Here is a 55,307-nt window from a genome sequence, read left to right on the forward strand (position 1 = left end):
CGCTACAACCACACCCCTCGGCAATGCCTGGACTTCCGCACACCTGCCGAGGTCTTCTCCTCACTGTTGCACTTCAAATGTGAGTCCACATCCCCGCTTTCGCGGGGATGACGTCATGGAGAGGGTGGGTCAGCCCAGGTTCTGGCCGATCGCCAGGAACTTCTCGCGCCGGCGGTTGCGCAGGGTCTTGCCGTCGAGGTCGCCGAGCGGGGCCAGCGCCGCGCCGATCGCGTCGCCGACCGCGCGGATCGCGTCCTGCGGGAAGCGGTGGGCGCCGCCGACCGGCTCCTCGATCACGCCGTCGATGACGCCGAGCTGCTTGAGGTCCTGCGCCGTCAGCTTCAGGGCGGCCGCGGCCTCCTGGCTGTGGGACGCGCTGCGCCACAGGATCGAGGCGCAGCCTTCCGGCGTGATCACGGAATAGATCGCATGCTCCAGCATCAGCACGCGGTCGGCCACGGCGATGCCGATGGCGCCGCCCGAGCCGCCCTCGCCGATCACGACGGAGACGACCGGGACCTGGACCCGGAGGCAGGATTCGATCGACTTGGCGATGGCCTCGGCCACGCCGCGCTCTTCCGACGCGACGCCGGGATAGGCGCCGGCGGTGTCGACGATGGTGATCACCGGCAGGTGGAAGCGGTCGGCCAGGTCGAGCAGGCGCTGGGCCTTGCGGTAGCCCTCCGGCTTCGACATGCCGAAGCTGTGGCGCAGCCGGCTTTCGGTGTCGTTGCCCTTCTCCTGCCCGATCACCACCACCGACCGGCCCTGGAACCGGCCGAGGCCGCCGACGATGGCCCGGTCCTCGCCGAAGGCGCGGTCGCCGGCGAGCGGCTGGAAGTCGGTGATCAGGCCCTGGATGTAGTCGAGCGCATGCGGTCGATTCGGGTGGCGCGCCACCTGCACCTTCTGGGCCGGGGTCAGCCCGCGATAGGTGTCGCGCAGCAGCTTGTCGACCTTGGCCTGGAGCCGGGTGACCTCGTCGGCGATGTTGAGCTCGCCGGCATCGGTGATGTGCCGAAGCTCCTCGATCTTGCCTTCGATTTCGGCAATCGGCTTTTCGAATTCGAGAAAGGTCTTCATGCCACGCTGAGACTGGCCCTCGGGGATCGGGGGGCTGTCTAACACAGGGCCGCGCGCATTGAGACCGAAATCTGCGCAGAGCTGGCCGGATCGGCCCGTAGCAAGGTGCCGCCGACGCAGCCTTCCAGCGCGCCCAGGCGCAGTTCGGCCACCAGCAGCCGGTGCGGCTGTTCGTCCGGCATGGTGAAGCCCAGCGGCGCCGCCGGCTGGAAACCGAAGCGGGCGTAGTAGGCAAGATCGCCGACCAGCAGCACCAGCCGGTGGCCCTGGTCGGCCGCGCGCTCCATGCTGCGCCGCATCAGGGTGGCGCCGACGCCGGCGCCGCGCAGCTCCGGCCGCACCGCGAGCGGGCCCAGCAGCAGCGCCCGCATGTCCGGCCCGACCATCAGCGGCCAGTAGCGAATCGAGCCGAGGATCCGGCCGGAAGGCCGCCCGTCCTCGCGCACCACGAAGCACAGGCCGCGCACCGGCGCGATGCCGTCGCGGTAGCGGTAGGAGGTCTTGCCCTGCCGGTTCGGGCCGAAGGCAAGGTCGAGCAGGGCGTCGATCTCGGCCGCGTCGTGCGGCCGTTCGGTCTTCAGGGAGAACACTCGGGAATGATCCTTGGAACGGAGATCGTCGGTGCGCGCGCCGACCGGCCTCCGCCTTGCCCGCTTCATGGTTTTGCGAGCACCCCGGGACGCCTCAGGCCGCCGCGCCGGTGAAGGCGGGCTGACGGCGGCGTCGTCGTCGCGGCATCGGGGACAGGGAGATCACGTTGATTCGTTCCACAGGACATCAAGCGGAGACAGCGAAACCGCAACCGGCCCCCGCTGTCAATGCAAATGCGATCGATCCTCATGCGGCCGCCCCGGGGTGCCCGTCGCGGATGACGCCGGCCGGCGTCTGTGCCAGGACAGGCGGATGACCGTCCAGCCTCCCCCACCCCCCGCGGCCCGCCGGCAATTCGCCCGCTATGCCGGCGTCGGCCTGGTCGCCACATCAGTGCATTACGCCGTGCTGGTCGGGCTGGTCGAATCGGGCACCGCCGCGCCGCTGCCGGCGACGCTGGCCGGTTACATCGCCGGCGGCGTCGTGTCCTACGGCCTGAACCGCCGGCTGACCTTCGCCAGCGACCGGCCGCATGGCGAAGCGGCGTGGCGCTTCGTCCTGGTCGCGGCCTCGGGCTTCGCCTGGACCGGCGCGCTGATGTGGGGGCTGGTCGGCCGGCTGGGCGCCGACTACCTGCCGGCCCAGGCCGCGACCACGCTGCTGGTGCTGTTCTGGGGCTTCGCGGCGAATCGGCTGTGGACCTTCGCCCATCCCGGCACGCCGCAGGCGTAGGTCGGCCTAAGAGATCGGCGGCCAGTCCTCGAGGGCGGCGACGAACCGGGTCAGCCAGGCATTGGTCTGGGCGCCGTCGAGGGCGCGGTGGTCGATCGACAGCGAGACATAGGCCATCGGCCGGATCAGCATGGCGTCGCTGCCGGCGACCTCGCGCACCACCACCCGCTTCTCGACCTTGCCGATGCCCAGGATGGCGGTCTGCGGCTGGTTGATGATGATCGGCGCCGCCAGCAGCGACCCCGACACGCCGTGGTTCGAGATGGTGAAGGTGCCGCCCTGGACATCCGCCGGCGCCAGTTTGCCGGCGCGGGCCAGGGCGGTGGTTTCCTGCAGCCGCCCGGCGGTGCCCAGCAGCGACAGCGCCTGCGCCCGGTGCACCACGGGCACCACCAAGCCCTTGTCGCCCAGCGCGGTGCCGATGCCGATGTTGATGTCGTCGAACACCTCCAGCGCGTCGGCGTGCCAGCGGCTGTTGACCACCGGCACCGCCTGCATCGCCGCGACGCAGGCCTGGACGATATAGGCGGTGACGGTCAGGGCGACGCCCTGGCGCTCGAACGCCGCCCTGCTGGCGGTGCGATGGGCCAGAACGGCGGTGAAATCCGCCTCGAACACCGCGGTGACATGCGGCGCCGTGGCCAGGGAATGGGCCATGTGCTCGGCGATGCGCCGGCGCATGCCGTCATGCTGGATCAGGCGGGAGCCGCCGGGGGCGGAGGTGCGAAGTGGCGGAGCCGCAGGAGCGGAGGTTTCGACAGGTGTTTCGACAGGCGCCCGGCGCCGCGCGACCTCCTGCTCGACATCCTGGCGGGTCAGCCGCCCGTCCTTGCCGCTGCCGGTCAGCCCGGCGGGGTCCAGCCCGGTCTCGGCCAGCAGCTTGCGCACCGAGGGCGACAGCCGCAGCGCCGGATCGAAATCGGCGATCGAGCGGTCGGCTACCTTGGCGTCCCCCCTCCCCTCGCGGGAGGGGGCTAGGGGGAGGGGGTTTCCGCCGCCGGAGCCGGATAAGAATTGACCGGACGTTCGGTCAGGGATTGGCGGATGTGGGTGACTGTCATCGACAACCCCCTCCCCCTGCCCCCCTCCCGCAAGGGGAGGGGGGACTAAGGAAGATCGGGCCTCACCGGCGCCCGCCCCGATCCGCCCCAGCACCGCACCGGGCGTGGCGTCCTGGTCGGCGGGGATCAGGATCTCGGTCAGCACGCCGGAGGCAGGGGCCGGCACCTCGACCGCGACCTTGTCGGTCTCCAGCTCGACCAGTGGGTCGCCCTCGCGCACCGTGTCGCCGACCGCCGCGAACCAGCTGCGCACTGCCGCCTTGGTGCCCTCCTGCTGGATCGGCGCCAGGACGTCGACACCGGTGACTTCGATCGTATCGGCCATGTCAGAACCCGGTCAGCGCGAGGATCCGGTCGCGGATGCGCTCGACCGAGGGCACCGCGGCGTCGAGCAGGGCCGGATTGTGGGGGCTGGGGATGTCCGGCATGGTCAGCCGCGCCACCGGGGCGTCGAGGTCCATGAACGCCTCCTCCGCCACCACGGCCGCGATCTCGGCGCCGAAGCCGCCGGTGCGCAGGTCCTCGTGCACGATCAGGCAGCGCCGGGTGCGGGCGATCGAGGCCAGCACGGCTGCGCTGTCCCACGGCATCAGCGTGCGCAGGTCAATTACTTCGACCGACCGGCCGCTGCTGCGCGCCGCCTCCTCCGCCCGTTCGACCATGGCGCCCCAGGTGACGATGGTCAGGTCGCTGCCTGCCATCGTGGTCCGGGCCCGGCCGAAGGGCAGCACGTAATCGTCGCCGGGATAGGGCCGCCGGGCCCAGGCGGCATCGAGCATGGCGCGGTGTTCGAGGAACATCACCGGGTCGTCGCCGCGCAGCGCCGCCCGCAGCAGCCCGACCGCATCCTCGGCGTTGGACGGCACCGCCACCTTCCAGCCCGGCGCATGCACGAACTGCACCTCGTTGGTCTGGCTGTGCCAGGGGTCGCCGCATTTGAAGAACCCGACCGGCATGCGCAGCACCATGGGGGCGGCGAAGCGGTTGTTGGTGCGCCAGCGCAGCGTGCCGCAATCGTTGATCTGCTCCACCGCCGGGTCGGCGTATTTGCGGAACTGGATCTCCGGCACCGGCAGCAGCCCGGCCAGGGCGAGGCCGACGGAGCGGCCGACGATGCCCTCCTCCGACAGGCTGGTGTCCATCACCCTGTCGACGCCGTGCTTCGCCTGCAGCCCCAGGGTCACCGCGTGGACGCCGCCCTTGGGGCCGATATCCTCGCCCAAAATCACCATGCGCGGATTGGCCGACAGCTCGTGGTCCAGGGTGCGGCGGATGGCGGTGACCATGTTGATCCGCGGCCCTTCCGGCTGCGGCGTGTCGTGCCCGGCGGCCGGGACGATGCCCTGGCCGCGCAGGCCGCCCATCACCTGCGGCTGGTCGTCGGAGAAGACGTGGCGGGTGACCGTCGCGGGGTCGGCCACCGGCCGAGCCTCGGCCGCCGCCCGCGCCGCCTGCACCGCCGCCTCGGCCTCGGCCGCCAGCGCATCCCATTCGGCCGCGTCCAGCACGGCCGGGACCAGGAATTCCCTGAGCTTGGGCAGCGGGTCGCGGGCCCATTCCGCCGCCACCACCTCGGCCGATTTGTAGGTCTGGGTGTCCTGGAAGCTGTGGCCCTCCAGCCGCGGCACCTTAAGCCGCAGCAGGCAGGGGCCGCGGCTGTCGCGGACATGGGCCACGGCGGCGTCGACCAGCCGCGCCGCCTCGGCCGGGTCGGTGCCGTCGCCGGCCAGGATGTGCAGGCCGCGGAAGCTGGCGAGGTTGGCGGCGATGTCGCCGCCCGGGGTCTGGAAATGCGACGGCACCGAGATGCCGTAGCCATTGTCCTCGATGTAGAACAGCACCGGCAGGCGCTGGGTGGTGGCGATGGTCAGGGCCGACCAGAAGCCGTTGGTGGCGACCGAGGCGTCGCCGCCCAGGGCGACGCCGATGGCGCGGTCGCAGGCCGGGTCGTGCAGCACGGTGCGGCCGTATTCGATCGCCTGGGCCCAGCCGGTGGTCGGGGTGTACTGGGCGCCGACGCCGCCGCACATCGGCAGCGCCGAGGGGCCGGACAGGTTGGGGTGGTTGAACACCACGCCGATGTCGCGGCCGTCGGAATAGCCGTCGGCCCGGGCCATGGAGGAGCCCAGCGCGTCGGCCAGGTCGACGCCGAGGGTCAAGAGGATCGGCCGCGACCGGTAATAGCCGCAGATCGCGTCCCGGGGGTCGGTCAGCCGGGTGCCCAGCAGGATCTGCGCCAGGTCGTGGCCGCGGGCGGAAAACTGGTAGAGCACCTTCTTCTGCGGCACCAGCACCGTCTCCTCCAGCGCGTCGAGGGCGCGCGAGACGTGCAGCAGATGCGCGACACGGCGCCAGTCGACGCCGGGATCGGGCGCGTTCGCGATGTGGGGACGGCGGGGCTGCTGGAAGGCGAGAGCGGTCACGGTGTCGTCCTGCTTCTGACCCGACGCGCAAGGCGCATCACGTCAGAAAAGGATGCGCCCGCCTCGCGGAAAAGTTTTGCCGGACTGGACCCGGGATTGGGGGTCTTGAGGTATGATCCACCCGATGAAGCCACAATCGGGGAATATCATGCCTGGAGATGGCGAAGATCTGGACCGGTTCGAGCGCGCCATCCTGGCGGCGCTGCAGCGCAACGCCCGGCAGAGCGTGCAGGAGCTGGCCGACGCCATCGGCCTGTCGACCTCGCCGACCTGGCGGCGGCTGAAGGCGCTGGAGGAGCGTGGCGTGATCAAGGACTACGTCGCCCGGGTCGACCCGGCCAAGCTGGGCTTCGGCGAGACCGCCTTCGCCCATGTCACCCTGGCCAAGCACGACGGCGAGCAGATCGCGGCCTTCGAGAAGACCATCGCAGAGCGGCCGGAGGTGCTGGAGTTCTACTCGATGACCGGCTCGGCCGACTACATCCTGCGGATCGTGACCAAGAGCCCGCTGGAGTACGAGAAGTTCCTGAAGGAGGTGATGTTCACCAGCCCCGCGGTGCAGCACATCAGCTCGAACTTCGCCCTGAGAGAGATCAAGAACAGCGTGGCGATTCCGGTTTAAGCGTCGTCAGGCCCCCTCCCCCGTCATTGCGAGCGCAGCGAAGCAATCCATCGGGCAGCCCATACCGGCGCCATGGATTGCTTCGTCGGCTTCGCCTCCTCGCAATGACGAGGGGGGTGGCGGCTCCCCTCACCCCCGATACCCAGGCTCCCCCTCGTCCAGGATGGCCTTGACGTTGTCGAGGTGGTCGGCGGCGAAGCGGCCATAGCCGCGCCATTGCTGTTCGGTCAGCCGGGCGACGTCGTCGGGCAGCACGCGCAGGGGCTGGCCGGTGGCGTAGCAGGTGATCAGCGTCTCGGCCGCGCGCTCGAAATAATACAGCTCGTCGAAGGCGTCGGCGACGGTGGCGCCGATCACCAGCACGCCGTGATTGGCCATCAGCAGCACCGTCTTGCCCTCGGTCATCAGCGCGGCCTGGCGGTCGCCCTCCTCATCCGACAGGGCCATGCCGGCGAAGCCGTCATCGATCGCCACCCGGCCGAAGAAGCGGGCCGTGTTCATGTCGATCGGATGCATCGTGCTGTCGGCCAGGCTGGCCAAAGCGGTGGCGTATTTCGAATGCAGGTGCATGACGCAGCGGGCATGCGGCAGCCGCGCATGCAGCCTTGCGTGCAGGTACCAGGCGGTGGGGTCGGGCGCGTCCGGCTTGTCCAGCGTGGTCGGGTCATGCGCGTCGAGCAGCAGCAGGCTGCCGGCGGTGACCCGCGAGAAGTGCAGCCGGCACGGGTTGATCAGGAAGCGCGACCCGTCTTCGGAGACCGCGACGCTCATGTGGTTGGCGATCGATTCATGCATGCCGAGCCGGGCGAACCAGCGGAAGGCGGCGGCGAGGTCCACCCGGGCCTCGGTGTGCGCCCCGGGCACGGGCGCGGCGGCGGTGTGCAGCAATGCCGTCATCATTAGGGCTCCTTCAACGCTGGGCGAGTTCCCAGGCGGGGTGGATCCAGACCGGGGCCCCGTTACGCGGCAGCGGCGGCCGGCCGCGGATCAGGTCGCTGACCTTCTCCGCGATCATGATGGTGGGCGCGTTGGTGTTGCCGCTGACGATCGCCGGCATCACCGAGGCGTCGACCACGCGCAAGCCCGCCACGCCGTGCACCCGGCACTGCCCGTCGACCACGCTGGCCCCATCGCGCCCCATGCGGCAGGTGCCGACCGGGTGGTAGCAGGTCTCGATGCCCTGGCGCAGATAGGCGTCGATCTCGTCATCCGTGCGCACCGCCGGGCCGGGAGTGATCTCCTCGCCGCGGAACGGCGCCAGGGCCGGCTGGGCCAGGATCTCGCGGGTCAGCCGGACCGAGGCGCGCAGGTCGTCGCGGTCCTGCGCCTCCTTCAGATAGTCGAAGCGGATCGCCGGCGGCTGGGCCGGGTCGGCCGAGCGGATCTTCACGTGCCCCAGGCTCTTCGGCCGCATCAGGTCGATATGCACCTGGAAGGAGTGGCCGCCGACATCCTCGACCGTGCCGGGCTTGATCGCGATCGGCATGAAGGTCAGCTGCAAATCGGGGTGTTCGATCCCCGGCCGGCTGCGGATGAAGCCGCCGGCCTCGAAATGGTTGGATGCCGCCGGGCCGGACTTGCCGGCGAACCAGCGCAGCCCGGTGGTCAGCTTGGCGAGGCCGCGATTGACCCCGAACAGCGACACCGGCTGCAGGCAGCGGTGCTGGATGACGATGTCGGGGTGGTCGTTCAGGTTGGCGCCGACGCCGGGCAGGTCGACCAGCGGCTGGATGCCCAGCCCCGCCAGGTCGTCGGCCGCGCCGATACCGGAGAGCTGCAGGATCTGGGGCGAGTTGATGGCCCCGCCGGACAGGATCACCTCGGCCTCGGCCCGGGCGGTGGCGACCTGCCCCTGCCTGGCGTATTCGACGCCGACCGCCCGGCCGCCCTCGAGCACGATGCGGCGGACCAGGGCGCCGGTCAGCACGGTGAGATTCGGGCGCTTCCGCGCCGGCTGCAGATAGGCGCGCGCCGCGCTCCAGCGCCGGCCGCCGCCGGTGGTGCGGTCGATCCGGCCGAAGCCTTCCTGGCGCTCGCCATTGACGTCGTCGGTCAGGCCATAGCCAGCCTGCTGCCCCGCCCGGAGGAAGGCCTCGGCCAGAGGCGACGCCGCGGGGTCGGGCGCGAAGACGGACAGCGGCCCGTCGCCGCCGTGATAGGCGTCGCCGCCCAGCCCGTGCCGCTCCGCCCGCTTGAAATAGGGCAGCACATCGGCATAGGCCCAGCCCTGCAGCCCCATCTGGGCCCAGGAATCATAGTCGCGGGCATGGCCGCGGATATAGACCATGCCGTTGATCGAGGACGACCCGCCCAGCACCCGGCCGCGCGGATGGGTCAGCCGGCGACCGTCGAGATACGGCTCCGGGTCCGAGACGTAGTTCCAGTTGAACCGGTCCGAGGACAGCAGGCTGCCGACCGCGGCCGGCATGTGGATCTGCCAGCTGCGGTCGGCCGGCCCGGCCTCGAGCAGCAGCACGCGGACCGCCGGGTCCTCGGTCAGCCGCGCCGCCAGGACGCAGCCGGCCGAGCCGGCGCCGACGATGACGTAGTCGTATCGATTGGGGGTGGCCATCGCCGGAGATCTCTTCAGGCGGCTTCGGGGCGGATCGCCTGGTGGCACAGCCGGTGGAAGTGGCGCACCAGGTGCTCGCTGCGATTGTCCGGCGTCTCGCCGATGATGTAGCGGCCATGGCTGAAGCCCATCGACCGCAAGCCCTTCTGGTTCGAGATGTTGAGCTGGATGTCCTCCGGCCCCAGGTCCTGGTTCATCCAGCGGATGCAGGCCTTGGTCACGTCGGGCAGTGCGCGGCCTTCCGGGCCGTAATAGCCGAAGCGCAGGATCGAGGTCTCCGGCCCGGTCGGGATCATGATGAAGGTGCCGACCACGTCGGAATAGGGGAAGGCGTAGATCGTCGCGTTTGGCCACAGCCCGAGGTTGAAGAACCAGTCGGTCTGCCAGGTCGCGCCCTCCAGCGGCACGCCATAGGCCTCGGTGACGCCCTTTCGCGGCGGGCCGATATAGGTCCACCAGTCGCCGCGCGGCGTCAGCTCGTAGCCGTCGAAATCGATCAGCTGGGCCAACTCGCGGTGCACCGGGCCGGAATAGGTGAAGTGATAGCCCTCGATCGAGTTCTCCTGGATCACCTTCCAGTTGGCCGCCACCGGCACGTCGACCTCCTCGATCAGCACCAGCCGGTCGAGATCGGGCAGGAAGCGTCGGGCCTGGGCCTCGGCGCCCGGCGCCATCTCGGCCACCGGCTGGGCGTCGGCGTCGAGGTTGACGAAGACGAAGGAGGCGAAGACCTCGACCCGCACCGGCTTCAGCCCGTGGTTGGCCTTGTCGAAATTGGTCAGGCACTCGGTGCGCGGCGCCCCGCGCAGGGCGCCGTCGAGGCCGTAGGTCCAGGCGTGGTAGCCGCAGGTGATCGCCCGGGCCTTGCTTCGCCGGGTTTCGACCAGGCGGTTGCCGCGATGCTGGCAGACATTGTGGAAGCCGCGGATCTGGCCGTCCGCCGCCCGCATCACGATCACGCTCTGGTCGAGGATCGACTCCATCACCACGTCGCCAGTCTCGCGGAAATCGTTGATGTGGCCGACGAGGTGCCAGGATTTGAGGAAGATCTTCTCCCGTTCCTCCCGGTAGATCGATTCGTCGTAGAAGAACGGGGCGGGGAGGGAATAGCCGGCAGCCTGGTCGGCCGCGCTCCACACGGTGTCTGCACCCATCGTCATCTCCTTGTCCGGGCGCCCGGTCGCCTGGGGCCCGCTGGCTTGGCGTTGACGGGAGAATGGGGGCGTCTGCCGAGGCCCGACCTGTCCTTTTTCGCCATGCCGATGTCGATTTCTGTCCATCCTCCCCTGCCATGGGATGGCATGCTGACTCGCATGCGAAAACTGGCCTTCCTGGTCCTGCCGGAATTCTCCAGCCTCGGCCTCGCCGCGGCGATCGAGCCGCTGTTCGTCGCCAACTGGCTGGCGCAGGAGCGGCTGTTCGCCTGGACCGTGGTCTCGGCCGACGGGCGGCCGGTGCGGGCCAGCAATGGCGCCGCCACCCCGGTCGACGGCGACCTCGACGCGGCGGAGGGCTGCGGCACGGTGTTCGTGCTGGCCAGCTTCGAATCCTCGACCGCCGCCCGCCACCGCCCGGTGCTGCAGCGGCTGCGCCGCCTGGCCCGCTTCGGGGTCGAGATCGGCGGCATCGAGAACGGCAGCCAGGCCCTGGCCGAGGCCGGGCTGCTGGACGGCCACAGCGCGGCGATCCACTGGGACAACCTGACCGGGTTCCAGGAGCGCTATCCCGCGGTGCATGCGGTGCCGCAGCTCTACGCCGTCTCCGGCGACCGCATCACCTGCGCCGGCGCCGCGGCGATCCTCGACATGATGGTGGCCTGGATCGGCCGGCAGGCCGATGCCGGGCTGGCCGGCGAGGTCGCCGAGCACCTGCTGCTCGGCCGCGTCCGCCCGCCGGAGACCGAGCAGAAGACGCTCGGCGAACCGGCCCGCCGGGCGCCCGACCCTGATGTGGCGCGGGCGCTGGACATCATGCGCGGCACCCTCGACGAGCCGCTGCCCTGCGCCGCGATCGCCGGCCGCATCGGCCTGTCGCTGCGCCAGCTCGAGCGCCGCTTCCGGCAGGAGCTCGGCCGGTCGGTGCTGAGCCAGTACGGGCTCCTGCGGATGGCCAAGGCGCACCAGTTGCTGCAGCAGACCGACCTCAGCGTCACCGAGATCGCCTTCTCCTGCGGCTTCCCCTCGCCGGAATATTTCTCGCGCCGCTACCGCGCCCAGTTCGGCTGCCGGCCCAGCGCCGACCGCCGGCAGGCCACCACCGCCCCGGTGCTGCGCCGGAAGCCGACAAAGACGCAGCCGGCAAAGCCGCATGGTCGCCATTCATTGACCGGTCGATCAGAGAATTCTTGATCTGCGCAGCCGATGATCCGAGGCTGGAGCGACGACGAATCGTGAACGGATCCGAGGTCATGGCCCGAACCCGCGCCCAGGACTACGACGAGAAGCGGCAGGCGATCCTGCACCAGGTGGCGGAGCTGTTCGCCCGGCACGGCTTCACCGGCGCCTCGCTGAGCCTGATCGCCGAGGCCTGCGGCATGTCCAAGGCCCTGCTGTACCACTACTACCGCGACAAGGAAGCGGTGCTGTTCGACATCCTGTCGAACCATCTGTCGCTGCTGGTCACGGCGGTGGAGAAGGCGGCGGCGGAGCCCAACAGCGCCCGCGACCGGCTGCATGCCATCGCTGCCGCCCTGCTCGAATCCTACCGCAACGCCGATGCCGAGCATCAGGTGCAGATCACCAGCCTGAAGCTGCTGCCCGCCGACCAGCAGGAGCAGCTGAAGGAGATGGAGCGCACTTTGGTGCGGATCTTCTCCGACGCGCTGGCCCAGGCGGTGCCGCAGGTGGCGGCCGACCGCAGCCGGCTGATGCCGCTGACCATGTCGCTGTTCGGCATGCTGAACTGGCACTATCTGTGGTTCCGCGAGGGCAAGGGGCTGAGCCGCGCCGACTATGCCCGGATGGCGACCGAGCTGGTGCTGTCCGGCTCCGCCGATGCCCTGGCGGCGGTGCCGCCCCCCGGCCACAAAAACCGCAAACAGGCCGAGACGGCCTGAGCCGATCAGCTTTTCAGGCGGTCGAGCAGGCGCCGGAAGGCAGCCCAGACACCGCGCTGCTTGGCCAGTTCCCGTCTCTGCCACTCCTTGTACGGCACGAGAACGACATCGCCCTCGTCGGGTTCGTCGGTCTCATCCCGATGCGTCCGCGGCTGCCACTCATCCTCCCGCGAAGCCCGGGCGTCATCGTCCTGGTCAGCCAGATCTCGATACATCTGCCTCTGCCATTCTTCCCGCAACTCGGGGACGTACGGGCCCTCGATGGTCTCGTCCCGGTACCACTGCCATTTCTTGGGATCCAGGACCCAGTATTGCAAAATGCGGCGCGGCACACTGGTCATGCTCGGGCCGGGCGAGCAGCATCCGATATTGGGCGGGTCGCCGTAATCCAGCGTGCCATCCTGAAGCTCATCGGCAAGAGATTTTCCCAGCCGCTGACTCTCGGTATTCGTAATGCCGGTTATGCATACAGAGAATACACTGTCACAGCTTTGACATGAAATCAGGACCAGGGCAGCCTGCTTGGCATAGATATTCGCAGCCATGTTCGGATGGAAATCGCAATATCTTGGCACCCTTTTTTCATCGAACCATTTCGGACTCTGCTTTGTCAGGGATCTGATATCCCGATAATCGTGGTACAATTCAAATCGCCCTTCCTTATATCTCCCGAGCAGATCTGGACCGCCCAGGCCAGCTGTCAATCCGGGGGCAATCGACCGCTTCCGAGAGCCGAGCGCCATGTCCAGTTTGGAGCGGACCGGCCATTGCGGTCCAGGGGCGGCGACACGGGGAGCGGGCACCATGCCTTCACCAACCCGGCCACCATTTGCGCCACAGCGGATTGCCGCTATTCCTAGCGTCATGCCCACCACCGCCCTGCGCCTGATCCTGCAGACCCTGAAGACCGAGCCGTCGCGGACCTGGTCGATCATCATCACCCTCTATGGCGACGCCGTGGTGCCGCGCGGCGGGTCGCTGTGGCTGGGCACCCTGTCCGCCTTCCTGCACACGATCGACATCGGCGACGGCGTGGTGCGCACCGCGATGTCGCGGCTGGCGGCCGATGGCTGGCTGGAGCGCAGCCGGGTCGGCCGCAACAGCTTCTACCGCCTGGCTGACAAGGGGCGAGAGACGTTCCGGTCGGCGACGCAGCACATCTACAACGCCCACCCGCCGGCCCCGGGCCGCGGCTTCGAGCTGGTGCTGCTGGGCACCGGGACGGAGCGGGAGGCGGCGCGGACGGCGCTGCAGGAGGCCGGCTTCGGCGCCGCGGCCCCGGGCGTCTGGGTGGCGCCGGCCGGCACCGCGATCCCGCCGGCGGCGGCGGATGCGCTGCGCCTGGACGCCGCGGCCGACACCGACACCGGCCGCCGGCTGGCGGCGCTGAGCTGGCCGCTGGACGAGACCGCCGCCGCCTATCGCCGCTTCCTCGCGGCGTTCGGCCCGCTGCGGGAGGCGCTGGCGGCCGGCGAGGCCCTGTCCGAGCTGGACAGCTTCATCGCCCGCATCCTGCTGATCCATGGCTGGCGCCGCATCATCCTGCGCGACCCGATCCTGCCGGCCGACCTGCTGCCGCCGGACTGGCCCGGCGCCGCCGCCCGCGCTTTGTGCGCCGACCTGTACCACCGGCTGTTGCCGGCTTCCGAACGCTGGCTCGACGCCCACGGCCAGACCGAATCCGGCCCCCTGCCCCCACCCGGCCCGGAGCTGCAGGAGCGGTTCCGGTAGGGCGCCACCCCTTCCCGTCATTGCGAGCGCAGCGCAGCAATCCATGGCGCCGCCTGGCATGGATTGCTTCGTCGGCTTCGCCTCCTCGCAATGACGAAGAGGGTAGCGCCGCCTCAATATGTTACGAAAAATCTTGACGATCAATTTTCCTGTGACATATACTCTTCCCAAGGTCAGGGAGGATGCTGGACGCCATGTACACGCAAGCCCTCAACGCCACCGCCGACGCCACCCCCCGTCCAAACGCCAAGGGGCCGGTCGAGGACGCAGCCCTCGCCGCCCGGTTCCAGGAGCGGGTCGATGCCGAGGAGCGGATCGAGCCGAATGACTGGATGCCCGAGGCCTATCGCAAGACGCTGACGCGGCAGATCTCCCAGCACGCCCATTCCGAGATCGTCGGCATGCTGCCCGAGGGCAACTGGATCACCCGCACCCCGTCGCTGCGGCGCAAGGCGGCGCTGCTGGCCAAGGTGCAGGATGAGTGCGGCCATGGCCTGTACCTCTACGCCGCAGCGGAAACGCTGGGCACGGCGCGGGAGGAGCTGGTCGACCAGCTGCTGTCCGGCCGCGCCAAATACTCCTCGATCTTCAACTACCCGACCCTGACCTGGGCCGATATCGGCGCCATCGGCTGGCTGGTCGACGGCGCCGCGATCATGAACCAGATCCCGCTGTGCCGCTGCTCCTACGGCCCCTATGCCCGCGCCATGATCCGGGTGTGCAAGGAGGAGAGCTTCCACCAGCGCCAGGGCTACGAGATCATGGTCACCCTGGCCCGCGGAGCGCCGGAGCAGAAGGCGATGGCGCAGGACGCGCTGAACCGCTGGTGGTGGCCCTGCCTGATGATGTTCGGGCCGCCGGATGGCGACAGCCAGCACAGCGACACCTCGACCAAGTGGAAGATCAAGCGCTTCTCCAATGACGAGCTGCGCCAGAAATTCGTCGACGCCACCGTGCCCCAGGCCCGGTTCATCGACCTGACCCTGCCCGACCCCGACCTCCGGTTGAACCCCGAGACCGGGCATTGGGACTACGGCACCATCGACTGGAGCGAGTTCAAGCAGGTGCTGGCCGGCAACGGCCCCTGCAACCGCGACCGGCTGGCGGCCCGCCGCAAGGCCCATGACGACGGCGCCTGGGTGCGCGAGGCCGCCCTGGCCTTCGCCGCGAAGCGCCGCGCCCGCGCCGCCGCCTGACCCCGGAGGATCCAGCATGACCAGCCAGACCATTCCGCTCTGGGAAGTCTTCATCCGCAGCCGCAACGGTCTGGCGCACAAGCATGTCGGGTCGCTGCACGCGGCCGACACCACCATGGCGCTGCAGGCGGCCCGCGACCTCTACACCCGCCGCGGCGAGGGCCTGTCGATCTGGGTGGTGCCGTCCAACGCCATCACCGCCTCCGACCCCGCCGACAAGGGCATGATGTTCGAGCCGGCGGCCAGCAAGATCTACCGCCACCCGACCTTCTACGACGTGCCGGACGAAGTCGGGCATATGTGATGGCCACCAGCTCTATCACCGTCGCCGAGACGCCGCTGGTCCGCTACGCCCTGGCGCGGGCGGACGACGCCCTGATCCTGGGCCACCGCCTGTCGGAATGGTGCGGCCACGCGCCGATGATGGAAGAGGACATGGCCTTGGCCAATATCGGGCTCGACCTGATCGGCCAGGCCCGCGCCCTCTACGCCTATGCCGCGGAGGTCGAGGCCGCCGGCAATGACGAGGACGGCTACGCCTATCTGCGCGACGTCGGCCAGTACCGCAACCTGCTGCTGGTCGAGCAGCCGAACGGCGACTTCGCCCGCACCATCGTCCGCCAGCTGTTCTACTCCGCCTTCGCCGACCCGTATTGGCGGGCGATGATGGCCTCCACCGACCCGACCCTGGCGGCGATCGCCGCGAAGTCGGAGAAGGAGAGCGCCTATCACCTGCGGCACAGCGCCGAATGGGTGATCCGCCTGGGCGACGGCACCGAAGAGAGCCATGCCCGGGCCCAGGCCGCGGTGGAGGAGCTGTGGCCCTACACCGGCGAGGCCTTCGAGCCGGATGACGGCGACCTGGTCGGCCGCGGCGTCGCCATCGGCCCGGCAGGCCTGCGCGAGACCTGGTCGCGGACCGTGGCCGAGATCCTGGCCGAGGCGACGCTGACGGCGCCGGCCCCCGGCTGGATGCAGCGCGGCGGCCGCGACGGCCGGCACAGCGAACATCTCGGCCACCTCCTCAGCGAGCTGCAATACCTGCAGCGCAGCTTTCCGGGGGCGAAGTGGTGACGAGGTCCGGAGCCTCTCCCATTCCTTCCGAGTCCCCCCTCCCCTTGCGGGAGGGGGCTAGGGGGAGGGGTCTGCAAGCGTCCGCGTGCGAAGAGTCCCTGTCCTCCGCGGCGTCCGGATCAGCTCGGCTCGCCCCTTGGTCGGCTCAGGCGGAAACAACCCCCTCCCCCTACCCCCCTCCCGCAGGGGGAGGGGGGACTCAGAAAGAAGCCGCGGAGGAGTTGCGCCAGCGCGCCTGGAACGCCGCGGCCACCGTGGTCGACCCGGAGATCCCGGTGCTGACCATCGCCGATCTCGGCATCCTGCGCGACGTGGCGGTGCATGACGGCCGGGTCGAGGTGGCGATCACCCCGACCTATTCCGGCTGCCCGGCGATGAGCATGATCGGGCTGGAGATCGAGCTGGCGCTGGAGCAGGCGGGCATCGCCGGCGCCCGGGTGCGGACCGTGCTGTCGCCGGCCTGGACCACCGCCTGGATGACCGTGGAGGGCCGCCGCAAGCTGGCCGAATACGGCATCGTCCCGCCGCAGGACGGCGGCGGACGGCGCGCCCTGTTCGGGGAGGACACGGTCCCCTGCCCGCGCTGCGGGTCGGTCCACACCGAGCGCCTGTCGGAATTCGGCTCGACCTCCTGCAAGGCGCTGTGGCGCTGCACCGACTGCCGCGAGCCGTTCGAGTATTTCAAGTGCCACTAACGGCCGGGAGCCGCCGATGTCCACGCCGCGCTTCCACCGCCTGACCATCCGCGACCTCAAGCGCGAGACGGCCGATGCGGTCTCGATCGCCTTCGACGTGCCGGACGGGCTCGATGCCGACTACCGCTTCACCCCCGGCCAGTACCTGACCCTGCGCGCCACCATCGACGGCGAGGATCTGCGCCGGTCCTATTCGATCTGCTCCGGCCCCGACGATGCCGAGCTGCGGATCGCGGTGAAGCAGGTCGAGGGCGGTGTGTTCTCCCGCTGGGTCAACGCCACGCTGAAGCCCGGCGACGCCATCGAGGTGATGACCCCGACCGGGCGCTTCGGTGTGCCCCATACTCCGGAGACCGGACGGATCCATGTCGGCTTCGCCGCCGGGTCGGGCATCACCCCGGTTCTGTCGATCCTGCGCGGCGTGCTGAGCCGCGAACCCGACAGCCGCTTCTTCCTGTTCTACGGCAACCGGTCGACCGAGGAGATCGTGTTCCGCGAGGCGCTGGAGGAGCTGAAGGACCGTTTCATCGGCCGGCTCTCGGTGTTCCATGTGCTGTCGCAGGAGGAGCAGGATCTTGCCATCCTCAACGGCCGGCTGGACGCCGACAAGGTCCGCCGGCTGTTGCGGCTGGTGGTGCCGGCCGAAGCCGTCGACCATGTCTATCTCTGCGGCCCCGAGGGGATGAGCCACGAGATCGAGGCCGCCCTGGCGGAGATCGGCGTCGCGCCCGAGAAGGTGCATGTCGAACGCTTCGTCTCGGCCTTGGGTGGCCGACCGCGGCCGAAGCCCCCCCTCTCATCGTCCGGCGCGCCGGCCCCCGACATGCCCAGCCGGATGGCGGCGCTGACCGTCGACGGCAAGCGCCGCGAGGTGCCGGTGGCCGAGGGCGAGAGCATCCTGGACGCAGCACTGCGCGCCGGCATGGACCTGCCCTATGCCTGCAAGGGCGGCATGTGCTCGACCTGCCGCGCCCGGCTGGTCGAGGGCGAGGCCGAGATGGATGTGAACTATTCGCTGGAGCCCTGGGAACTCAAGGCCGGCTTCATCCTGACCTGCCAGGCGCACCCCAGGACCGACCGGGTGGTGGTGGACTACGACCACGTGTGAGTTCAGACCGGCGATACCCGGACAAGCCGGCCAAAGACGCCCCAGGATGGCCATCGGGCCGGATCGAGCCTATATTGAGGGGTATGACGAAGCCCGTTCAGATCGATCCGCCTGAGGATCCCGAGATCGCCGCAAAGCGTGTCGCGATCCTCGAAGGCATCGCATCTGCCGACGCCGGCAAGGTCGTCCCGTATGAGGATGTGCGGCGTTGGCTGCTGTCCTGGGGCACCAAGGACGAGCTGCCGCCGCCTGAATGTCCGTAATCCTCACTGCGGATGCCTTGGCTGACTTGGCGAGCATCCGGGCCCATATCGGTGAGCACAACCCGTTTGCCGCAACCAGGATCGCAATCCAGATCATCGCGACCTGCGATCGTCTCGAATATCTTCCTGAGCGCGGTCGGCTCGGCATTGTCCCGGGGACCCGCGAACTCACAGCCATGTGGCCCTATGTGATCGTCTATCGGATCACACCGGCCGCCGTGGAGATCCTCCGCATCTGGCACGGAGCGCAGGATCGCTGACGCCAGCGAGGAAACCGGTCCCGCTACCCCTTCGGCCGCTTGTCGATCACCCGCTTGGCCTTGCCGGCGGAGCGTTCGATCGACCCCGGGGCCTGGATCACCACCCGCGCCGAAACCCCGATCGTGTCCTTGATCCGCGCCGTCAGCCGCTCGGCATGGACAGCCAGGCCCGACCCGTCCCAGGCCTCTGCCCGCGCCTCGGCCAGCACCGTCATCTCATCCAGTCGCCCCGGGCGACTGAGCTCGATCAGGAAATGGCCGCCGCACCAGTCGCAGGCCAAGAGCGTCTCCTCGATCTGGGTCGGGAAGACGTTGACGCCGCGCAGGATGATCATGTCGTCGGACCGGCCCGTCACCTTCTCCATCCGCCGCATGCCGGGCCGGGCCGTGCCGGGCAGCAGGCGGGTCAGGTCGCGGGTGCGGTAGCGGATGATCGGGAACGCCTCCTTGGTCAGCGAGGTGAAGACCAGCTCGCCGATCTCGCCATCCGGCAGCCCCTTACCGGTGACCGGGTCGATCACCTCCGGCAGGAAATGGTCCTCCCAGATGTGCAACCCGTCCTTGGTCTCGACGCATTCCTGGGCGACGCCGGGGCCGATCACCTCCGACAGGCCGTAGATGTCGGTGGCATCAAGGGCGAAGGCCTGTTCGATCTCCTGGCGCATGGCGTTGGTCCAGGGCTCCGCCCCGAAGATGCCGAAGCGCAGCGAGCTGTCGCGCGGGTCCAGCCCCTGGGCGCGGAAGCCGTCAAGGATCGCCAGCAGGTAGCTCGGCGTCACCATGATGATGTCGGGCCGGAAATCGGTGATCAGCTGGACCTGGCGCTCGGTCATGCCGCCCGACATCGGCACCACGGTGCAGCCCAGCCGTTCCGCCCCGTAATGGGCGCCCAGGCCCCCGGTGAACAGGCCGTAGCCATAGGCGACATGCACCATCATGCCCGGCCGGCCGCCCGCGGCGCGGATCGACCGCGCCATCACCGTCGCCCACATGTCGAGATCGGCCTGGGTGTACCCGACCACGATCGGCTTGCCGGTGGTGCCGGAGGAGCCGTGGATGCGGGCCAGCCGCTCGCGCGGCACCGCGAACAGGCCGAAGGGGTAGTTGTCGCGCAGGTCCTGCTTCACCGTGAACGGGAACCTGGCGAGGTCGGACAGGTCCCGGAAATCGGACGGATGCACCCCGGCCGCGTCGAAGGACCGGCGGTAATGCGGGACGTTGTCGTAGGCGTGGCGCAGCGACCAGGCCAGGCGCTGGCGCTGCAGCGCCATGATCTCGTCGCGCGACGCCCGTTCGGCGTCGTCGAGCCCTGGGATCGTCGCCATCGTCCCCTCCCTGTGCTCAGCCTTCAGCGGGCCGGTCGATGAAGGATCCGCCGACCGTCCGGGAATGGCCGCGGAACTCCGCGATCACCGTCTCGCCGACCGCGACGCTGACGTCGTAGAGGCCCGAGCGGCCGGACCGCGACACCTCCCGCGCCGTCGCCACCAGCCGGTCGCCCAGCGTGCCCGGCCGCAGGAAGGTGATGCTGCAATGGGCGGCCACGGTGCGGTCGCCGTAGGAGTTGCAGGCGAAGGCGAAGGCCGAATCCGCCAGGGTGAAGATGAAGCCGCCATGGGCGGTGCCGTGGCCGTTGGTCATGCCCGGGCGCAGGGTCATCGCCAGCCGCGCCCGGCCGGGACCGACCTCGAGGATCTCCATGCCGAGGTCGCGGCTGGCGCTGTCGTCCCGCCACATCGCTTCGGCCGCGGCCTTTGCCACCGCCTCAGCCTCCGCCCCCGTGGTCGCCTTCATCACGCCTGCCCCGTGAACTTGGCCGGCCGCTTCTCGATGAAGGCGCGGACGCCTTCGGCATAATCCGCGGTCTGCCCCGCCCCGCGCTGCAGGTCGCGCTCGAGGTCGAGCTGCTGGTCCAGGCTGTTGCCGGAAGAGGCGTCGAGCGCCTGCTTGATCAGCGCCAGGCCGTGGGTCGGCTGGGTCGCGAGATGGGCAGTCAGCGCCGCGGCCTCCGCCATCAGATCGGCGTCGTCGACCGCCTTCCAGATCAGGCCCCAGTCCGCCGCTTTATCGGCCGGCAAAGGTTCGGCCAAGAGCGCCAAGCCACGGGCGCGGGCGGCGCCGACCAGCCGCGGCAGGGCGTGGGTGCCGCCGGAATCGGGCACCAGCCCGATCCTGGCGAAGGACTGGATGAACTTGGCCGAGCGGGCGGCGAGGACGATGTCGCAGGCCAGGGCGATGTTGGCCCCGGCCCCGGCGGCGACGCCGTTGACGGCGCAGACCACCGGCTTCGGCAGGGCCCGCAGGCGGCGGATCAGCGGGTTGTACAGCCCGTCCAGCGTGGCGCCGAGATCCGGCGCCTGGCCGCTGGTGGCGCGGTCGTTCAAATCCTGTCCGGCGCAGAAGCCGCGGCCGGCGCCGGTCAGCAGCACGGCGCGGCAGCCGGCATCGGCCTCGATCTCGGCCAGCGCCGCGGCCAAGGCGCGGTGCATCTCCTCGGTGAAGGCGTTCAGCCGGTCTGGCCGGTTGAGCGTCAGCACGCGCCAGCCGTCGCGGCGGTCGACCAGAACCGTTGGCTCCAAGGTATCCTCCTCTGGTCGGGCCCTATCCGAGCCTCTTGAATTGAACGATCGATCGGTTAATTCTTAGGGCCGGGACCCGGCTTGTCAATCGCCAACGCGGACTGTCGCCGGGCCATCGGGAGGACGCCATGACCGCCATCCTGCAGAACTATGCCGTGGACCGCTGGACCGCGCCGAGCGAGGGGCTGGCCGATATCGCCAGTGCCATCGACGGCCGGGTGGTGGCCCGGCTGTCCAGCCGCGGCCTGGACTTCGGAAGCATGGTGCGCCACGCCCGCACGGTCGGCGGCCCGGCGCTGCGCCGCCTGACCTTCCACCAGCGCGCCGACCTCTTGAAGGCGCTGGCGCTGTACCTGTCCGAGCGCAAGGAGCCGCTCTACGCCCTGGCCGCCGACACCGGGGCGACCCGGCGCGACAATTTGATCGACATCGACGGCGGCCTGGGCACGCTGTTCGCCTATGCCTCGCGCGGCCGGCGCGAGCTGCCGAGCGAGCGCTTCGTGGTCGAGGGCGGGGTCGAGCCGCTGTCCAAGGGCGGCAGCTTCGTCGGCCTGCATGTGCTGACGCCGCTGACCGGCGTGGCCGTCCACATCAACGCCTTCAACTTCCCGTGCTGGGGCATGCTGGAGAAGCTGGCGCCGGCGATCCTGGCCGGGGTGCCGGTGATCACCAAGCCGGCCTCGGCCACCGCCTATGTCGCCGAGGCGCTGGTCAGGCTGATCACCGAATCGGGGATCCTGCCCGAGGGCAGCCTGCAGTTCATCGCCGGCGGCACCGGCGACCTGCTGGACCATCTGACCGGGCAGGACCTGGTCGCCTTCACCGGGTCGATCGCGACCTCGGAAAAGCTGCGCAACCACCCGGCGATCTCGCGCAACGCCGTGCGTTTCGTGGCCGAGCGGGATTCGCTGAACGCCGCGGTGCTGGGCCCGGATGCGACGCCCGACACGCCGGAGTTCGACCTGTTCGTCAGGGAGGTGGTGCGCGAGATGACGGCCAAGGCCGGGCAGAAATGCACCGCCATCCGCCGCGTGCTGGTGCCCCGGGCGCTGGAGAACGACGTCATCGCGGCCCTGGGCAAGCGGCTGTCGGGCCTGGAGATCGGCGACCCGCGGCAGGAGAGCGTGCGGATGGGCCCGCTGGTCAGCACCGCCCAGCGCGAGGACGTCCGCGCCGCCATCGCCGAACTGGCCACCGAGGCCGAGATCGTGGTCGGCGACCCGGCGCCAGGGTCGGCAAACTACGGCGCCCCCGGCGGCGCCTTCCTGGCCCCGGTGCTGCTGCGCTGCACCGACCCCGCCCGCGCCCGCAAGGTGCATAGTGTCGAGGCCTTCGGCCCCGTGGCGACGGTGATCGCCTATGACGGGCTGGACCAGGCGGTCGAGCTGGTCGGCCGCGGCGAGGGCAGCCTGGTGGCGTCGATCTACACCCATGACGACGCGGTGGCCGACGCGCTGGTGTTCGGCCTGGCGCCGTTCCATGGAAGGCTGCTGGTGCTGGACCGCGACTGCGCCAAGGAATCGACCGGCCACGGCTCGCCCCTGCCGGGCCTCGTGCATGGCGGCCCCGGCCGCGCCGGCGGCGGCGAGGAGCTGGGCGGCATCCGCGGCGTGCACCACTATCTGCAGCGCACCGCCCTGCAGGGGTCGCCGGCTCGGCTGGCGGCGCTGACCCGCGGCTGGATCAAGGGCGCCCCGGCGCCGGTGCCGGCCACCCACCCGTTCCGCCGCAACTACGACGAGATCCAGGTCGGCGAAACGGTGGAGACGGCATCGCGCACCATCACCATCGCCGACATCGAGCATTTCGCCGGTTTCACCGGCGACGCCTTCTACGCCCATATGGACGAGGCGGCGGCCAAGGCGAACCCGTTCTTCCCCGGCCGGGTGGCGCATGGCTATCTGATCCTGTCCTTCGCCGCCGGCCTGTTCGTCGACCCGGCGCCCGGGCCGCTGCTGGCCAATTACGGCCTGGACGATCTGCGCTTCCTGAAGCCGGTGTCGCCGGGGGATTCGATCCGGGTGCGGCTGACGGTCAAGCGCAAGACCGCGGCACGCAAGCCGGAATACGGCGAGGTGCGCTGGGACGTCGAGGTGTTCAACCAGGACGACGAGACCGTCGCCCGCTACGACCTCCTGACCATGAGCGCAAGGCCCGTGGCGGCCTGAGGCCGCATACGGTCGCAGGGGATAGGCCGGGGCACCCCCTCACCCGGAAATCCTGCGATTTCGGGTGAGGGGGTGGCTCAGGCCCGTCCACGCCTCCGGCCCCGGATACCGCACATGACAGTTTAAAATAGAACACAGCGAAGAAATACATATCCATAAGTTGTCTTCGTGCCTGGCTATCTCCGACCAAAATAGACTTTATCTCAAATTTCCGAGATTTGACCGGCACGACTCCGGGTGTTTCCGGCTATCACGACTTCGGATCTGTCACCGAACCGTCATCGGAAAGCTGCTACGAAGCGTTCTGGATTCCCCCGATACTTCCCGAGGGGGAATCTCTCGAATCAACCTGGGGGACAGAATGGAACGCACCAAGACGCAGCGCGCGGGCCGCGCCATCGGCTGGCTTTCGGCCCTGATCCTGGCCGGAACCTTCACCGCGGAACGGGCCTGGGCCTGGGGCCACACCGGCCATGTCGAGATCGGCGAAATCGCCGCCGAGGCCCTGCCCGACACCATCAAATCCATCCTGCGCACCGACCGCTGGTCGGATGACGCCGAGACCGCGATCGCCGAATGGAACGCCGAGCTGGACGTCTCCAAGGGCGCCGGCTCGATCCACGATTTCGAGCGCGACCCGGGCCATTTCATCGACATCGACGATGCCGGGCTGGTGTTCGGCATCGTGCCGTTCGCCACCATGCCGGGGTCGCGCCGCGACTTCGACACCGCGCTGCGCGCCGGGGGCCAGACCCAGTACGGCACCGGCTACCTCTACTACAGCATGGTCGATGGCTGGCAGCAGGTGCGGAAGGACTTCGCCTATATCCGCGCCTTCACCGTGGGGCTGCGCACCGCCTCGAACCGCGCCGACCGCGACTTCTTCGTGGAGCAGCTGGCGCTGCGCCGCAAGCTGCTGCTGCGCGACATCGGGGTGTGGGGCCATTACGTGGCCGACGGCAGCCAGCCGATGCATGTCTCGGTGCATTTCAACGGCTGGGGCAACTATCCCAACCCGAACAACTACACCACGGCGCCGATCCACGCGCCGTTCGAGGGCGCCTTCGTCAAGAGCTTCGTGACCGAGCGCGCCATCCGCGCCGCCCTGCCGCGCTATCGCGACTGCGGCTGCCAGATCGAGCAGCGGGTGCATGACTACCTGGCGACGACGCTGGCCACGATCGACCAGACCTACCGCCTGGCGCCGGGCAGCGCCAACTACACCACGCCGAATCCGCAGGCGGTCGCCTTCGTGACCCAGCGCGTGGCGGCGGGTGCTGCGGAGCTGCGCGACATGATCGTCGACGCCTGGAAGGCCAGCGCCACCGCGACGGTCGGCTTCCCCGTGATCAACGTCACGGACATCGAGTCCGGCAAGGTGCGCGTGACCCGCACCTCGTTCTGGAGCGATTGACCGATCGTTCGGTGAATTGAGCAGGGCGGGCTTCCCTGCCGGCGTCGGCCGGTGGGGGGGCCCGTGCCACGCCGCTGCGGGCTCGCGATAACGCCTCTCGGAGAGTCGACCCAAGCAGTCGGGACCTATTTCCCATCGCCGGCCTGCAGTATCGGGTTATTGCATCCTTCTCGAAGATAGGCTTTATTGTGCCGGCGACTTCAGTCGCCAATATTGATATCTGCATATCATATTATTCATATAAAAGATTTTACGGATTATTTGATTTATTTTGATCGAAAGGATTTTCGAGATGGCAACCTATACCGACACGCAGATCATGATGACGCTGGCCGCCTTCACCGCGGACGGCGCGACGGCGCGGCCGTCGGGCGAGACGCCGGCGCAGCAGGCGGCCCGGATCGGCCAGGGCATCACCGCCCAGCTGGCGCTGACCGACCTGGCCACCCAGGGCAATTGGAGCCTGACCTGGGTCGGGCTGACCCAGAGCGGCGCCAACCTGGCCTACATCGCCCAGGGGCCGAACGACAGCGACGGCAACTCGACCTATGCCCTGATCCTGCGCGGCACCGTGATGGGCAACCCGATCGACACGGCGCAGGACATGCAGGTCGGGCTGATGCTGCCCTTCGCCGCCGGCGGCACCCCGACCAGCGGGTCGGTCGGCAACATCTCCCAGGGCGCCATGGCGGCGTTCACCGACATCGTGATGGGCACCGACCTGGTGTCGCAGCTGCAGAGCAGCGCGCCCTACACCCTGTACGTCGTCGGCCACAGCCTGGGCGGAGCGATGGCGACCACGGTCGCGCTGTTCCTGCAGCAGCTGGTCTCGGCCGGCACGCTGTCGATCACCAGCATCCTGCCCTACACCTTCGCCGCCCCGACCGCCGGCGACGCCAATTTCGCCGCCTGGTTCGACAGCCAGTTCCCCGGCGCCGTCTGCACCTACAACAAATACGACCTGGTACCGAACGCCTGGGCGACGCTGGCCTCCCTCCCCGGGGGCTTCATCACCCATCCCTTCTATCCCGGATCGAGCAGCAATCCGGCCGGGCCGGGGCCGACCGCCGAGCCGCTGAACGAGGTGGGCATCCTGATCGACACGGTGGCGAAGGAGACCAACGGCAACACCTATGTCCAGCCGACCCAGCAGGCGGCGCTGAACGGCGGGTCGTCGCCGCTGTTCCTGACCCCCTACCCCCCGGCCGTGACCAACTCGCTGCAGCAGTTCGAACTGCAGGTCGGCTTCCAGCATGGCGGCAACACCTATCTGACGCTGCTGGGCGCCCCGACCATCACCTCCTCGGCCCCGGTCGTCGCCGCGGTCAGCCCGGCCAGCGGCACCATCGCCGGCGGCACCTCGGTAACGATCACGCCGCCCTCCGGTACGACCTTCACCGCCGACTGCGTGGTCGATTTCGGCATCGCCCCGGCGGCGTCGCAGACCGTCGCCAGCGACGGGTCCAGCATCACCGCGGTGTCGCCTGCCGGCTACGGCACGGTCGACATCCGCGTCACCAACATGTTCGGGACCTCGCCGGCGGTGCCGGTCTATCCGAACCTGACCGGCGACGACTACAGCGACCAGTACACCTTCAGCGCCTGACCATCTGTCGCGGTGGGACGGCCGGGTTCGGGCTGCCCGACCCGGCCGTTCCCGTCTATCGTGGGACCTTACCCATGATGACGACAGGGGCGGAACCATGACGGCAGCCTGGCCACGCGCGGTGGTGTTCGATCTCGACGGCACGCTGGTCGACAGCGTCGCCGATGTCACCGCCGCCCTGGCCCCGGTGATGCGCGAAGCCCGGCTGGACCCGCTGTCCGAGGCCGAGGTGCGCAGCCTGATGGGGCATGGCGCGCCCGGCCTGCTGCGCGGGGCGCTGCGGCTGCGCGCCGCCGACCCCGGCGAGGCCGGCTGGATGACCCGCGGCTTCCTCGACCGCTATGCCGAGGTGCCGGCGGCGCGGACCACCGCCTATCCCGGCGCGGTCGCGGCGGTGGCCGGGCTGGCGGCGGCCGGGGTGGCGGTCGGGGTCTGCACCAACAAGGCCGAGGCGATGGCCCGGGCGGTGCTGGACGCGCTGGGCTTCGCCCCGCATGTCCGGGTGCTGGTCGGCGGCGACAGCGGCCACGGCATGAAGCCCGACCCCGCGCCGCTGCTGGCCTGCATCGCCGCCCTCGGCGCGACGCCCGGCGACACCGCCTATGTCGGCAACCACGCGGTCGACGTCGAGACGGCGCGGGCGGCGGGCGTGCGGGTGCTGGTAGTGCCCTTCGGCTATGGCGACGCCTCGACGCTGGACGCCGATGGCGTGGTGCCGGATTTCGCCGGGCTGGCGGGGCTGCTGGGCATCGCGGCCGGCCGGGGCTGAGGCGGGACGACGCCGCACCCGCGATCACAGGAACATTGTTTTTGCGCCCACTTGCCGCCGCATTCAGGAATGAATGTGCGAAGCTGTGATTTGAGTTGTCTGCGACGCCACCCCCGGCGAGGCCCGCCGGGGGTGGCGATCCAAAGCGGGGGGACCGCCCCCCGACGAGAAGGGGTGGAGCAATGAAGATCGGATGGTGGACCGGGGCTACGGCCCTGCGGGTCGCCGCGCTGGCCTGTGTCCTCGGCTCGGCCGCTCTGCCAGCTCTGGCCCAGACCGGCGCGGCGGCACCGGCCGGCGCCTCGATGGAGCGCCTGATCAAGGGCGCCAAGACCTATGCCGAATTCCGCAAGGCGGCGCTGGCGGCCGGCTGGACCCCGGTGGTCAATGCCAGATGCTCGCTGGATGTCTACGGCCGCAACGCGCCGACCCAGGGCAACATCTGCCAGCAGCTGACCGAGATCGAGAGCTGCGGCAGCGGCAACTGCCTGATGCGCTTCGAGAACAAGGCGACCGGCGAGAAGGCCGCGGTCACCACCTATGGCGACTACGAGGGCTGGAACGTGCCCGGCCGCGAGGATCTGGCGATCCAGGGCTGGGAACCGGTCAAGAGCTGGGAAGCCGAGTGATGCGGGGCCTCGCCACGGCCCTGCTGCTGTCGCTCGGCCTGGCCCAGCCGGCCTGGTCGCAGGAGGCCGACCGGGTGCCCGATTCCGAGATCCTGACCTGGGCGGCGGAGGCCTGCAAGGCGAAGGACTTCACCGGCTTCTTCGGGCATTTCGCGCAGAACCCGGCGGTGTTCGCCGCCCATGTCGGGCCCCAGGTCGAGATCCGCAAGCTGGCCGCCCCCCACCAGCTCGTCGCCACCGTCGCGGGCCAGGACTATCGCGACTTCAAGATCGCGATGGTCGACTATTCCTGGGTCGACGCCGACTCCGCCGCCCGGGTCGAGGCCGGCAAGAGCCAGAGCTTCGAGGATCTGGAGCTGACCTTCTCCGACCTCGGCAAGGACAGCTGGCGGGTCGGCTACACCAAGGCCGAGTTCCGGGGCGAGCACGAGCTGGTGCGGACCTACGGTCCGCCCGGCGCCTATGTCTTCGCGTTCCGCGACGGCTGCTGGCGCCTGACCCAGGATCTGCGCTGATGGCGGCCCGGCGACACGCTCTTCTGGCCGCGGCCATCCTGGCCCTGGCCGGTGCGATGCCCGCCGTGGCGCAGGCCGCCACGGCCTGCCCGTCGCAGGACTTCAAGGCGTTCTACGCGGCCTTCGCGGACAGCGCCGAGCTGCAGCGCGCCTTCACCGCCCGCCCGCTGGCGAGCGACACGATCGACGCCGCGGCCGACCCCGAGCCCCGCACCGTCACCACCATGCTGGACGGCGCCGCCCTGGCCTTCCCGGTGCTGCCGACCGCGGCGGAGCGCAAGCACGACCGGCTGGAGACCCGGATCGCGACGCTGAGCGCCACCGAGTTCGAGGTCACGCTCGCCGTCGCCGACACCGACCAGCAGCTGCGCTTCCTGTTCCGCAAGACCGCGTGCTGGGAGCTGTACAGGAAGGCCGACGACAGCCTGTGACCGGCCGGGACCATGGCCCCACAACCCTGACGATCCGCGGAGACCGACCTTGAAAGCGCACGCCCTTCTCTCGCTCGGCCTGGCCGCCGGCCTTGTCGTCGCCGCCGGCGCGGCGCGGGCCAATGATACGATCGCGGAGCTGGCGACCGGCGGCCTGGTGTTCACCAAGACCGCCGACATCGAGATGCGGTCCGAGGACCTCTACGTCTCGATGGAGGAGATCCGGGTCGCCTACCGCTTCTTCAACACATCGGCGCAGGACAAGACCGCCACCGTCGCCTTCCCGATGCCGGACATCACGCTGGACTATGGCGGCCATATGATCAGCGTGCCGCATGAGGGCAGCGAGAACTTCCTCGACTTCTCGACCAAAGCCGACGGCAAGCCGGTGGCGACCGAAATCGAGGCCAAGGCCTTCGGCAACGGCGTCGACCAGACCGCGCTGCTGCGCAAGCTGGGCGTGCCGCTGTATCCGACATACGAGTATGACGGGCTGACCGCCCTGCCGCGGGCGCAGTGGGACGAGCTCGTCAAGCTCGGCCTCGGCGAGATCGACGAGGCCGACCAGCGCCTGCTGCCGGCCTGGACGCTGAAGACCACCCATCACTTCCAGCAGACCTTCCCCGCCGGGCGCGAGGTGGTGATCGAACACCGCTACAAGCCCAGCGTCGGCGGCATGACCGGCACCGGCATCGGCATGACCGACCCGGCCGAAGAGCCGGATTTCGCCCAGTACCTGCGCGACTTCTGCGTCGACAAGGGCCTGCTGGCCGCGGTCGACCGCGCCAAGGCCGCGGCCAAATCGGAATCGGCTCCGTTCTGGACCAACCACATCTCCTACATCCTGAAGACCGGGGCGAACTGGGCGGCGCCGATCAAGGACTTCCGCCTGGTGGTCGACAAGGGCGCCGCCGCCAACCTAGTCAGCTTCTGCGCCGACGGGGTGAAGAAGATCTCGCCGACCAAGTTCGAGGTGCGCAAGTCCGACTACACCCCCACCACCGACCTGAACATCCTGATCCTGACGCCTTCTCCCGTGCATTGACCGGCCCCCGTGCCGTGACCGGCCCGGGAGCGGCTTGACGTCGGTCGCGCCCTCATATATTGCTCCATAGCTATATAGCAATATATGAGGCTGTCGATGGAGCCCCTGGACCGCGTCTTCAGCGCCCTCGCCGATCCGACCCGCCGGGCGATCCTGGCGCGGCTGGCCGGCGGCGAGGCCACGGTCAACGAGCTGGTGGCGCCCTTCGCCCTGAGCCAGCCGACCATCTCGAAGCATCTGAAGGTGCTGGAGGGCGCTGGGCTGGTGTCGCGCGGCCGCAGCGCCCAGTTCCGCCCGGTGCGCCTGAACCCCGGCCCGCTGGCCGGGGCCGCCCGGTGGCTGGGCGACTTCAACCGCTTCTGGGAGGAGAGCTTCGACCAGCTCGCCATCGTCGCCAAGGATCTGCAGCAGAAGGAGAAGGACCGTGCCGGCTGACCAGAACACCACCGACCGCGAGCTCGTCGTCACCCGGGTCTTCGACGTCCCGGCCCGCTTCCTGTTCGAGGCCTACAGCAGGCCGGAGCATCTGCGCCGCTGGTTCGGCCCGCGGGGCTGGCCGCTGACGCTGTGCGAGGTCGACTTCCGCGTCGGCGGGCGCTTCCGCTTCGCCATGACCGGGCCGAGCGGCGAGCAGAACACGCCCTTCGGCGGCGAGTATCGCGAGATCGTGCTGAACCGGCGCATCGTCTTCGACAACGGCTTCGAGGAGCCCGACGCCCCGAAGATGGTGATGACCGTCACCCTGGACGAGGCGCCGGACGGCCGGACCACCACCCTGACCCTACACACGCTGTTCGCCTCCGCCGCGATGCGCGAGGAGTATGTCGGCTTGGGCATGAAGGAAGGCATCGACTCCGGCTATGACCAGCTGGCCGAGGTGGTGGCCGAGCTGCAGGCGAAATCCCGATGAGTCCCGGCCGCGGCGGCTGCAGCCGCCGGGCGCGGGACCTCCGCGGCTAGCCCACATTTCTCACCCTCCCTGCGTCCTGCGCCGGTTGAAAATGCCGACGGGGCAGGAGAGCGGCGCAGCGCGATGCGGTGGCATCGGGCCAGCCGTTCGACGCACCCTGTCGGCATTTTCAACCGGCCCGAAGGGTCGTCTTGCGGCGGCCGCCTGCGGGGGCGGGCCGCTCAACCGTATGGCCCCATACGCTTTTCGCGTCCCGCCCCCGCATCCGACTCGCCGCAAGGCGACGCAGGGCGTAGGGAGGGTGAGAAATGCGGGCTAACCCTCCCGCCGCGCGCCCGGCCGGGCCAGGACGAAGTCGCAGTCCACCGCCCAGAACGGGTTGGGCAGCCCCTGTCCGGCCGCCTGACGCGGGTCGTCGACCTGCCGGTAGTCGGCGATCAGGCTTTCCTTCACCCCGAACACCGCGTCGCTGTGCAGATAGGGGCAGTCCGGGCTGAAGATGTGGGTGGTGATCGGCTCGAAGCCCTCGGCCCCGACGATGAAGTGGATATGGGCCGGGCGGAAGGGGTGGCGGCCCATCTGCTCCAGCAGCTGGCCGACCGGGCCGTCGCTGGGGATCGGGTAGAAGCGCGGCTTGACCGAGCGGAACCAGTAGCGGCCGTCGGCATCGGTCTGGAACACGCCGCGCAGGTTCATGTCGGGCTGCACGCCCTTCTGCTGCACGTCGTAGAAGCCGTCCTCATTGGTCTGCCAGACGTCGAGCAGGGCGCCCGCGACCGGCCGGCCCTCGGTGTCGGTCACCCGGCCGCGCACCAGCAGCGGCTGGCCCTTGCCGTCGAGGCAGATGTTCGCGCCGTTGTCGTAGCGCGGCGCGTCGGAGACGTAGAACGGCCCCAGCACCGTGGTCTCGGTGGCGCCGGACGGCTTGCGGTTGTTGATGGCGTCGACCAGCATCGAAACGCCCAGCGTGTCCGACAGCAGGATGTATTCCTGGCGCCAGTCGGTGCTGATCTGGCCGGTCCGGGTCAGGAACTGGATCGCCGCCATCCATTCGTCGTTGGTCGGCTCGACCTCCTTCACCAGCTCGTGCAGGTGGCGGATCACCGCGCCCATCACCTCGCGGAAGCGCGCATCCTTGGTCTTCATCCGGCCGATCACGACATCGGCCGAGTTCTCCTCGGTGAAGTAGCCGGTGTCCTCGGGGGACAGGGGGATCTGCTGGGCTGGGGTCGGGGCTGTCATCGCAGCCGTCTCCTCACATCGGGGGTGTGCGTCGGGGGGTTCATGGCACGGGGGTCGGGCCGCGCCGGGTGACGCGGGTCATAGGATGACGTTCGGTCACGCCGCTGCTATGCGGCGGGCAGCCGCGGCGCGGCCCAGAATGGCCAGCACCGCGGCCTCGAGATCGGCATGGGCGGAGGCGGAGACCGCCTGGGCCCGGAAGCCGACATGGTGGTCGGGGCGCACCAGCACGCAGCCGGTCTCCGCCGTCTCGCGCATCTCGGCCCAGTCGCCGAACACGTCGGTCAGCTCCCGGCCCGGGCCGATGACATGGGCGTCGATCTCCAGCCCATGCTCGGCGGCGATGGCCTGCGCCGCCGCGACCCAGGCCTCGCCGCCGATGCCGGTCAGCACGGTGAAGCGGCCATGGCCGCAGACGTCGAGGGTCGACAGCCGCCGGCCGTTGCGTTCGAGCCAGAGATGCGGCAGCCGGGCGCCGGGCCAGGTGGTGGGGTGGTGGTACAACTCGCGGTCGCGGGCCCAGTCCGGCTCGTCCGTGCCATCCGGCACGATGGCGGCGGAGCGGTAGCGCTGGTTCATCTCCACGCCATGGCAGTTGAACTCATAGGATTTGTGGGCGATCGCCTTGCGCAGCTTCTCGCGCTGCGCCGCCGCCTGCGGCGTCGCGTCCTTGCGCGCCTCCATGTTGCGCTTCATCTGCTCGGGATCGCTGGTCGAGAGCAGGCCGAGGCTGTCGAAGATCGGCCCGAACTCCTCGATCGACTTGTTGGCGCGCTCGACGATCTGGCGGGCGATGGGCGAGCGTTCGGCATCGTAGCTGGCCAAGAGCGACGGGTCGGCCTTGCCCTGCAGCACATAGGCCAGCTTCCAGGCCAGGTTGAAGGCGTCCTGGATCGAGGTGTTGGACCCCAGGCCGTTCGAGGGCGGATGGCGGTGCACCGCGTCGCCCATGCAGAACACCCGGCCCGCCGTGTTCGACAAGGCGAACAGGTGGTTGACCGTCCACAGGCTGTGCGACTTGACCTTGATCGGGATGGTCTGGTCGCCGATCAGGTTGCGCGCCACCTCGATCGCCAGCGCGTCGCTCATCTCCGGCGGCGGCTGGTTGATGTCGTAGCCCCAGACGATCAGCCACTCGGTCCAGGGCCGCACCATGCGCACCAGCCCCATGCCGATGCCGCCGATGTTGGCGCCGGGCTGCAGCACCCAGTACAGCACGCTGGGGCGGTGGGCGACGTAGCGCGACAGGTCGGCCTCGAACACGATGTTCATCGACCCGGCGACGCCCATGCGGCCCTGCATCGGCAGGCCGATGTCCTCCGCCACCTGCGACCGGCCGCCATCGGCGCCGACCAGGTACTTGGCCCGGATCTGGTAGTCGTGGCCCGACAGCCGGTCGCGCACCGTGGCGGTGACGCCGTCGGCATCCTGGGCAAGCGACAGGTATTCGGTGTCGAAGCGCACCCGCGACCCGCGCGCCGCCGCGTTCGACAGCAGGATCGGCTCCATCAGGTTCTGCGGCACGTCGCAGATCGTGGTCGGCGACGCCAGGGTGTAGTCGGCCATCCGGTTGGGATGGTTGCCCCAGGAATAGAGCCGCCCGATCTCCTCCCCCGCCAGCGAGGTGCAGAACACGTTGTTGCCCATCAGGTCCTGGTGGGCGCGCTTCTGGTTGACCTCGTCCTCGATGCCGAGGTCGCGCAGCACCTCCATGGTGCGCTGGTTGGTGATGTGGGCGCGCGGCGTGTCGGCCAGCCAGCGGTACTTGGTCACCACCATGTTGCGGATGCCGTAGGTCGACAGCGCCAGCGCGGTGGCGGAGCCGGCGGGGCCGGACCCGACGATCAGGACATCGGTCTCAATCATGGCGTTCCTCCTTGCTCTTTTTCTGACGGCGTCGCCGCTGCGGCCGCGGGCAGCACCAGGCGGCGACGGATCGGGAACAGATGCAGGTCGAAGCGGTCGGCGACGCTGCCCCACAGCCCCTTGGGGAACAGCCGCATGACCAGGATGGCGATCAGCCCCAGCAGCATCAGGTACCAGCTGCCGAGATCGGCCAGCTGGGCCTGCAGCAGGGCGAAGACGATGACCCCGACGATCGGGCCCTCGATGGTGCCGATGCCGCCGATCACCACGATGAACAGGACATAGGCGGTCCAGTCGAGCACCGAGAAGGCGGCGTCGGGCGAGATCCGCGCCTTCTGGAAGTAGATCAGCGCCCCGGTCAGCCCGGTGCCGAAGGCGGCGACCAGATAGATCCAGACCTTGGTGCGGAAGGCGTCGACCCCGACCGACAGGGCCGCGGGCTCGCTGTCGCGGATCGCCGCCAGGGCCAGGCCGCGGCGCGAGCGCAGCAGGGCATAGACGAAGACGACGGTGCCGGCGGCGACCAGCAGCGCCAGCCAGTAGCTGGCGACGTCGCGGGCGGCGGCGGCGCGGATGCCCAGCAGCTCGGCGGTCGCCTGCACCACCCAGCTGTCATTGGTGGCCTCGCGCGGCAGTGACATGCCGGTGCCGCCGCCCAGCGCCTTGACCTGGGCCGCAACCAGCCGGAACACCTCGGCCACCACCCAGGTGCCGATGGCGAAATAGGCGCCGCGCAGGCGGAACACGACGAAGGCGGTGGGGATGGCGATGACGGCAGCGGCCAGCCCGGCCAAGGGGATCGCCACGATCGGGTCGATGCCGGCGGCGACGGTGAAGCCGAACAGCAGATAGGCGCCGAGCCCGACATAGGCCTGCTGCCCGACCGAGACCAGCCCGGCATAGCCCGCCAGCAGGTTCCAGCACTGGGCCAGGGCCAGCATGGTGAAGACGAAGAACAGGTCCTGCAGCAGCCCGCGCCCGGCGACCAGCGGCAGCGCGGCCAGCCCGGCGACGATCACCAGCGCGGCGATGCCGGCGACGGTCGACAGCCGGGTCCGGGTGGCGACGCGCCAGCGGGCCCGGGGGGCGGCGGGAAGCGGGGCATCCTGCGTCAGCAGCGACATGATGCCCCTCCTCAATCCCCGGCGCGCGGGAAGAGGCCGCGCGGCCGGACCACCAGGACGGCCAGGAAGGCGACATGGCCGGCCAGGATCTGCCATTCCGGGTCGATCGCGGCGCCCAGCGCCTGGGCGATGCCCAGCACCACGCCGCCGGCCAGCGTGCCCCACAGGCTGCCCAGCCCGCCGATGATCACCGCCTCGAAGGCGAAGATCAGCCGGGCCGGACCGATGGTCGGGTCGAAATTGGCGCGGATGCCGAAGAACAGCGCGGCGATGGTGGCGACCACCAGGGCCAGGCCCATGGCCAGGCCGAACAGCCGGCGGTGGTCGATGCCCATCAGCTGCGCCGTCACCGGGTCGTCCGATACGGCGCGGAAGGCGCGGCCCAGCGGCGTGGCATAGAAGATGGCGTTGAGCCCGAGGATCACCAGCACCGCCGCGGCGAAGGTGATCAGCGGCAGCACGCCGACGGCGAGGCCCCCGCCGAGCGGCAGCGACGCCGTCTCCAGCGCGCCCGCGGCCAGGCGCTGGCTGTCGGCCGAGAAGCCCTCCAGCAGGCCGTTCTGCAGGATGATCGACAGGCCGAAGGTGGTCAGCAGCGGCGGCAGGATGCCCTGGCCCAGCACCGCGTCGAACACGCCGCGCTGCAGCACATAGCCGACCGCGAACATCACCGGCAGGGCCAGCAGCGCCGCCGGCACCAGGTCCAGCCCGAGCCACCGGGTCAGGCCGAGGATCAGGAAGGCGGCCAGCACGATCAGGTCGCCATGGGCCAGGTTGACCAGCCGCATCACGCCGAAGATCAGCGACAGCCCGGCGGCGAACAGGGCGTAGAGCCCGCCGAGCAGGGTGCCCTGGATCACGATGTCGAGCAGGGTCTGGATCATCGCCGCCTCACGCCGCAACGCCGGGTTGGCCGAAATAGGCCGCCTGGATGGCGGCGCGGGTGAGGTCGGCCGGCCGGCCTTCCAGCGTCGCCCGGCCTTCCTGCAGGCAGACCACCCGGTCGGCGACGGCCAGGGCCTGGACGATGTCCTGCTCGACCAGTACCACCGCGGTGCCTTCGGCCCGGATCGCCGGCAGGGCGGCATAGATGTCGCGGATCACGATCGGCGCCAGGCCCAGCGAGATCTCGTCGCACAGCAGCAGCGCCGGGTTCGACATCAGCGCCCGGCCGATCGCCGCCATCTGCTGCTGCCCGCCGGACAGGGCGGTGCCGGGGTTGCGGCGGCGTTCGCCGAGCACCGGGAACAGCCCGTAGACCGCATCGAGCGTCCAGCGGCCGGATCCGCGCCGACCCCAGCCGCCGATCAGCAGGTTCTCCTCCACCGTCAGCGACGGGAACAGCTTGCGCCCCTCGGGCACCATGGCGATGCCGTGCTTCATGATCGCCGCGGCCGGCAGCCCGCCGATCGCCTGGCCGGCGAAGCAGATCGCCTCGCGCGCCGCCGGGACCAGCCCGGTGATGGCCTTCAGCAGGGTCGACTTGCCGGCGCCGTTGGCGCCGATGATGGCCAGGGTCTCGCCCGCCTCGACCGCGAGGTCCAGGCCGAACAGCGCCTGGAAGTCGCCGTAGAAGGCGTCGAGGGTGTGGATGTCGAGCAGGGCCATGGCGCGCGCCCCTAGACCGGCGAGCCGAGATAGATCTCGCGCACCTCGGCGAGGTCCATCACGCCGCGGGCCTCGCCCTCGGCGATCTTGCGGCCGAAATTCAGCACGGTCAGGCGGCCGACCACGGCCAACAGCGCGTGCACGATGTGCTCGATCCAGATGATGGTGGTGCCGCCGCGGTGGATGGCGGCGACGGTGCCGACCAGCGCCTGGCATTCGGCTTCGGTCAGGCCGCCGGCGATCTCGTCCAGCAGCAGCAGCCGCGGCCGCGTCGCCAGCGCCCGCGCCAGCTCCAGCCGCTTGCGGTCGAGCAGGGTCAGCGACCCGCCGAGACGGTTGGCCTTGGGCAGCAGGCCGGTCAGCTCCAGCACCTCGGCGCACCAGTCCGCCGCGTCGGCCTCGCGCATCCGGCGGCCGAAGCAGGCGCCGACCAGCAGGTTCTCGAACACCGTCAGCTTCTCGAACGGGTGCGGGATCTGGTGCGACCGGCAGATCCCGGCCAGGCAGCGCTGCGCCGCCGGCAGCGCGGTGATGTCCTGCCCGTCCAGCCGGATGCTGCCGGCATCCGGCCGCACCGCGCCGGTGATCAGGCCGAACAGCGTGGTCTTGCCGGCGCCGTTGGGGCCGATCACGCCCAGCGCCTCACCCTGGGTCACCGACAGCGACACGCCGTCGGTGACCACCAGCGAGCCATAGGCCTTGTGCAGGTCCTGGAGGGCGAGAAGCACGGTCGCGGCCCCTTCAGGCGATCGCTTCCATCCGGCCGGCGGCCGGGATCTGGGGCGCCGTCTGGTTGTCGGTGACCACGATCTGGTACTTGCCATCGGCGCCCAGCCGCCACTGGCCGCCGACCAGCGGGGTCTTGGCCACGTTCTTGCGGGCGAAGGGCGGCACATTGTCCTGGCCGAACCTGATCGGCCCGACCAGGGTCTGCAGGTCGGCGGCGCCGATCGCGGCGACGTTGGCCGCCGGGTCCTTGGGGTCGGCGGAGCGCTTCAGCGCGTCGACCGCCAGTTCGAACAGCGCATGGGCGAAGCCGATCGGCTGGGTCCAGGGCTTGCCCGTCGCCTGCTGGTAGGCGTCGCCGAAGGCCGAAGCCGGGGCGCCAGTGAGCGACGACTTGAACGGGTGGGTCGGCGTCCACCACACCTCGGAGGACAGGTTGTGGCCGGCCTTGCCCAGCGCCTCGAGCGCGACCGGGAACAAGAGCGCCTTGCCCACCGAGGCGACCTTCGGCCGGAAGCCGCGCTGGCTGGCCTGGGTCCAGAAGGTGGTGAAGTCGGGCGGGATGACCACGCCGGTCAGGATCTCGGCCTCGGCGGCGCGGAAGGCCGAGATCTGGGCCGAGAAGTCGTCGGTCAGGTTCTGGTAGCGGCCGGGATCGGTCAGCTTGTAGCCCTGCTTGGACAGCACCGGCGGGAAGCCGACGGTGGTGTCGCCCCAGGCATTGCCGTCGCCGTCATTGGGAAACAGCGCGCCGACCGATTTGTTGGTCTGCACCTGGCCCCACATGTTGGTGAAGACGGCGATCACGTCCTCCAGCCCCCAGAAGAAGTGGAAGGTGCTGGCGAACGGTTTCCACGAGGCCGGGTCGCCCGGGTTGCCCTGGCGGCCGATGAAATAGGGCTGCCACGGCGCGACGGTGGAGATACAGGGCACCTCCTCGATCTCGCATTGGGTCGCCACCGGGTTGGTGGTCTCCGGCGTCGAGGACACCAGGACCATGTCGACCTCGTCGGTGACGATCAGCTCCTTGGTCACCTCCGCCGCCCGATTGGGGTTGGACTGGCTGTCCTTGACCACGACCTCGACCGTGTAGTGGCTGCCGCCGAGGTCGAGCCCGCCCTTCACCGTGTCGAGGAAGCCGCGGATGACGAAGTCGTCGGCCTCGCCGAAGGCGGCCAGCGGGCCGCTGCGCGGGCTGACATAGCCGAGCTTGATGGTCTGGGCGGCGCGCAGGGCCGGGGCGAACAGCCCGGTCGATCCGGCGAAGCCGATGGCGGCGGATGTCTTCAGCAGGTCCCGGCGGGACATGCGGCCGCTTGTGACGCGGTTCATGGTGTCCTCCCTGTCGTGTTCGTTGGTCCGCATGGTCAGGCCGGCGGTGATCCTTCCCAGGCCCGGCGGATCAGCGCCTCGATCCGGCCGCGGTCGAGCGGCGCCGGGTTCCAGTAGGGGTTGGCCAGGGCGATCTCCGCCGCCTCGGCGATGCCGGATTCGGGCATGCCGAGGTCGCGCAGGGCCCGCGGCGCCCCGACCGCGCCGGCCAGCTCGTACAGCGCCAGCGGCGCGTTCCCGGCGCCCAGCGCCCGGCCGACCCGGGCCACCGCCTGCGGCGCGGCGGCGGCGTTGTAGGCCAGGGCGTGCGGCAGGACGATGGTGTGGGTCTCGGCATGTGGCAGGTCGAAGCTGCCGCCCAGCGTGTGGCAGAGCTTGTGGTGCAGCGCCATGCCGACCGCCCCCAGCACCGCGCCGCACAGGAAGGCGCCGTACAGCGCGTCGCTGCGGGCGGCGCGGTCGAGCGGATCCTGCGCGATCTTCGGCAGAGCGCAGGCCAGGGCGCGGATGCCCTCCTCCGCCATCAGCGAGACGATCGGGTTGGCCTCCTTGGCATAGAGGCCTTCGACCGCATGAGCGATGGCGTTGATGCCCGAGGTGCCGGACAGGCCGACGGGCAGGGTCAGGGTCAGGTCGACGTCGTAGATCACCACCTCGGGCAGGATCTTGGGCGACACCTGGGTGGTCTTCCGCCCGGCCACCGTCTCGCCCAGGATCGGCGTCATCTCCGACCCGGCATAGGTGGTGGGCACCACGATCTGCGGCAGGTCGGAGCGCAGCGCGATGGCCTTGCCGAGCCCGGTGGTGGAGCCGCCGCCGACGGCGATCACCCCGTCCGCGCCGCGCGCCGCCACCACCTTCATCGCCCGTTCGGTGACCTCGACCGGGGTGTGCATGGTGGCTTCGGAGAAGGTGCCGACCGAGCGGCCGCCGAGGGTGGCGGCGATCCGCTCCGCCTCCTGCGCCTGCTGCGGCGTCGCCAGCACCAACGCCCGCTCGAGGCCGAGCCGCGCCACCTCCTCCGGCAGCTGGCGGAAGGTGCCGTGGCCGAACACCACCCGCGCCGGCTGTGCCTGGTAGACGAATCCCTGCATGGCGGCGGTCTTCTCCGGTTCGGCGCAGCTGGAGGCTGCATTGCCACGAAGGGGAGGCTGCGCCGGACAGGGCACGCGATTCCTGCACGGATCGCTTGTGCGGGCTGCACGAAACGGTGGTGGGGTGTGGGGATTGGGTGGACGCCGCCACCCCTTTTTTGTCATGCCACGGCTTGACCGTGGCATCCAGGGGCGGCCAGAGCGGCTCTTGGTGGCCCCTGGATTGCCCGGTCAAGCCGGGCAATGACAGATAGTGAGACGGCGACCGCCCCTCAGCCGATCGACCGGCGATACGCGCCCGGGGTCACGCCGATCTCGCGGCGGAACATTCGGGTCATGTGCTCCTGGTGCGAGAAGCCGCAGGCCAGGGCGATCTCGACGATCGGCAGGTCGCCGGTGGCCAGCAGCTCGCGGGCGCGGGCGACGCGCAGGTTCAGCAGGAAACGGTGCGGCGGCTGGCCCAGCCCCTTGCGGAACAGGGCGGAGAGCTGGGACACGCTGAGATCCAGCACCGCCGCCATGTCCTCGAGCTGGATCGAGCGGTGCAGGTTCGACTGCACGAATTCGGTGACGCGGGCGATCTTGCGCTGCAGGTCGCTGGGCGCCGCCACCTCCAGCCGCACCTTGGCCTCGTTGGCGGAATGGTTGCGGATCAGCCGGGCGCCGATCAGCCGGGCGGTGTAGTCGACCAGGGTCTCGCCGAAGGCGCTGGGCGCCTGGATCTCGTCGCGCAGCGACAGGATCAGCCGCTCGATCAGCGGGTCGACATCGCCGATCCGCGGCAGGAGTTCCAGCCGGTCGGGGTCGCCCTTGTAGAGGTCCTGCGCCACCTCGGCCAGGACCGCGTGGCGGATGTAGAAATGCGCGGTGGTCAGCGGGTCGTTGAGGCGGACGCGGAAATCCACCCCGCCGGGCACCATGAACACGCCGCCGGGCGCGATCATCCGGCTTTCCCGGCTGATGCCGAGCCAGCGGTCGACCCGGACATAGCCGTCGAGATGCAGGATGATCAGGTGGTCCGGCAGGGCCTTGTAGGCATCCTCGAAGGGCTGCTCACGCTGCACCGAGGTGAACACCGACCGCCAGCCGAGCGGACCGCTCGACGCGAGGGTCTCATTCTCCTCGCGCAGGAGGATGCCGTGCGTCTCGCCGACGCCGAACCCGTCCACTCTCCGCTCCCGGCCATGGGCTTGCCTGTCGCACTATAGGCCGGATGCGGCGGCGGCGGAACTGCCGGGCCGGCGGGGCGTCAGATCGCCTCAAGCAGCTCGCGCACATAGCGGATGGCGCCGCGGGCGCTTTCGGTCTCGTCGCCGTCGACGCCGGCCTCGATGCACAGCGGGCCGCGGTAGCCGGAGTCCTTCAGCGTGCGCAGGATGGCCTTGAGGTCGGCGCTGCGGTCGCGGCCGTCATGGCCGATGCGCGGCTGCAGCCCGTCGGCGGTGTAGGCCGAGACCTTGACGTGGCAGGTGAAGGCGACCGGCGCCATTACCCGGATGCCGTCGCGCCAGGTGCCGCCGACGAAATTGCCGGTGTCCGGGCAAGTGCCGAGCCGGGGAGAGCCGACCGCATCCAGGATGCCCTTGATATGCCCAGGATCGAAGGAAGCGCCGCCATGGTTCTCGATCAGCAGATGGACGCCGACGTGCTCGGCCTCGGCGGCCAGCTCCTGGTAGCCTTCGACGATGCGGGCCAGCTCGCCGGCCGTGGTCGGCTCGCTGCCGCCGCTGTTGACCCGGATCGCCTCGGCCCCGATCGCCCGGGCGACGTGGAACCACTGCTTCAGCGCCTCCAGGTCGGTGCGCCGCCGGTCGGCATCCGCCGACGAGATGTCGCCCATGTCGACGGCGATGTTGCGGACGCTGACCCCGGCGTCGCGGATCGCCCGCCTGAGGTCGTTGAGATAGGCTGCGGTCTGGCTCGGGAAGAAGGCCGAGCACAGCTCGACGATGTCGACGCCCGCCTGGCGGCTGGCGGCCGGCAGGTCCAGCTGCGTCATGGTCTTCTGGTGCAGGATCGGCTGGTGGTAGAGCCAGCCCGCGATGCCGAAGGCGTCCATGCCTGTCCTCCCTGTTGGTCCGGCGACGTGGCCGGCCGATGGTTCAGAACGTGGTGCGCAGCTCGATCGCCATCCCGGTGCGGGCGGATTCGATGCTCTTCACCATGATTTCCAGCGCGTGGCGGGCGTGCTCGGCGCTCAGCACCGGCTGCCTGTCCTCGATCACGCATTCCGCCAGGTGCTTGACCAGCAGGGCGCGCTGCAGCTGCTGCCACTGGTCGTTGAGGTCGCCGGCGACGGGCGGTTGGCGCGGCGTGGTCCAGCCATCCTCCGCCGGCGCGGCGCCGAGGCGGAACAGCTCCAGCGGCGGCACGTCGGGCTTGCCGTGGTGGTTGTAGAGGTTCAGCGTCCCCGCTCGGCCGAAGATCTCGACATGCGGGCTGCGGGCGGCGTTGACGTTGTAGGTGCCGTCGACCACGGCGAAGGTCGACCCGCCAAAATCCAGCATCATCAGCGTGTTGTCGTCGGCGGTGACCTCGATCTCCAACCCGGCGAAGGGGCCGGCGCGGACCTGGCGCCGCGGCTCGGTGATGCCGGAGAAGGCAGTCACGCGCTTGGCCGGGCCCAGCAGGCCGGTGATGTCGTGGATGCCGTAGACGCCCATGTCGAGCAGCGGGCCGGAGCCCTGCTGGTAGAACCAGGTCGGGTCCAGCGGCCAGGCACCGGAGGCCGGCCCGCCATGGGAGCCGCGGACCCGGGCGAAGCAGGGCTTGCCGATGGCGCCCTCGGCGATCAGCCGCTTCGCCTCGACCCGGTTCTGGTACAGCATGTTGGGCGGGGCGACGACGATCCTGAGGCGCTGCGCCGCCGCGATGGCGATCAGCTCGTCCGCCTCCTCCAGCGTGCCCGCCAGCGGCTTCTCCAGCACCAGGTGCTTTCCGGCCTCCAGGATCCGACGCGAGGTGGCGTAGTGCAGCGGGATCGGGGTCAGGTTGACCACGAGGTCGAGATCCATGCGCTCCAGCATCTCGTCCAGCCCGGCATGGGCGTGGGGGATGCCATGGTCGCGCGCCACCTGGGCCGCCCGGCCCGGCACCGGATCGGCGATCGCGACGGTGGTCACCAGTTCGGGGATGCGGGTCATCCCGGGCAGGAAGCCGCCCGACGCGGTGGCGATCGTCCCCGCCCCCAGCAGGCCGGCACGCAGAACGCGCTTGGTCAAAGCGGACCCTCCACTGCGAAGGACGGGATCAGGCGGCTGGCGGCCGCGGCGGGTGCGACGCCCCGCGTTGTCCTGCTGACGGTGCCGCAGCCGTTTTCGGCCGTCAATCCTATCAGGAGACAGAAGCCCTTCGGCCCGGCATGCGTGCCTCAGGCGTTGACGTCGACCACGATGCGGCCGCGCACCCCGCCCTGCAGGATCTGCTGTCCCAGCGCCGGCAGGTCGGCCAGGCGGGCACGGCGGGTCATGGCCGCCAGCTTGGCCAGCGGCAGCTCCCGCGCGATGCGGTGCCAGGCCTCCTCGCGCTCCTCCCGCGGCGACAGCACCGAATCGATGCCGAGCAGGTTCACGCCGCGCAGCAGGAACGGCAGCACCGTCGCCTTCAGCTCGATGCCGCCGGCATTGCCGACCGCGGCGACGGAGGCGCGGTGGCGCAGCTGGGTCAGCAGCGTCGCCAGCGTCGTGCCGCCCACCGCGTCGATCGCGCCGGCCCAGCGCTCGCTGTCGAGCGGCCGGGCCGAACTGGTGGCGAGCACCGCCCGGTCGATGATCGAGGCCGCGCCGAGATCGGTGAGGTAGCCATGCTCGGCCGGCCGGCCGGTGGAGGCGACCACCCGGTGGCCGAGCCGGTGCAGCAGGGCGGTGGCCACGCTGCCGACCCCGCCGGCCGCGCCGGTGACCAGCACCTCGCCATCGCCCGGCCGCAGGCCGTGCCGCTCCAGCGCCATGACCGCGAGCATGGCGGTGAAGCCGGCGGTGCCGACGATCATGGCCTGTTCGGTGGTCAACCCGTCCGGCAGCGGCACCAGCCAGTCGGCCTTGACCTGGGCCCGCTGCGCGTAGCCGCCCCAGTGCAGCTCACCGACCCGCCAGCCGGTGAGGATCACTTTGTCGCCCGGCTTGAACCGCGGCGTGTCCGAGCGCTCGACCGTGCCGGCGAAATCCACGCCCGGGACATGCGGGTAGCGCCGGACCAGTCGCCCGAGTCCCTGCAGGACCATGCCGTCCTTGTAGTTCAGGGTCGAATGCTCGACCGCGACGGTCACGTCGCCTTCGGGCAGCGCCGCATCGGAGACGGTCTCGACCCGGGACTCGACCTTGCCCTCGCCCGCCTCGCGCAGCACCAGTGCCTGGAATTCGGACATGCTCGCCTCCTGACCCGCTGCGACCATCCCATCAACCCCGGTGGGCTGCAAGCCGGGGGTATCGGCGCGTGGTGCTCAAGAGGCCGGCCATATTCCGCAACGCAAGGCTGCCCATCGCGTGCGGCCGGGATTTCCGGTTTCCTGCGCACCATCTGATGGTCGTCGCGTCACAAGTAGAAAATACAGACTCTTCCATGGAAGCGATCAGCAAAGAGTTCGCGGCCAAACGCCATGTTCTCGTCGTCGATCAGGAATCCGAGACGCGCAGCGCGATCTCGTCGTTCCTGCGGGACGGTGGCGGCATGACGGTCACCGTCTCGGATCCGCATGAGGTCCGGCACCGGTCCAGCGGGCCTCCGCCCTGCCTGATCGTCCTGGTGCTCCAGCCGGGGAACGGGGACGAATTCGAGCGCCTTCGCGCCATCCGGGCCCATTGCGACATTCCGGTCATCCTGGTGTCGGACGATCTGGGCGGTGAGGTGCACCGGGTCGCAGGGCTGGATCTCGGGGCCGACGACTACGTCGTGAAGCCCGTCGTGCTGCGGGAGCTCCTCGCCCGGATCCGCACCATCCTGCGGCGGCGGGATCCCGGCCCCCCCGCGCCACAGGCGGCGATCAAGCGCAGAGGCTTTCGATTCGGCGGCTGGCGCCTCGATTGCCACGGCCGACGGCTGTCCGACCCGAGCGGGGCCGAGGTCGAGCTGACCCGGGGCGAGTACGCGCTGCTGGTGGCCCTGCTCGAACACCCGCAACTTCCCCTGTCGCGGGAGTTCCTGCTCCAGGCGACGCGGAAGCATGAGGATGTGACCGACCGCGCCATCGACGTGACGGTGACGCGGCTGCGCCGCAAGCTCGAGAGCGATCGGTCTCTCCTGAAGCCCATCCGGGCGGAGCGCGGTGTCGGCTACATCTTCGCCTTGGGCGTCGAAGCGTTCTGAGCAAGCAGCGCAGCGCGCTGGCGAAGACGTTCAGGCTTGGGACCCGACGCCAGACAACTGGACGGCGGATCCCCTGTGCCGTCCGCGCCATCACTGCCGCCGCCCTGATAAGGGCTGAGCTGACTCCGACAGAAGGGTCATTGAAAGGCATGCCAGTGCCCTACCGCTATGCTGCCATCAGCCCAGCCGGGCCAAGCGCTTCAGCATCCGCCCGTAGAAGACGGCCGCGTCGCACCCCGTCAGCCACAGGCCATTGGCCGGGCGGCCGGAGATGCCCCACCAATCGACCACGGTCATGCCGAGGGTCAGCAGCGACGCCGTCTCGATCTCGACATTGCAGCGCCGGCCGGTGAACAGCTCCGGCCACAGCAGATAGCCGACCGCCAGCGCGTCGTGCAGCGGCCGGGTGGCGGTGCCGTACTTCTCGTTCCCGAAGCGCTGGAAGAACCGCATCATCCCGGCGCCGGCGGCGCCGACTTGCGTGCCCAGCGCCTCCAGATCGGCGATCCAGCTGTCCGGCGTCGGCGCCGCATAGGTGCAGTCGATCGGCACGGCGACCAGGTCAATGCCGGCGCCGAACACGATGGCGGCGGCGTCGGGGTCGACCAGGATGTTGAACTCCGCCGCCGGGGACATGTTGCCGCCCTGAAAGAAGCCGCCGCCCATCAGCACGATGCGGCGGATCTTGCGGGCGATCGCCGGACTGCGACGCAAAGCCATCGCGACATTGGTCAGGGGGCCGACAGGCAACAGCGTGGTGGCGCCGTCCGGCCGGGCCAGCAGCGTCTCGACCATCCAGTCGACCGCATGGCCCGGCTCCGGCGGCCGCGCCGGGGCCGGAAAGTCCCAGCCGTCCAGGCCGGTCTTGCCGTGCACCTCCTCGGCGAAGCGGGCGGGGCGCAGCAGCGGCCGTTCGCAGCCGGCCCGCACCGGGATCTCCGGCCGGCCCGCCAGTTCCACCACCCGCCGGGCGTTCGCGGCCGTGACGGCGACCGGGACATTGCCGGCGACGGTGGTGAGGCCGAGCACCTCGAGTTCCGGCGACGCCAGCGCCAGCAGGATGGCGAAGGCGTCGTCCTGCCCCGGATCGGTGTCGATGATGATGGCTTCTCTCAAATTCGCCTCCCTGCTGGTCTCAAAGCCCGTTCATCAGAAAAATGTATACAGAAATGAGTTTCTGTATACAGATATCCCGAACAGGGGAGCTTGCGCATGGGTCGGGGAGAATTCTCGAACATCCCGGTGCTCGACGTGTCACCGCTGCGCGGTGGCGCCAGGCTGGAGGACCGGGCCGGCACGGTGGCCGAGCTGCGCCGGACGCTGGAGACCATCGGCTTCGTCTATCTCGCCGATCACGGCGTGCCGCCGGAGCTGGGCGAGCGGCTGCACCGGCTGTCGGTGCAGTTCCACGACCTGCCGGCCGAGGCCAAGCTGCGCATCCGGATGAACGAGGCGCATCGCGGCTACATGCCGTTCAGCACCTCGACCATCGTCACCTCCTCGGTCGCCACGGTCACCAAGCCGAACCAGAGCGAATCGCTGATGGTGATGCACGACCTGGCCGAGGACGACCCGGCGCAGGGCGAGCCGCTGCAGGGCCCGAACCAGTGGCCGGCGGAGATCCCGGAGCTGCGGCAGGCGGCGCTCGACTACATGCGGGCGATGTCGACCCTGGGCCGCGACATGGCGGTGGCGATCGCCGAGGCGCTGGACCTGCCGCCGACCTATTTCCTGCCCCATTTCGACCGCCCCACGCTGTTCCTGCGCCTGCTGCACTATCCCGAGCAGCAGCGCGAGGAGGGGCTGTTCGGGTCGGCCCCGCACACCGATTACGGCTTCATCACGCTGCTGGCGCAGGATTCGGTGGGCGGGCTCGAGGTCCGCAACCGCGCCGGCGACTGGATCCCGGCGCCGCCGATCCCGAACACCTTCGTGATGAATGTCGGCGACATCCTGGCGCGCTGGTCGAACGACCGCTTCGCCTCGACCCCGCACCGGGTGCTGAACCTCAGCGGCCGCGAGCGCTATTCGCAGCCCTTCTTCTACGACCCGTCGATGGACACGGTGGTCGACTGCCCCGCCGCCCTGCTGGCGCCGGGCGAGGCACCGCGCCACCCGCCGGTGCGCTACGGCGACTATCTGCTCGACCGGCTGAACAAGAACTACGAGTACCGCAAGAAGGCGTCCTGAGAACGCCAAGGGACCCGGCAGAGGTCCCATGGGGAGGCGCCGCCCGGGTCGGCGGTCCACAAACAGCGGAGAACAAGGACATGCAGCCCACTCGACGGCAGGTTGTCATGGCATGCGCGGCCCTGATGGGCCCGGCCATGCTGCGTTTCCCGGCCCTGGCGGCCGCGGCGCAGGAGCTGGTGATCACCACCTATGGCGGGGTCTGGGAGGCGTTCTGGCGCAAGAGCCTGGTGCCTGCCTTCGAGACCTCGACCGGCGCCAAGACCAAGCTCGACATCGGCTTCGGCCGCACCTTCACCTCGACCCTGCGGGCGGCCGGCAAGGACCAGCCGCCCTATTCCATGGTGATGATGAACGAGGTGTTCGCCTCGCTGCTGCGCAAGGAGGGATATTTCGAGAAGTTCGACCTCTCGCTGGTGCCCCACTACAAGGATCTGTACCCGATCGCCCAGACCGGCGACGGCTGGGCCGCGGTCGGCATGATCTCGCCGCTGGGTCTCGGCTACCGCACCGACCTGGTCCAGACCCCGCCGAAATCCTGGAAGGACCTGTGGACCAACCCGGAGTTCCAGGGCCGCATCGGCCTCTACAACATTGTCAACTCGGCCGGCAAGGCGATGGTCATGCTGACCGGCAAGCTGTTCGGCAGCGGCCCGCATGACCTGGACAAGGCCTATGAGAAGCTGGGGGAGCTGGCGCCCGTGCTGCAGACCGACTTCAACATGTCGACCCTGATGTCGACCGGCGAGATCGTGGTCGCGCCCTATGATTTCGGCGAGATCGCGCGGCTGAAGCACCAGGGGCTGCCGGTCGACTGCATCGTGCCGGAGGAAGGCCTGCTGATGTGGGACCAGACCTTCAGCATCTGCGCCAACGCCCCGGCGCGAGAGCTGGCCTACAAATACATCGACTTCATCCTGTCGCCGGAGACGCAGCTGATGCTGGCGCGGGAGTTCTTCGTCTCCCCGGTCAACCGCACGGTCGAGGTGCCGGAGGATCTGCGCGCCGACGTGCCGGTCTATGGCGAGCAGATGAGCCGCATCCTCGCCTGGGACTGGGATTGGGTGAACGCCAATGCCACCGAGATGACGGAACGCTGGAACCGGACCTTCCAGTGACCGAAGTCGTCATTTCAGGGCTGACCCGCAGCTTCGGCGCGGCCCGCGCGGTCGACCGGCTGTCGCTGTCGATCGCGAGCGGCGAGTTCGTCTCGCTGCTGGGCCCATCGGGCTGCGGCAAGACCACCACGCTGAAGCTGATCGCCGGTTTCGAGGAGGCCGAGCACGGCAGCATCGCCTTCGACGGGCGCGACGTCTCGGCCCTGCCGCCGGAGCGGCGGGACATCGGCATGGTGTTCCAGTCCTACGCCCTGTTCCCGCACATGACCGTTGCCCGCAACCTGGCCTTCGGGCTGGAGATGCGGAAGGTGAGCCGGGCCGAGATCGCAACCCGTGTCGCCCGGGTGCTGGAGATGGTGCAGCTGCGCGGAATGGAAGAGCGCTATCCGCGCGAACTGAGCGGCGGCCAGCAGCAGCGCGTCGCCCTGGCCCGGGCGCTGGTGATCGAGCCGAGCATCCTGCTGCTGGACGAACCGCTGGCCAATCTCGACGCCCGGCTGCGCGACGAGATGCGGGTGTTCATCCGCGACCTGCAGCGGCGGGTCGGCATCACCACCATCTACGTCACCCACGACCAGGCCGAGGCGATGACGATGTCCGACCGCGTCGTGGTGATGTTCGGCGGCCGCATCGCCCAGGCCGGCGCGCCCGAGGCGATCTACGAACGCCCGGCCGATGCCCGGGTCGCCAGCTTCGTCGGCCAGGCCAACCTGCTGCCCGGCATCGTCGTGGCCACTGGCGACGAGGCGAAGATCCGCACCGTGTTCGGCGACTGCGCCGCCGACGGGCTGGACGGCACCGCGCCGGGCGCCGCGGTCAGGGTCCTGCTGCGGCCGGAGGCGATCACCCTCGCCCCCGCCGGCATCGGCACCACGGCGACGGAGGGCGTGGTCGAGGGCCGCTACTACCTGGGCGCCATGGTCAATTACCGCATCCGGCTGCCGGACGGCAGCGATGTCGAGGCCCACAGCCTGACCCAGACCCGCTTCGCCGAGGGGCAGCGCGTGGCGGTGCGGCCGCCCGCCGCCCCACTCTGGGTCGTCCCGGAGGCGCCATGACCCGCAAACGGCTATCCTGGACCTGGCTGCTGATCGCGCCGGCAGCGGTGCTGCTGGGCGTGTTCCTGCTGGTGCCCTATCTCAACATCGTGCTGATGAGCTTCCGGCCGCCGGCCACCGGCGCGCCCTACGGACCGGGGCTGACGCTCGGCAACTACGAGCGCGCCCTGACCGATGGCTACTATCTGGGCCAGCTCGGCAGCACGCTGTGGATCGCGCTGTTGACCACCGCGGCGACGCTGCTGGTCGGCTTCCCGGTCGCCTGGCAGCTGGCCCGCAGCCGGTCGCGCTGGCGCCCGGTGCTGTACGGCATCGTGCTGTCGCCGCTCCTGGTCGGGATCGTGGTCCGCAGCTTCGGCTGGACCATCCTGCTCGGCAACAACGGCGTCATCAACAAGGCGGTCCGGTCGCTGGGCCTGACCCTGGCGCCGCTGCCGCTGATGTACAACACGCTCGGCATCGTCGTCGCCCTGACCCATGTCTTCCTGCCCTTCATGATCCTGCCGGTCATGGCGTCGCTGCAGACCATCGACCCGGCGCTGGAGGCGGCGGGGCGGTCGCTCGGCGCCACCAGGCGGGTGGCGTTCCGGCGCATCGTGCTGCCGCTGGCCCTGCCCGGGATCCAGTCCGGCTGCATCCTGGTCTTCGTGCTGGCGCTCAGCGCCTATGTCACCCCGGTGCTGATCGGCGGCATGCGGGTGAAGACCATGACCCTCACCGTGGTCGACACGCTGACCGACGCCTTCCAATGGCCGCTGGGCTCCGCGCTGGCGCTGATGCTCAGCGTCGCCGGCGGGCTCTGCGTCGTCCTGTTCGCCCGGGCCACACGGATGAGGTGGGCGTCATGAAGCCGCGGCGGCCGATCCTGTTCCCGATCTTCTGCGGGCTGGTCTATGCCTTCCTGCTGGCGCCGATCCTGGTCGTCGTCGGCGCCTCCTTCAGCGCCGGCGCCTTCCTGGCCTTCCCGCCGCAGGGCCTGTCGCTGCGCTGGTACGAGGCGTTCTTCAGCAACGAGGTCTTCGTCACCGCGATCTGGACCTCGCTGCAGGTCGCCACCGTCGCGACCGTGGTCTCCGCCGCGATCGGCACCGCCGCCGCCCTGTACCACGCCCGCCATGCCGGCCGGGCGAAGGAGGCAATCCGCATCGCCGTGCTGGCGCCGCTGCTGCTGCCCGAGGTGCTGACGGCAATCGCGTTGCTGTTCTTCTTCTACGCGATCGGCATCGGCACAAGGAACCTGGTGGCGCTGGTCACCGGCCATGTGCTGATCACCCTGCCCTTCGTGTTCATGAACGTCTCGGCCTCGCTGCAGGGCTTCGACCGGTCGTGGGAGCTGGCGGCGCGCAGCCTAGGCGCCCGGCCGTGGCGGGTGTTCGTCCGGATTACCCTGCCGCTGATCAAGCCGGGGCTGATCGGCGGCTGCCTGTTCGCCTTCATCATCTCCTTCGACACCTTCGCGATCTCGTTCCTGCTGAAGGACGTCGGAACCTCGACCCTGCCGATCCAGCTGTTCGATTATCTTCGCCTGAACTTCACGCCGGAGGCCGCGGCCGTCTCCACCATCAGCATCGTCATGACGCTGCTGGTCGTGGTGGTGACCGAGAAGATCCTCGGCCTCAAGATCCAGAGGTTCTGACCCGCGACCATGGAGACCGCCATCCTGGATGAAGACAACGGCACCCCGCGCCGGCCGGTGCTGTCGCAGACGGTGCTCGCCTTCCTCGAGCGCAAGATCATCCTGCGCGAGCTGGCCCCCGGCGCCAAGCTGGTGGAGGAGGAGCTGTGCGAGCGCTACGGCATCAGCCGGTCGCCGGTGCGCGAGGCGCTGCGGCTGCTCGAGGGCACCGGCCTGGTGATCCGCCGGCCGCGCCAGGGCGTGCGGGTGGCGCCGATGTCGCTGGCCGATCTCGACCAGATCTATTCCTGCCGGGTCAAGCTGGAGGCGCTGGCGGCGGAGGGCGCGGCCCGGTCGGCCAACCCGGTCGCGGTCGCCGGCGAGCTGTCGGTCGCCCTCGCGGCGATGCGGTCGGCGCTGGAGGCCGGCGACGTCGAGCGCTGCTTCGACGCCAATGTCGCCCTGACCGAGGCGCTGCACGAAGCCTCGGGCAACGCCGTGCTGCAGCGCCTGCTCGCCATCGTGCAAAGGCCGGCGCTGCGCTACCGCCATCTGGCCTATGGCGTGTCGGCGGAAATGACCGCGATCGCGATCGAAGCCAACCAACAGATGATCGACGCCATCCACCGCGGCGACGCTCCGGCGGCCGGCCGAGTCACCGCCGGGCTGGTCGAGGCCGCCTGGCAGATCGTCCGCACGGCGTTATCCTCTGCCATCGGCAAGCGATGACAGCACAGATGCAACTGCCTGTGGCGCTATGGGTCCCGGCCGACGATGGCGATGCTGCGGCGACATGCTGCGACCTCTGGATGATCCAGGATGCTGACATGCGTCGCGTCGGCGCCGCCGGGAGCGCCCCAGCCGGTCACGGCGGGGCCGAAGAACTCGGCGTTGGCGGCGCGGAACCCCTCCTCCGCCGCCGGCAGCTCGTCATCGGCGAAGATCGCCTGCACCGGGCAGACCGACAGGCAGATGCCGCAGTCGATGCATTCCCCGGGGTGGATGTACATCATCCGCCCGCCCTCATAGATGCTGTCGACCGGGCACACCTTCTGGCAGGCGCCGTCCTTCACGTCGATGCAGGCCGAGGCGATGATGTGGGTCATGGCGCGATGCCTTCGCTCATCGCCCCTGCCAGCGCGGCGGGCGCTTTTCCTGGAAGGCACGCACGCCTTCCTCCTGGTCCGCGGATTGCAGCGCCTCGACCAGCGCCGGCAGCCGCAGCGCCTGGGCCTGCACGGCGGTCAGGCCCTCACCCGCCCGCACCATCTGCTTGATCGCCCGCACCGACAGCGGGGCGCAGGCCAGGATGTCGGCGACCCAGCGGTCGACGGCCGCATCCAGACCCTCCGGCGCCGCCACCTCGTTGACCAGGCCCAGCCGCAGCGCCTCGTCGGCACCGATGCGCCGGCCGGTCAGCAGCAGGCCCATGGCCTGGACATGGGACAGGCGCCGGGCCAGCAGGGCGATGCCGCCATCCAGCGCCAGCCGGCCGACCCGCGGCTCCGGCAGGCCGAAGCCGGCGGTGGCCGAGGCCACGACGATGTCGCAGCCCAGCACCATCTCCATGCCGCCGCCGAGGGCATGGCCGTTGACCCGGGCGATCACCGGGATGTCCAGCGTCTCGCGCAAGGCGATGCCGCCGAAGCCGCCCGGGCGCGGCGCGGCCCAGTATTCCAGCCCGCTGACGCCCGACCCGTCCTTCATGTCGGCGCCGGTGCAGAAGGCGCGGTCGCCGGCCCCGGTCAGCACCACGGCGCGGATGGCGCGGTCGCGCTCGATCGTCTCCCAGATTCGGATCAGCTCCTGCTCGGTCGCGCGGTCGACCGCATTCATCCGGTCGGGCCGGTCGAGGGTGACGCGGGCGATCTCGCCCTCGACCGCGAAGCGCACCGTCATGACAGCACCCCCGCCTCACGCAGCGCGCGGATCCGCGACGCCGGGAAGCCCGCCTCGGCCAGCACGGCGTCGCCGTCCGCGCCCAGCGCCGGCGGGGCGTGGCGGATGCGGAAGGCCGACGGGTCCATGGTCAGCGGCGAGCCGATCAGCGCCAGCGGGTCGCCCGGCTCATGCGACACCACGCTGCCATTGGCCTTGGTCTGCTCATGCACCAAGGCGTCGGACAGCGTCAGCACCGGGGCGCAGAGCAAATCCTGCTCGTCCAGCTTGGCCAGCCAGTGCTCCGTCGTATTGGTCGCGAAGCGCTCGCGGAACAGCGCCTGCAGCTCGGCCTTGTGCTTCACCTGGCCGGCGAAGTCGGAATAACGCGGATCGGCCGACAGGTCGGGCAGGCCCAGCGCGGCGCAGATGTCGCGCAGCGGGTTGGCCTTGAAGGCACCGACCAGGACGACGGCGCCGTCGGTGGTCTTGAACGCGCCGGTCAGCGGATAGGCGCCCCAGCTGAAGTCGCGGCCGCGCTGCAGCCACATCGCCGCCTCCTGCATCTGCATGGCGAGCATGGATTCGAACAGCGACACCGAGACCTGCTGCCCCCGGCCGGTCTTCTCCCGCTGCAGCAGCGCCAGCAGGATCGCCTGCACCAGATGCATGCCGGCGGAATAGTCGCACAGCGAGGTGGCGTAGATGGTCAGCGGCTCGTCGTCGTTGCACTTGCGCATCATCACGCCGGACAGGGCCTGGGCCAGGATGTCCTGGCCGCCCTTGTAGGCCAGCGGCCCGGCCTGGCCGAAGCCGGAGCCGAAGGCGCAGATGACGCGCGGGTTGATCTCCGCCAGCCTGGCGTAGCCGAAGCCCATCCGCTCCATCACCCCGGCGCGGAAGTTGTTCACGACGATGTCGGCGCCGCGGATCAGCTCGTAGACCACCTGCTTGCCCTCGTCCTGGCGCAGGTCCAGCGCGATCGACCGCTTGTTGCGGTTCAGGCTGCGGAACACCGGGTTGTTCGGCCCGTCCGGGTCGTCCGGGATCGAGCTGCGCGACAGGTCGCCGGCGCCCGGCCGCTCGATCTTGATGACGTCGGCGCCGTAGTCGGCCAGCACCTGGGTGGCGCTGGGGCCGAGCATGACCTGGGAGAAGTCGATCACCCGGATGCCGGACAGCGGCTGGATCCCGTCGCTCTGCATGCTGCTCACTTCCCTATTCCGCGGCTTCCGCCACCTGCGCATTGGCCGCCGGCCGGTCGCCCGGATCGGCCCCCTGGGCCCGCAGCGTAGCCTGCAGCCGGGCGACGTCCACCCGGTCGACGCCGACGCCGGCCTGCACCGCCAGCGCCGCCGCCACGCCCGCGGCCTCGCCCATCGCCATGCAGGGCGGGATCTCGCGCGAGATGCGCTGGGCGGCCGAGGTGGCGGAGTAGTGCCGGCCGGCGACCAGCAGCTGCGACACGTCGCGGGGCAGCAGCGACCGGTAGGGGGTGTAGTAGTCGCGGCCGCGGGCGATGCTGTCGGCGAAATGGCGGCGCTGGGTCACGTCCTCCTTCGACACGACATGGACGCCGTCCAGCAGGCGGCTCTGGCGCACGCCGACCTGCGGCGCGACGTCGACCACGAAGGCGTTCTCGAAGCCGGGCATCTTCTCGCTGATATAGGCCACCAGCGCGGCGATCCGGTCGCGGCCCTGGAAGTCGGCGCGGGTCAGGTCGTCGACCTTCAGCCCATCGAAGCCGGCCATGTGCGGGCAGTTGCACCAGACCACGCCGGCCAGCGGCGTCTTCAGCCACCATTTGTCCCAGGACCCGCCCATGATCCGCTTGGCCTCACGGTCCAGCGCGGCGAAGGCCTCCGGCTCCTCGTATTCGAAGCGTTCGGCCGCCGCGGTGTCGACGCCGCCGAGGCGGAACACGGTGGTGACGATGAAGGCGCCGTGGATGAAGGGCGCGCCGGCCGAGGCGGCGACGTCGAGGTCGCCGGTGGCGTCGATCACCACCGACCCCATGATCGCGTGGCGGCCTTCCTTGCTGTCGCAGATCACGCCGGTGATGCGCCCGTCCTCGACGATGGCGCGCGAGAACCAGCTGTGCAGCCGCAGGGTGACCCCGGCCTCGCGCACCAGGTCGTTGGCGACGCGCTTGTAGCCGTCGGGGTCGAAGGCGGCGGCGTAGCAGATCGGCTGCGGCTTGATGTGGGAGTGGAAGTCGAACACGCCCCAGCGCGACCATTTCCGCCACATCGCCGGGTCCGAGCGTCGGTCGGCCTCCGGCGGGGCGACGCACAGGCCGATCCGCTCCATCCGGTCGATCATCTCGCCGCACAGGCCGCGGACGCTGATCTCGGCGCCGTTGCTCATGTCGTCGAGCACCAGGACCATGCCGCCCGAGGCCAGGCCGCCGAGATAGGCGTAGCGTTCGAGCAGGATCACCGACAGGCCGTTGCGGGCGCCGGCGACGGCAGCGGAGATGCCGGCCGGCCCGCCGCCGACGACGACGAGGTCGGCGCGCGCCGCGACCGGAATGCGGCCTTCGGGTTCGACAATGGTGTCAGGCATCGTGGCCATGCTCACGGCTCCGCAATGAGGTCGGGAGGTGGGGACCGCGCGTCAG

The 55,307-nt window shown here is 69.9% G+C and carries 58 protein-coding genes (1 of these 58 running past the window's edge); 29 read left to right on the top strand and 29 right to left on the bottom strand.

The features are described from left to right. Positions 1–129: 129 nt before the first annotated feature. Both E9232_RS34710 and E9232_RS34715 read right to left on the bottom strand, forming a co-directional pair. Positions 130–1,083 carry an acetyl-CoA carboxylase carboxyltransferase subunit alpha gene (locus E9232_RS34710; RefSeq protein ID WP_309801971.1) on the bottom strand — a complete coding sequence of 318 codons (954 nt, stop codon included), beginning with the start codon at positions 1,081–1,083 and terminating at the stop codon, positions 130–132. Positions 1,084–1,121: 38 nt separating this feature from the next. Then, complete coding sequence (locus E9232_RS34715; protein ID WP_309801974.1) at positions 1,122–1,673, bottom strand: GNAT family N-acetyltransferase; 552 nt, start codon at positions 1,671–1,673, stop codon at positions 1,122–1,124. 313 nt (positions 1,674–1,986) lie between these two features. On the opposite strand from E9232_RS34715, the gene E9232_RS34720 reads away from it, so the two are divergent. Next, positions 1,987–2,406: a GtrA family protein gene (locus E9232_RS34720; RefSeq protein WP_309801975.1), complete on the top strand. Its 420-nt coding sequence runs from the start codon at positions 1,987–1,989 to the stop codon at positions 2,404–2,406. Positions 2,407–2,412: 6 nt separating this feature from the next. Here E9232_RS34720 and E9232_RS34725 read toward each other — a convergent pair whose 3' ends face one another. After that, positions 2,413–3,792 (bottom strand): dihydrolipoamide acetyltransferase family protein, encoded by a 1,380-nt coding sequence (locus E9232_RS34725; RefSeq protein WP_309801977.1) that lies wholly within the window; start codon positions 3,790–3,792, stop codon positions 2,413–2,415. Between the two features lies 1 nt (position 3,793). Further along, positions 3,794–5,890: a transketolase C-terminal domain-containing protein gene (locus tag E9232_RS34730; RefSeq protein ID WP_309801978.1), complete on the bottom strand. Its 2,097-nt coding sequence runs from the start codon at positions 5,888–5,890 to the stop codon at positions 3,794–3,796. A gap of 148 nt (positions 5,891–6,038) precedes the next feature. Here E9232_RS34730 and E9232_RS34735 point away from each other — a divergent pair, with 148 nt between their 5' ends. After that, complete coding sequence (locus E9232_RS34735) at positions 6,039–6,512, top strand: Lrp/AsnC family transcriptional regulator (protein ID WP_309801979.1); 474 nt, start codon at positions 6,039–6,041, stop codon at positions 6,510–6,512. Positions 6,513–6,641: 129 nt separating this feature from the next. On the opposite strand, the gene E9232_RS34740 is transcribed toward E9232_RS34735, so the two are convergent. The 3 genes from E9232_RS34740 to E9232_RS34750 are packed head-to-tail and all read right to left on the bottom strand — an operon-like array spanning position 6,642 to position 10,238. Continuing rightward, the gene (locus E9232_RS34740; protein WP_309801980.1) at positions 6,642–7,409 is read right to left on the bottom strand and encodes a class II aldolase/adducin family protein; all 768 of its coding nucleotides are present in this window, start codon (positions 7,407–7,409) and stop codon (positions 6,642–6,644) included. Between the two features lie 13 nt (positions 7,410–7,422). Next, positions 7,423–9,084 carry a choline dehydrogenase gene (locus E9232_RS34745; protein ID WP_309801982.1) on the bottom strand — a complete coding sequence of 554 codons (1,662 nt, stop codon included), beginning with the start codon at positions 9,082–9,084 and terminating at the stop codon, positions 7,423–7,425. Positions 9,085–9,098: 14 nt separating this feature from the next. Further along, the gene (locus tag E9232_RS34750) at positions 9,099–10,238 is read right to left on the bottom strand and encodes an aromatic ring-hydroxylating oxygenase subunit alpha (protein WP_309801983.1); all 1,140 of its coding nucleotides are present in this window, start codon (positions 10,236–10,238) and stop codon (positions 9,099–9,101) included. 159 nt (positions 10,239–10,397) lie between these two features. Between E9232_RS34750 and E9232_RS34755 the strand changes: the two genes are divergently transcribed. Further along, positions 10,398–11,432 (top strand): GlxA family transcriptional regulator, encoded by a 1,035-nt coding sequence (locus tag E9232_RS34755; protein ID WP_309801985.1) that lies wholly within the window; start codon positions 10,398–10,400, stop codon positions 11,430–11,432. A 59-nt stretch (positions 11,433–11,491) separates the two neighbouring features. Next, positions 11,492–12,139: a TetR-type transcription factor C-terminal domain-containing protein gene (locus E9232_RS34760; RefSeq protein WP_309801986.1), complete on the top strand. Its 648-nt coding sequence runs from the start codon at positions 11,492–11,494 to the stop codon at positions 12,137–12,139. A 5-nt stretch (positions 12,140–12,144) separates the two neighbouring features. On the opposite strand, the gene E9232_RS34765 is transcribed toward E9232_RS34760, so the two are convergent. Continuing rightward, positions 12,145–13,014, bottom strand: coding sequence for a hypothetical protein (locus E9232_RS34765; protein WP_309801988.1), 870 nt, complete (start codon positions 13,012–13,014; stop codon positions 12,145–12,147). On the opposite strand from E9232_RS34765, the gene paaX reads away from it, so the two are divergent. The 8 genes from paaX (at position 13,004) to E9232_RS34805 (ending at position 18,466) form a co-directional block, all read left to right on the top strand. Next, a complete protein-coding gene (gene paaX, locus E9232_RS34770) occupies positions 13,004–13,870 on the top strand; it encodes a phenylacetic acid degradation operon negative regulatory protein PaaX (RefSeq protein WP_309801989.1) in 867 nt (288 codons plus the stop codon). The genes E9232_RS34765 and paaX overlap by 11 nt on opposite strands. A gap of 194 nt (positions 13,871–14,064) precedes the next feature. After that, the gene (gene paaA / locus E9232_RS34775) at positions 14,065–15,066 is read left to right on the top strand and encodes a 1,2-phenylacetyl-CoA epoxidase subunit PaaA (RefSeq protein WP_309801990.1); all 1,002 of its coding nucleotides are present in this window, start codon (positions 14,065–14,067) and stop codon (positions 15,064–15,066) included. A gap of 16 nt (positions 15,067–15,082) precedes the next feature. Further along, complete coding sequence (gene paaB / locus E9232_RS34780) at positions 15,083–15,370, top strand: 1,2-phenylacetyl-CoA epoxidase subunit PaaB (RefSeq protein ID WP_309801991.1); 288 nt, start codon at positions 15,083–15,085, stop codon at positions 15,368–15,370. Next, positions 15,370–16,140, top strand: a complete 771-nt coding sequence (paaC, locus tag E9232_RS34785; RefSeq protein ID WP_309801994.1) for a 1,2-phenylacetyl-CoA epoxidase subunit PaaC — start codon at positions 15,370–15,372, stop codon at positions 16,138–16,140. The genes paaB and paaC overlap by 1 nt, the downstream gene beginning before the upstream one ends. Positions 16,141–16,361: 221 nt before the next feature. Then, the gene (gene paaD, locus E9232_RS34790; protein ID WP_309801996.1) at positions 16,362–16,835 is read left to right on the top strand and encodes a 1,2-phenylacetyl-CoA epoxidase subunit PaaD; all 474 of its coding nucleotides are present in this window, start codon (positions 16,362–16,364) and stop codon (positions 16,833–16,835) included. 16 nt (positions 16,836–16,851) lie between these two features. After that, positions 16,852–17,943 carry a 1,2-phenylacetyl-CoA epoxidase subunit PaaE gene (gene paaE, locus E9232_RS34795; protein WP_309801998.1) on the top strand — a complete coding sequence of 364 codons (1,092 nt, stop codon included), beginning with the start codon at positions 16,852–16,854 and terminating at the stop codon, positions 17,941–17,943. 83 nt (positions 17,944–18,026) lie between these two features. Beyond that, a complete protein-coding gene (locus E9232_RS34800) occupies positions 18,027–18,206 on the top strand; it encodes a CopG family transcriptional regulator (protein ID WP_309802000.1) in 180 nt (59 codons plus the stop codon). Continuing rightward, positions 18,197–18,466, top strand: coding sequence for a type II toxin-antitoxin system RelE/ParE family toxin (locus E9232_RS34805; RefSeq protein WP_309802001.1), 270 nt, complete (start codon positions 18,197–18,199; stop codon positions 18,464–18,466). Before E9232_RS34800 ends, E9232_RS34805 begins: the two co-directional genes overlap by 10 nt. Before the next feature lie 23 nt (positions 18,467–18,489). Here E9232_RS34805 and paaK read toward each other — a convergent pair whose 3' ends face one another. From paaK to paaG, 3 genes are read right to left on the bottom strand one after another with little or no spacing between them, the layout of a single operon-like run. Next, positions 18,490–19,791, bottom strand: coding sequence for a phenylacetate--CoA ligase PaaK (gene paaK, locus E9232_RS34810; RefSeq protein WP_309802002.1), 1,302 nt, complete (start codon positions 19,789–19,791; stop codon positions 18,490–18,492). A gap of 16 nt (positions 19,792–19,807) precedes the next feature. Continuing rightward, positions 19,808–20,260: a hydroxyphenylacetyl-CoA thioesterase PaaI gene (paaI, locus tag E9232_RS34815; protein WP_309802003.1), complete on the bottom strand. Its 453-nt coding sequence runs from the start codon at positions 20,258–20,260 to the stop codon at positions 19,808–19,810. Continuing rightward, positions 20,260–21,045, bottom strand: coding sequence for a 2-(1,2-epoxy-1,2-dihydrophenyl)acetyl-CoA isomerase PaaG (gene paaG, locus E9232_RS34820; protein ID WP_309802004.1), 786 nt, complete (start codon positions 21,043–21,045; stop codon positions 20,260–20,262). Before paaG ends, paaI begins: the two co-directional genes overlap by 1 nt. 128 nt (positions 21,046–21,173) lie before the next feature. On the opposite strand from paaG, the gene paaZ reads away from it, so the two are divergent. From paaZ to E9232_RS34870, 10 genes are all read left to right on the top strand, one after another. Beyond that, positions 21,174–23,213: a phenylacetic acid degradation bifunctional protein PaaZ gene (paaZ, locus tag E9232_RS34825; RefSeq protein WP_309802005.1), complete on the top strand. Its 2,040-nt coding sequence runs from the start codon at positions 21,174–21,176 to the stop codon at positions 23,211–23,213. 361 nt (positions 23,214–23,574) lie between these two features. After that, on the top strand, positions 23,575–24,627 hold the full coding sequence (locus E9232_RS34830; protein WP_309802006.1) for a hypothetical protein: 1,053 nt from the start codon (positions 23,575–23,577) through the stop codon (positions 24,625–24,627). Between the two features lie 292 nt (positions 24,628–24,919). Next, on the top strand, positions 24,920–26,233 hold the full coding sequence (locus E9232_RS34835; RefSeq protein WP_309802007.1) for a lipase family protein: 1,314 nt from the start codon (positions 24,920–24,922) through the stop codon (positions 26,231–26,233). Positions 26,234–26,330: 97 nt separating this feature from the next. Beyond that, positions 26,331–27,002 carry an HAD hydrolase-like protein gene (locus tag E9232_RS34840; RefSeq protein WP_309802008.1) on the top strand — a complete coding sequence of 224 codons (672 nt, stop codon included), beginning with the start codon at positions 26,331–26,333 and terminating at the stop codon, positions 27,000–27,002. 182 nt (positions 27,003–27,184) lie between these two features. Then, positions 27,185–27,631, top strand: coding sequence for a hypothetical protein (locus tag E9232_RS34845; protein ID WP_309802009.1), 447 nt, complete (start codon positions 27,185–27,187; stop codon positions 27,629–27,631). Then, complete coding sequence (locus E9232_RS34850; protein WP_309802010.1) at positions 27,631–28,146, top strand: hypothetical protein; 516 nt, start codon at positions 27,631–27,633, stop codon at positions 28,144–28,146. Before E9232_RS34845 ends, E9232_RS34850 begins: the two co-directional genes overlap by 1 nt. Further along, positions 28,146–28,577: a hypothetical protein gene (locus tag E9232_RS34855; protein ID WP_309802011.1), complete on the top strand. Its 432-nt coding sequence runs from the start codon at positions 28,146–28,148 to the stop codon at positions 28,575–28,577. Before E9232_RS34850 ends, E9232_RS34855 begins: the two co-directional genes overlap by 1 nt. A 49-nt stretch (positions 28,578–28,626) precedes the next feature. Next, positions 28,627–29,622, top strand: coding sequence for a DUF4424 domain-containing protein (locus tag E9232_RS34860; RefSeq protein ID WP_309802013.1), 996 nt, complete (start codon positions 28,627–28,629; stop codon positions 29,620–29,622). 96 nt (positions 29,623–29,718) lie between these two features. After that, positions 29,719–30,057, top strand: a complete 339-nt coding sequence (locus tag E9232_RS34865; protein ID WP_309802015.1) for an ArsR/SmtB family transcription factor — start codon at positions 29,719–29,721, stop codon at positions 30,055–30,057. Beyond that, a complete protein-coding gene (locus tag E9232_RS34870; protein WP_309802017.1) occupies positions 30,047–30,532 on the top strand; it encodes an SRPBCC domain-containing protein in 486 nt (161 codons plus the stop codon). The genes E9232_RS34865 and E9232_RS34870 overlap by 11 nt, the downstream gene beginning before the upstream one ends. A gap of 315 nt (positions 30,533–30,847) precedes the next feature. Here the strand turns inward: E9232_RS34870 and E9232_RS34875 are convergent, their stop codons facing one another. From E9232_RS34875 to E9232_RS34930, 12 genes are all read right to left on the bottom strand, one after another. Continuing rightward, entirely contained in the window at positions 30,848–31,774 is a 927-nt protein-coding gene (locus E9232_RS34875) for an intradiol ring-cleavage dioxygenase (RefSeq protein ID WP_309802019.1), read from the bottom strand. Positions 31,775–31,870: 96 nt separating this feature from the next. Continuing rightward, positions 31,871–33,640, bottom strand: coding sequence for an FAD-dependent oxidoreductase (locus E9232_RS34880; RefSeq protein ID WP_309802020.1), 1,770 nt, complete (start codon positions 33,638–33,640; stop codon positions 31,871–31,873). Beyond that, positions 33,637–34,764: a branched-chain amino acid ABC transporter permease gene (locus E9232_RS34885; RefSeq protein ID WP_309802021.1), complete on the bottom strand. Its 1,128-nt coding sequence runs from the start codon at positions 34,762–34,764 to the stop codon at positions 33,637–33,639. The genes E9232_RS34880 and E9232_RS34885 overlap by 4 nt, the downstream gene beginning before the upstream one ends. Positions 34,765–34,775: 11 nt before the next feature. Next, entirely contained in the window at positions 34,776–35,648 is an 873-nt protein-coding gene (locus tag E9232_RS34890) for a branched-chain amino acid ABC transporter permease (protein WP_309802023.1), read from the bottom strand. A 7-nt stretch (positions 35,649–35,655) separates the two neighbouring features. Further along, positions 35,656–36,372 carry an ABC transporter ATP-binding protein gene (locus E9232_RS34895; protein ID WP_309802025.1) on the bottom strand — a complete coding sequence of 239 codons (717 nt, stop codon included), beginning with the start codon at positions 36,370–36,372 and terminating at the stop codon, positions 35,656–35,658. An 11-nt stretch (positions 36,373–36,383) separates the two neighbouring features. Continuing rightward, entirely contained in the window at positions 36,384–37,100 is a 717-nt protein-coding gene (locus E9232_RS34900) for an ABC transporter ATP-binding protein (protein WP_309802027.1), read from the bottom strand. 13 nt (positions 37,101–37,113) lie between these two features. Beyond that, positions 37,114–38,430 carry an ABC transporter substrate-binding protein gene (locus E9232_RS34905; RefSeq protein ID WP_309802030.1) on the bottom strand — a complete coding sequence of 439 codons (1,317 nt, stop codon included), beginning with the start codon at positions 38,428–38,430 and terminating at the stop codon, positions 37,114–37,116. 35 nt (positions 38,431–38,465) lie between these two features. Continuing rightward, positions 38,466–39,524: a maleylacetate reductase gene (locus E9232_RS34910; protein WP_309802032.1), complete on the bottom strand. Its 1,059-nt coding sequence runs from the start codon at positions 39,522–39,524 to the stop codon at positions 38,466–38,468. 272 nt (positions 39,525–39,796) lie between these two features. Next, the gene (locus E9232_RS34915; RefSeq protein WP_309802033.1) at positions 39,797–40,693 is read right to left on the bottom strand and encodes an AraC family transcriptional regulator; all 897 of its coding nucleotides are present in this window, start codon (positions 40,691–40,693) and stop codon (positions 39,797–39,799) included. 80 nt (positions 40,694–40,773) lie between these two features. Then, positions 40,774–41,583, bottom strand: coding sequence for a sugar phosphate isomerase/epimerase family protein (locus E9232_RS34920; RefSeq protein ID WP_309802034.1), 810 nt, complete (start codon positions 41,581–41,583; stop codon positions 40,774–40,776). A 43-nt stretch (positions 41,584–41,626) separates the two neighbouring features. Continuing rightward, positions 41,627–42,745: a Gfo/Idh/MocA family protein gene (locus tag E9232_RS34925; protein ID WP_309802035.1), complete on the bottom strand. Its 1,119-nt coding sequence runs from the start codon at positions 42,743–42,745 to the stop codon at positions 41,627–41,629. Positions 42,746–42,894: 149 nt separating this feature from the next. Next, complete coding sequence (locus tag E9232_RS34930; RefSeq protein WP_309802036.1) at positions 42,895–43,890, bottom strand: MDR family oxidoreductase; 996 nt, start codon at positions 43,888–43,890, stop codon at positions 42,895–42,897. Positions 43,891–44,084: 194 nt separating this feature from the next. Here E9232_RS34930 and E9232_RS34935 point away from each other — a divergent pair, with 194 nt between their 5' ends. Then, positions 44,085–44,828, top strand: coding sequence for a winged helix-turn-helix domain-containing protein (locus E9232_RS34935; RefSeq protein ID WP_309802037.1), 744 nt, complete (start codon positions 44,085–44,087; stop codon positions 44,826–44,828). Between the two features lie 177 nt (positions 44,829–45,005). Here the strand turns inward: E9232_RS34935 and E9232_RS34940 are convergent, their stop codons facing one another. Continuing rightward, the gene (locus E9232_RS34940) at positions 45,006–45,944 is read right to left on the bottom strand and encodes a nucleoside hydrolase (protein ID WP_309802038.1); all 939 of its coding nucleotides are present in this window, start codon (positions 45,942–45,944) and stop codon (positions 45,006–45,008) included. A 96-nt stretch (positions 45,945–46,040) separates the two neighbouring features. Here E9232_RS34940 and E9232_RS34945 point away from each other — a divergent pair, with 96 nt between their 5' ends. The 6 genes from E9232_RS34945 to E9232_RS34970 all read left to right on the top strand — a co-directional run bounded on the left by E9232_RS34945 (position 46,041) and on the right by E9232_RS34970 (position 51,538). Next, positions 46,041–47,018: an isopenicillin N synthase family dioxygenase gene (locus E9232_RS34945; RefSeq protein WP_309802039.1), complete on the top strand. Its 978-nt coding sequence runs from the start codon at positions 46,041–46,043 to the stop codon at positions 47,016–47,018. A gap of 137 nt (positions 47,019–47,155) precedes the next feature. Then, a complete protein-coding gene (locus tag E9232_RS34950; RefSeq protein WP_309802040.1) occupies positions 47,156–48,136 on the top strand; it encodes an ABC transporter substrate-binding protein in 981 nt (326 codons plus the stop codon). After that, the gene (locus tag E9232_RS34955; protein ID WP_309802041.1) at positions 48,133–49,194 is read left to right on the top strand and encodes an ABC transporter ATP-binding protein; all 1,062 of its coding nucleotides are present in this window, start codon (positions 48,133–48,135) and stop codon (positions 49,192–49,194) included. The genes E9232_RS34950 and E9232_RS34955 overlap by 4 nt, the downstream gene beginning before the upstream one ends. Beyond that, positions 49,191–50,042, top strand: a complete 852-nt coding sequence (locus E9232_RS34960) for an ABC transporter permease (protein WP_309802043.1) — start codon at positions 49,191–49,193, stop codon at positions 50,040–50,042. Before E9232_RS34955 ends, E9232_RS34960 begins: the two co-directional genes overlap by 4 nt. Beyond that, positions 50,039–50,830 (top strand): ABC transporter permease, encoded by a 792-nt coding sequence (locus E9232_RS34965; RefSeq protein WP_309802045.1) that lies wholly within the window; start codon positions 50,039–50,041, stop codon positions 50,828–50,830. Before E9232_RS34960 ends, E9232_RS34965 begins: the two co-directional genes overlap by 4 nt. A 9-nt stretch (positions 50,831–50,839) precedes the next feature. After that, the gene (locus tag E9232_RS34970; RefSeq protein ID WP_309802046.1) at positions 50,840–51,538 is read left to right on the top strand and encodes a GntR family transcriptional regulator; all 699 of its coding nucleotides are present in this window, start codon (positions 50,840–50,842) and stop codon (positions 51,536–51,538) included. Positions 51,539–51,564: 26 nt separating this feature from the next. Here E9232_RS34970 and fdxA read toward each other — a convergent pair whose 3' ends face one another. The 5 genes in view from fdxA to E9232_RS34995 are tightly spaced (at most 42 nt apart) and all read right to left on the bottom strand, a layout consistent with a single transcriptional unit that may run on beyond the window. Further along, positions 51,565–51,915 (bottom strand): ferredoxin, encoded by a 351-nt coding sequence (fdxA, locus tag E9232_RS34975; RefSeq protein ID WP_309802047.1) that lies wholly within the window; start codon positions 51,913–51,915, stop codon positions 51,565–51,567. 16 nt (positions 51,916–51,931) lie between these two features. Continuing rightward, positions 51,932–52,708 (bottom strand): enoyl-CoA hydratase-related protein, encoded by a 777-nt coding sequence (locus tag E9232_RS34980; RefSeq protein WP_309802049.1) that lies wholly within the window; start codon positions 52,706–52,708, stop codon positions 51,932–51,934. After that, positions 52,705–53,892, bottom strand: a complete 1,188-nt coding sequence (locus E9232_RS34985) for a CaiB/BaiF CoA transferase family protein (protein ID WP_309802050.1) — start codon at positions 53,890–53,892, stop codon at positions 52,705–52,707. The genes E9232_RS34980 and E9232_RS34985 overlap by 4 nt, the downstream gene beginning before the upstream one ends. Positions 53,893–53,905: 13 nt before the next feature. After that, entirely contained in the window at positions 53,906–55,261 is a 1,356-nt protein-coding gene (locus tag E9232_RS34990; protein ID WP_309802051.1) for an FAD-dependent oxidoreductase, read from the bottom strand. A 42-nt stretch (positions 55,262–55,303) separates the two neighbouring features. Next, positions 55,304–55,307, bottom strand: partial view of an ABC transporter permease gene (locus E9232_RS34995; protein WP_309802053.1) — the end only. 842 nt of this gene lie beyond the right edge of the window; the window shows 4 of its 846 coding nt (coding positions 843–846); its start codon lies off the right edge, out of view; it ends in the stop codon at positions 55,304–55,306.

The sequence above is a fragment of the Inquilinus ginsengisoli genome (assembly GCF_031453975.1).
Taxonomy (GTDB): domain Bacteria; phylum Pseudomonadota; class Alphaproteobacteria; order DSM-16000; family Inquilinaceae; genus Inquilinus; species Inquilinus ginsengisoli_A.

Bases quoted from the DNA above. Each gene is read 5' to 3' on its own strand.
- E9232_RS34710 (WP_309801971.1), bottom strand. From the start codon at position 1,083: ATGAAGACCTTTCTCGAATTCGAAAAGCCGATTGCCGAAATCGAAGGC.
- E9232_RS34720 (WP_309801975.1), top strand. From the start codon at position 1,987: ATGACCGTCCAGCCTCCCCCACCCCCCGCGGCCCGCCGGCAATTCGCC.
- E9232_RS34725 (WP_309801977.1), bottom strand. From the start codon at position 3,792: ATGGCCGATACGATCGAAGTCACCGGTGTCGACGTCCTGGCGCCGATC.
- E9232_RS34735 (WP_309801979.1), top strand. From the start codon at position 6,039: ATGCCTGGAGATGGCGAAGATCTGGACCGGTTCGAGCGCGCCATCCTG.
- E9232_RS34740 (WP_309801980.1), bottom strand. From the start codon at position 7,409: ATGACGGCATTGCTGCACACCGCCGCCGCGCCCGTGCCCGGGGCGCAC.
- E9232_RS34745 (WP_309801982.1), bottom strand. From the start codon at position 9,084: ATGGCCACCCCCAATCGATACGACTACGTCATCGTCGGCGCCGGCTCG.
- E9232_RS34750 (WP_309801983.1), bottom strand. From the start codon at position 10,238: ATGGGTGCAGACACCGTGTGGAGCGCGGCCGACCAGGCTGCCGGCTAT.
- E9232_RS34755 (WP_309801985.1), top strand. From the start codon at position 10,398: ATGCGAAAACTGGCCTTCCTGGTCCTGCCGGAATTCTCCAGCCTCGGC.
- E9232_RS34760 (WP_309801986.1), top strand. From the start codon at position 11,492: ATGGCCCGAACCCGCGCCCAGGACTACGACGAGAAGCGGCAGGCGATC.
- paaX (WP_309801989.1), top strand. From the start codon at position 13,004: ATGCCCACCACCGCCCTGCGCCTGATCCTGCAGACCCTGAAGACCGAG.
- paaA (WP_309801990.1), top strand. From the start codon at position 14,065: ATGTACACGCAAGCCCTCAACGCCACCGCCGACGCCACCCCCCGTCCA.
- paaB (WP_309801991.1), top strand. From the start codon at position 15,083: ATGACCAGCCAGACCATTCCGCTCTGGGAAGTCTTCATCCGCAGCCGC.
- paaC (WP_309801994.1), top strand. From the start codon at position 15,370: ATGGCCACCAGCTCTATCACCGTCGCCGAGACGCCGCTGGTCCGCTAC.
- paaE (WP_309801998.1), top strand. From the start codon at position 16,852: ATGTCCACGCCGCGCTTCCACCGCCTGACCATCCGCGACCTCAAGCGC.
- E9232_RS34800 (WP_309802000.1), top strand. From the start codon at position 18,027: ATGACGAAGCCCGTTCAGATCGATCCGCCTGAGGATCCCGAGATCGCC.
- E9232_RS34805 (WP_309802001.1), top strand. From the start codon at position 18,197: ATGTCCGTAATCCTCACTGCGGATGCCTTGGCTGACTTGGCGAGCATC.
- paaK (WP_309802002.1), bottom strand. From the start codon at position 19,791: ATGGCGACGATCCCAGGGCTCGACGACGCCGAACGGGCGTCGCGCGAC.
- paaI (WP_309802003.1), bottom strand. From the start codon at position 20,260: ATGAAGGCGACCACGGGGGCGGAGGCTGAGGCGGTGGCAAAGGCCGCG.
- paaZ (WP_309802005.1), top strand. From the start codon at position 21,174: ATGACCGCCATCCTGCAGAACTATGCCGTGGACCGCTGGACCGCGCCG.
- E9232_RS34830 (WP_309802006.1), top strand. From the start codon at position 23,575: ATGGAACGCACCAAGACGCAGCGCGCGGGCCGCGCCATCGGCTGGCTT.
- E9232_RS34835 (WP_309802007.1), top strand. From the start codon at position 24,920: ATGGCAACCTATACCGACACGCAGATCATGATGACGCTGGCCGCCTTC.
- E9232_RS34840 (WP_309802008.1), top strand. From the start codon at position 26,331: ATGACGGCAGCCTGGCCACGCGCGGTGGTGTTCGATCTCGACGGCACG.
- E9232_RS34845 (WP_309802009.1), top strand. From the start codon at position 27,185: ATGAAGATCGGATGGTGGACCGGGGCTACGGCCCTGCGGGTCGCCGCG.
- E9232_RS34850 (WP_309802010.1), top strand. From the start codon at position 27,631: ATGCGGGGCCTCGCCACGGCCCTGCTGCTGTCGCTCGGCCTGGCCCAG.
- E9232_RS34855 (WP_309802011.1), top strand. From the start codon at position 28,146: ATGGCGGCCCGGCGACACGCTCTTCTGGCCGCGGCCATCCTGGCCCTG.
- E9232_RS34865 (WP_309802015.1), top strand. From the start codon at position 29,719: ATGGAGCCCCTGGACCGCGTCTTCAGCGCCCTCGCCGATCCGACCCGC.
- E9232_RS34875 (WP_309802019.1), bottom strand. From the start codon at position 31,774: ATGACAGCCCCGACCCCAGCCCAGCAGATCCCCCTGTCCCCCGAGGAC.
- E9232_RS34880 (WP_309802020.1), bottom strand. From the start codon at position 33,640: ATGATTGAGACCGATGTCCTGATCGTCGGGTCCGGCCCCGCCGGCTCC.
- E9232_RS34885 (WP_309802021.1), bottom strand. From the start codon at position 34,764: ATGTCGCTGCTGACGCAGGATGCCCCGCTTCCCGCCGCCCCCCGGGCC.
- E9232_RS34890 (WP_309802023.1), bottom strand. From the start codon at position 35,648: ATGATCCAGACCCTGCTCGACATCGTGATCCAGGGCACCCTGCTCGGC.
- E9232_RS34895 (WP_309802025.1), bottom strand. From the start codon at position 36,372: ATGGCCCTGCTCGACATCCACACCCTCGACGCCTTCTACGGCGACTTC.
- E9232_RS34905 (WP_309802030.1), bottom strand. From the start codon at position 38,430: ATGAACCGCGTCACAAGCGGCCGCATGTCCCGCCGGGACCTGCTGAAG.
- E9232_RS34910 (WP_309802032.1), bottom strand. From the start codon at position 39,524: ATGCAGGGATTCGTCTACCAGGCACAGCCGGCGCGGGTGGTGTTCGGC.
- E9232_RS34920 (WP_309802034.1), bottom strand. From the start codon at position 41,583: ATGGACGCCTTCGGCATCGCGGGCTGGCTCTACCACCAGCCGATCCTG.
- E9232_RS34930 (WP_309802036.1), bottom strand. From the start codon at position 43,890: ATGTCCGAATTCCAGGCACTGGTGCTGCGCGAGGCGGGCGAGGGCAAG.
- E9232_RS34935 (WP_309802037.1), top strand. From the start codon at position 44,085: ATGGAAGCGATCAGCAAAGAGTTCGCGGCCAAACGCCATGTTCTCGTC.
- E9232_RS34945 (WP_309802039.1), top strand. From the start codon at position 46,041: ATGGGTCGGGGAGAATTCTCGAACATCCCGGTGCTCGACGTGTCACCG.
- E9232_RS34950 (WP_309802040.1), top strand. From the start codon at position 47,156: ATGCTGCGTTTCCCGGCCCTGGCGGCCGCGGCGCAGGAGCTGGTGATC.
- E9232_RS34960 (WP_309802043.1), top strand. From the start codon at position 49,191: ATGACCCGCAAACGGCTATCCTGGACCTGGCTGCTGATCGCGCCGGCA.
- E9232_RS34965 (WP_309802045.1), top strand. From the start codon at position 50,039: ATGAAGCCGCGGCGGCCGATCCTGTTCCCGATCTTCTGCGGGCTGGTC.
- E9232_RS34970 (WP_309802046.1), top strand. From the start codon at position 50,840: ATGGAGACCGCCATCCTGGATGAAGACAACGGCACCCCGCGCCGGCCG.
- fdxA (WP_309802047.1), bottom strand. From the start codon at position 51,915: ATGACCCACATCATCGCCTCGGCCTGCATCGACGTGAAGGACGGCGCC.
- E9232_RS34980 (WP_309802049.1), bottom strand. From the start codon at position 52,708: ATGACGGTGCGCTTCGCGGTCGAGGGCGAGATCGCCCGCGTCACCCTC.
- E9232_RS34985 (WP_309802050.1), bottom strand. From the start codon at position 53,892: ATGCAGAGCGACGGGATCCAGCCGCTGTCCGGCATCCGGGTGATCGAC.
- E9232_RS34990 (WP_309802051.1), bottom strand. From the start codon at position 55,261: ATGGCCACGATGCCTGACACCATTGTCGAACCCGAAGGCCGCATTCCG.